This is a genomic window from Novosphingobium sp. AP12, from assembly GCF_000281975.1.
Lineage (GTDB): Bacteria > Pseudomonadota > Alphaproteobacteria > Sphingomonadales > Sphingomonadaceae > Novosphingobium.
Map to the genome: position 1 here is coordinate 1 of NZ_AKKE01000026.1, position 42,709 is coordinate 42,709.

Below are 42,709 nucleotides of genomic sequence, written 5' to 3' on the forward strand. Positions count from 1 at the left end.
CGTCTGGCCCCCGCCGTGAGCGCCGGGCTGGTGATCAGGCGACGTGATACCTTCGCGTTCGTCCACGACCGCGTTCAGCAGGCCGCGTACGATCTCGTCCCGGCTCAGGGTCGTCAGCAAGCGCATCTTACGCTGGGTCGCCAGCTCCTTGCGGCGCTTCCGCCCGAGGAACGCCATACCGCAGTATTCGAGGTGGCAGCACAGTTCAATCGAGGCGCGTCGCTCCTCGTCGCCGCAGAAGAGCGCGCGCGCATTGCCGCACTCCATCTCGAAGCGGGCAGCCGGGCGGCGGCAACCTCCGCGCACGTCACCGCGCTGGCCTATCTCGACGCCGGTCTGTCGATCCTGGGTGAAGGCAGCAATAGCGATCTCGAATTCGAATTGCGCTTTCGCCGTGCCGAATCCCATTTCCTCAGTGGCGACCTGGCTGCCGCACAAGCGGGATTTGCTACGCTTGCTGCCGGCCCTCTTCCAGGCGACCGCCAAGCGAGGGTGGCCGTACAGCAGATTACCCTGGCGACCGCGCAAGGCGATAATGAGGCGGCGGTCGCTTATTTTCTCGCCTATATGCGGGCAGCAGGCTTCGATTGGCCGGTGCATCCAGATATCGAGCAGGTCCGCGCAGAATTCGGGCCTATTTTCGAGGAAATCCGGGGAAATAGTATCGAGGATCGCCTCACGCTTCCCGATAGCGATGATTCGAACCCAAATATACTCGTCCTGATTGCGATCCTGCCGGCGGCCTTCCTCGTCGACTTGAACCTGGAGGGACTGGTTCTTGGGCGAATGGTCAATGAATCCCGATATGTAAACTGCCCAGGATCCGTCGTGGGATATACGACGGTCGGCTATGTTCTCGGACCATTGTTCGGCGAATATGCTGCAGGCTACCAGTTCGGATGCTTGGGGATGGAGTTGCTCGAGCGGCCGCATCTCAGCCTTTTTCGGCCTCGAGCGATGATGACATTTGCGTATCACATTCTGCCATACGCTCGACCGTTGCACACTGCGCGCGAACTGCATCGCAAGGCTTATGAAAGCGCCAAAGAGCACGACGATGTCACCTATAGCGGGTTCAGCCTCTGCACGCTGATCTCCAACCTTCTCGCGTCCGGCGAACCTTTGGCGTCGGTCGAACGGCAGGCCGAAAAGATGCTGGCCTCTATGCGCCGCGTGAAATTCGGCCTGATCGTAGACATGTTGACGAGCCAACTCATGCTGGTGCGACGGCTGAGGGGCAGCACGCTGTCCATCCTCACTTTCGATGACGGCGACTTTGACGAGGCAGCCTTCGCGGCCGACTTCGAAGCACGCTTAGCATCCGATCGGCTCCTCGCGATGGCGGCATGCTGGCACTACGTCCGCAAGATGGAAGGCGCGGTCTTCGCATGTGACTATCGTGACGCGCTCGAGGCTAGCGCCCGCGCGAAATCGTTCCTATGGACGTCCGTCATCCACCTGGAACGCGTCGAATATCACCTCTTCACCGCGGTGGCCTTGGCGGCCCTCGCTGATGAAAACCCTGGATGTGAGGCAGCCCTCGCAGAGCATCACGCCGAACTGGAGGTCTATGCGCGCAACGCCCCAAAGAACTGGCGGCATCATGCAGACCTTGTCGCAGCCGAGCGTGCGCGGCTGGCAGGCTATCACATAGACGCGCTGCGCGGCTTCGAGGCTTCGGCCGCGTCTGCACGCGCTAACGGCTTCCACCATATCGAGGCCCTAGCGCATGAGCGGGCTGCGAGTTTTTGTGCGGATATCGGTCTCTTTGCGATGGCCGAGGCCCACCGCGAGCGGGCTCACGCAGCCTACCTGGCTTGGGGCGCCGACGGCAAGGCGCGCGCCATGGCGGAATTGTATCCGTCCCTCGACAAGGGTCGTGGCACGTCCGGCACGGCGCTTTCGGGGGTTGGAGACATCGATCTCGCAACGGTCATTCGATCATCCGAAGCGGTCACTGGGGAAATCGCGCTTGGCAGCCTGCTCCCAACCCTCATGCGTATTGCGCTCGAAAATGCTTGCGCGTCACGCGGGCTCCTCCTCATCCCGCGGCGCGATGGCCTCTGGATCGAAGCCGAGTCCGAAGTCGGAGCTGACGAAGTCAGCGTGACCCTGAGGCAGCGCGCCCCCAACGCTCGGGATGCCTCGCTCGAACTCCTCGCCGAGGTGGTTCGGACCCAGGCCCCCGTCGTCGTGGGCGATGCCATCTCGGATCCCCGGATGCGCGACGAGCTGTCCGCCGCCGTCCGACAGGTGAGGTCCGTGCTCGCCTTGCCGCTCGTGAGGCAGGGCAAGCTAATCGGGGTCCTTTACCTCGAGAATGACGCAACCCCGCATGCCTTCACACCAGCGCGGCTCGCGGTTCTGCGCCTGCTCGCTTCGCAGGCGGCGATCTCTCTTGAAAACGCGGCGCTTGAGGAAAAGGAGCAACTTTTGCGAGAGGTTCACCACCGTGTGAAGAACAACCTCCAGCTCATATCGAGCCTTCTTAACCTGCAAGCATCCCGCACATCCGATGCCGCCGTCGCGGAACTGTTCGCCGAAAGCCGAAATCGGGTTCGCTCGATGGCGCTTGTGCATGAGAACCTCTATCGCGCTGGCACCTTTGCCCGCGTCGCTATGGGTGACCATGTTCGCGCGCTCTGCTCGCATCTCGCCCGCGCGTACGGCGAGGCCCCGAACCGAAACGCGGTCGAGGTGGACGTGGCTGAGGTGGAACTCGATCTCGATCGCGCGATTCCCTGCGGACTTATCGTCAATGAATTGGTGTCGAACGCGCTTAAGCATGCCTTTCCGGACGGTCGGGCGGGCACCATCCGGGTCACGCTTGAAGCGCAACGCCAAGGGCGCTTCGTCCTTTCCGTCGCGGACGATGGGGTGGGCCTCCCGGACGGTGCAGAATCGGGAGACACACTCGGCTTGCAACTGGTACGCGACCTCACCGAGCAGTTACGGGGGCGTATCGAAGTGCGAAGCGAGCATGGCACCAGCTTTTCAATCATATTCGGAGTGCCGAACGGAGGCGTCCAATGAGGGCGGCGCGCATCCTCGTGGTCGAGGACGATCGGATAGTTTCACGCGACATTCAGGAGCAGCTGAAGCGCATCGGCCATTCCGTCGCTGCTGCGACTCCGCGCGGTGAGGATGCCATAGCGCTTGCCGCCGAGCACCGGCCCGACCTCGTCCTCATGGATATCCGGCTTGAGGGAGAGGTCGACGGGATCGACGCAGCCGAAGCAATCCGGACGAATTCGAGGCTCCCGGTTCTGTTTCTCACCGCATATGCGGACGAAGAGACTGTCGTCCGGGCGAGCCGCGCCGAGCCCTTTGGCTATCTCCTTAAACCGTTCGACGAGTCACAACTACGCACGGCCATCGAGATCGCCCTCTACAAGCACGACGCTGAGCAGCGGCTTGCAGCGAGCGAGAGACGATACGCGACGACGCTGGCGTCGATCGGTGATGCCGTAATCGCCTGCGATATCGAGGCTAATATCACCTTCCTCAATCCTGTCGCAGAACAGCTGACCGGGTGGACCGTGGCCGAGGCCCTAGGGCATCCGATCGTCGAGATCTTCCATATCATCAACGAGGACTCGCGGCAGGTCGTCGAGGATCCGGCGGGCAAGGTTCTCCGCCTAGGCACGACCGTCGGACTTGCCAACCATACGATCCTCATCGCGAAGGACGGCCGAGAGGTCCCGATCGACGACTGTGGTTCGCCGATCATCGGGGAACATGGGGAGATGGCCGGCGCCGTTCTCGTCTTCCGCGACATCGGTCCGCGGCGTCGCATGGATGAAGCGCTTCAGGAGGCGCAGTCCAACCTTGCCATGATGGCGCGCATGACGCGCCTGGGGGAGCTTGCTGCCTCGATCGCGCACGAACTTAATCAGCCGCTGACCGCGATCGTCAGCAATGCCGAAACCTGCCTCCGGTATCTCGACGAGCCACATCTTGACGAAGCACAGCGTCACGAGGCCCGCCAGGCCGCCGAGCGGCTGATCGGGAATGGACAGCGCGCCGGCGACATACTGCGCTCGATCCGAAATCTCGTGAGCCGCTCCACCCACTTTGGCGGGGTCGACCTGAACGCGATAATCCGCGAGGTCGCCGACCTCCTGCGGGGCGAGCTGCGCCGTAAGGACTGCAAGCTCGAACTCGACCTTTCAACAGACCTCCGCTCAGTCTGGGGCGACCGCACTCAGTTGCAGCAGGTCGCTCTAAACCTCATCATGAATGCGATCGAGGCGATGGCGAATGTGGACGACCGTCGGCGGCTCGTCATGGTCACGACGCGCAATGCCTCACCATCAACGGTCGAACTCGGCGTTGAGGACGCCGGAACGGGGCTGCCCTTCACGCCCGAAGACGCCTTCGAGCCGCTCTTCACCACCAAGCGGGAGGGCATGGGGCTCGGCCTATCGATCTGTCATTCGATCATCGAGGCGCATCGTGGCACGATCGCAGGCGGCCATCGGTCCGATGGCACCTCTGGCGCACGCTTCACTATCACGGTGCCGACCAACAATGACCGGTGAGCAGACCGCCTTCATCATCGATGACGATCCCGACGTCCGCGATGCACTTCAAGGCCTGCTGCGGAGTGTCGCCATTCGCTCTGAGACGTTCGACTCCGTCGAAACCTTCATTGCGCGCGACAAGACGGGGTTGCGCGGTTGCTTAGTCCTGGACGTTCGCTTGACCGGGCAAAGCGGGCTCGCCTTCCAGTCGGACCTCGCGCGTCGCGAAAGCCCGATACCCATCATCTTCATCAGCGGTCATGCCGACGTCCCGATGGCGGTGCAGGCGATGAAGCGCGGCGCGTTGGAGTTTCTCGAAAAGCCAGTGCCTCCCCAAGCCCTCATTGATGCGATTCAGCACGGTTTCTCGATAGATCGCGAGCGGCGCGCGCGGATTGAGGAGCTCACATCGACTACCCAAGCCTATGCAACGCTGACCCAGCGTGAGCGCGAAGTCCTCGAGCTTGTCATCGCGGGCCATCCGAACAAACGCACCGCGTTACAGCTCGGAATTTCCGAGGCCACGGTTAAATCGCACCGACGGAGCATCATGCAAAAGTTGAACGTCGAATCCGTCCAGGATCTGGTGCGGGTACACAGCGACTATGTCGCGCTTGGCTTGGTGCCGGGTGAGGGGCCGGTGGCGTGAGCCGAGCCGCTTCGGTCGAATCGGCCACTCGATCCCCACTGACGGTTCACTGCCGCGGAAAGCCCGGCGGTGATGGGCGCTTGCGCGCCCGCTCGACCGGACGGCCGAGGAGAGGAGGGGAATGAGAGAAGCTGTCCAGGGCAGGGTCCTCGAGGACACTTTCCAATGATAGTTCTACGAGCATCGGCACCATCGCGAAGAACGCCACCGGCCACCTGGTCAAGCGGGTCTCCACCCTCGCCGTCGAGTTCGTCATTGCGCTGCGGCCGGTCCACTCGGCCAACCCAGCCCCGCCCACGTTCGAGTTTATAGCGTTGTTGGCGGCGCGGCCTGGGTGCGGGTCGGCGCGCTCTTCGAGCCGGCGTCGCGCGAGACCGGCCTTGTCTTCTACAACAGCGAAATCGAGGATCCGAACTTCACGCAGCCGCCCGACGTCTCGGTCTTACAAAGGCAGGACGGCGCGTACAACGTCGTATGGTCGCGCCCATCGTGTCGCCGCGAGCTCCCCAGCGAAATGGCCCCGCCCACCGACCAGGCGCTCCCGCCGCGGCCCCGTGAAGAGGCGAGCGCGGCCGCGCCTTTAGTACGTCCACGGCAGGCGCCGGCCCAGGAGGCGAGCCCGCCGCGTCGGTCGCCGGGCAGCGACGGGAGCGCACGGCTGAAACTGCCGACTGCTCTTTCCCGCACAGATGCCGCGCCCCCTGGCAGGGCTCATCTCGCGATCGCGAACCGGGTCTGAGCTTATCCCGCCCGGGCCACTGGCCCTTTTGAGGAGACATGTCATGGTCCTCTCACCATCATCACCTCACCGACCGCGATCCGCTCGCCGCCATAGTCTCGAACGTTCCACTATTCGCATTCGCTTTCATTCGACTGAAGGCGCTCAGGTCGATCGGCGCCTTCGCGCCGTACCCGATCGCCACGCCGGTCAAGACGCGGCGTGAAGCGGCCGTCCTCGATGCCCTGGAGCTGCTCCTGCCGGCCTATTGGGATCTACGCCCAGGTGGCGATGGGCGCTTTGTAGAAGGCACTCGCCTGATTGTCCGCCGCGCCCCGCACTCCGGTCGCAGGATGTAATGACCTAGAACGACGCCCGCGCCCGTGTGCAATCGTTCGCCGTGCCTTGCGGATGGCGCAACCGCTGCAATGAACCCTGCGCGCACATCGCCAGTCGGCCGATCCTTTGATAACGCTTCCTAGCGGTGCCGCGGTGCCTACACTCTTAACTCCGAGATCACCTGTTTCAACGCCGTCCGAACTATCCTCGACGGTGAGATTGAAGCAGAGAGCCCGTCCTCGATCTCGAACAGCGCTCAGTTCCAGTGGACAGCTATAAATTAGCAAAGAAATCAAGCGGCCGGATTTACGAGTCTTTACGACGCTTGATGAGGCCAATCGAGCTCCTCGAATTAGCTTCGGAACTCCCCCAGCACGAAGTGGAGAGTCCCTATGGCAAAGTATCATCCCGTCGCTGTGACGCACGTCGGCATGACGGTCACCGACATTTACGCCGCGACCAAATGGTATGAAGAAATCCTTGGCTGCCAGCACACGATCGGCCCGCTGCACATTCGCAATGACGGGTCGCCGACCGCTAACGTTTTCAAAGGCATTTTCGGCGAGAAGATGGAAGACCTCTATGTCAGCCATCTCGCCTCAGCGAACGGCGTCGGCATCGAGCTTTTCCAGTTCGTGACGCCCCCCACCGAGAACAACAAGGCACACAATTTCGAATATTGGAAGACCGGCGTCTTCCACTTCTGCGTCGTCGATCCCGATATCGAGGGCCTTGCCAAGCGGATCGCAGACTCGGGCGGCAAGCAGAATTCGGACGTCTGGACGCTGTTCGAAGGCGAGCCGTTCAAGGCAGTCTACTGCCAGGATCCTTGGGGCAACCTGATCGAAATCTACACTCACTCGACCGAACTGTTTTACGCGAACCGCGACACCAAGGCGCTGCAAGTACCGGAGAAATTCCTGGACAAGCGCTGAGCTACCGCAGCGCGGCGTTCCGAGCTACATTCGCAGCGCGGGGCGTCGCGCGCCTAGCTTACGATGACCTTATTTGATCAAACAAGGTCGGCATGCTGGTCTTAGCGGCGAAGGTGGCGTTGCTGGCGCGAAATTGATCTGTCCAGTCACGCGCCTCGCGCCTCGCGCCCCTCATCTTGTCATGTTGTGACGAGTGCCTTGCTGCAGGCCGCCAAGCCTGCCGTACTACCACGCGAATGGATCGCTGACATGAAACCTTTGCGCATCTGGCCGCGTAATGCGCGCTTAGCTGCGGCGGTCTCGTACCGGCTGAACTGACCATCGCGATTGAGCGGGATCGTGGCAAGTACGCGACCACTCATCCTGTCGAGCTTTGGCACCCCCGATTCCTCGGCTGCATGTTGCTTGTCGAGACCGCCCGGGTCCGCTTGCCGAGGGCAACGAAGTGTTTCGCGTTGTACGCCTTGGCGGCCTGCGCGGTATCCGAAAATGCTCACGTCGCTGCCGGGATTTGTCACGGTAGAGCTTACGGCCCTGTCGGTGAGGCCACTCGCGTTGCTGCCAGCTGGCAGCCGCGGTGGTCCCTTCCAGACAGAAGGAAACTATCGAAGAAACGGTGTTAGACAGTTGTAGCGTTGAGTAGGGTCATTAGAGACATGCGGACCAGCTAAGCTCCAATGGTCCATGATTGGTAGGATTGCCCCAATTCAATCCCCTACCCCGCATTTTATTTCTTTTTAATTGTTTTGTATCTGCAGCGATGCCGATACGATTGTCTTAACCTGCAAAAAAACCACTGGTTTCAGCAATATCGCTCGTCATCGGGCGCTCACGATTTTTTCCTGACACGGCTGATCCTTTTACTAGGTTTTGCCGCCGCGCGCGCCAAACTCCGGTCACTATGGATAATGTCTTAGTCTCCCTGATTTTGCTCGCCGTCACCATCGGTTCGGTCCTGTTCAGTCGGTCACGCCCTGTCATCGCGCAAATCGTTGTCGAGGCCCTGCTCCTGTTTCTGATCGGTGCATTCCTTTCATGGCGGGGAACCACCCCTTTGCCGCACTCTGGCCAGCTGCCAGATGGTGCGGCGGGGGCTTGGTTTCGCGCCCTCGCTGTCGTGTGGTGGTTGATCGGTGCACGGCTTGTGGTAGCAGTGACCGTGGTCGCGAAAGGACGCGACCCCCGTTCACGCGAGGCCCGACTGTTCTCAGAGCTCACGGCCGCCGTCATCTACATCACTGCGGTCCTGATCATTCTCAACTCGGTCCTCGACCTTAACATCAACGGCGTGCTCGCAACCTCCGGAGTGGTCGCGATCGTTTTGGGCCTCGCGTTGCAGAACACGTTGTCAGACGTCTTCTCTGGGATTGCGGTCGGGCTCGAACAACCCTTCCATGTGGGTGATCGTGTTTCGCTCGGCGACAATGTAGAGGGCATCGTGGTCCAGGTGAACTGGCGATCAATCAAGGTACAGACCGACGAGGATGACCTTGCCACCGTCCCCAACAGTGTGGTCGCCAAAGGCCAGATCATTAACCGTAGCGTGCCGAGCAAGCGCCGCGCCGCCATGATCGAGTTCGCGTTGCCTGCAAGCGTAGTGCCCGCCCGGATATTCGAGCTTCTCCGCCAAGCGCCTCTGTTGTGCGACGACATACTCGTCTCACCGGCGCCATCGGTTACCCTCCGCCGCATCGGCATGCAAAGGCATGTCTATGCGACCCATTTCTATGTCGCAGATACACCCGCGTTGGTTCGCGCCAGGAGCGCGCTTCTCTGTCAGACACTTAGGCTGATCCGCCATGCCGGTGTGGGTCAGGCCGAGTTGAGCCGGGTCGATCTCCTGGGATCGCTCGTCCTGTTCGAGAGCCTGTCGCGCAAGGAACTGGACGAACTATCCGGACATCTGCGGCCCCACGACGTTGCGCCAGGCGACGTCATATTTGAGGAAGGTGCTGAGGCTCACGCAATTTTCGTGATCGAGACTGGTGTCATCGAGCTCTCTCGCATAGGGAGCGGCAATGTGGCGACACCGATCGGCCGGATCGGGCCAGGTGAATATGTCGGCGAGATCGGGCTCATGACCGGCGCCCAGCGTGCTTTTACGATGAAGGCGTTGACGGCCGCACGTGTTTTGGAGCTACCCGGCGACTGCATTCGCCTGCTCGTCCAGGGCAATGCGCGTCTCGCCCACACGATGGAGGGCTCCGTGAAAAAAGGACTTGCTTGGCTGGAGCGAGACACCGCCGCGCGTGAAAGCGAGCCGATTGAACCGTCTGCAGATCTTCTCGGTCGCGTACGTGCCTTTTGGCGCTTGGCCTCCTCGTGACCGGGCCGCAAGCTGCCCACCGGGCGGGGCAAAGAGAGGCTATTCCAGCGTCAGCACACCGCGCTTGAGCGATGTCGTCACCGCCTGGGTCCGGTCCGAAACATCAAGCTTGCCGAAGATGCTCTTCATGTGCCCTTTGATCGTGTCCTCGGACAGCGACAGCCGCCACGCAATCTCCTTGTTGGCATGACCTTGGGCGACCAGCTTGAGGATCTCGACCTCACGGGGGCTAAGAGGTTCGTCGCCGGCGTGGAAGGCGATTTCTTGCGCAATTTCGGCAGGGATACGGCGCCCGCCCGCGTGCACAATGCGGATCGTCTCGAGCAATTCACGCCTTAGTGAGGATTTCAAGAGATACCCTGACGCACCGGCCTTGAGGGCTTCGACTGCCTGAATATCACCATCGTAGGTCGTCAGGACGACTATCCTCGCACTGCGGGCCTGTCCCCGGATCGCCCGGATCGCCTCAATGCCTCCCATTGCCGGCATTTGCAGGTCCATGAGCGTGATGTCGGGTCGAAGGCTCAGATAAGTGTCGACCGCCTCAAAGCCATTGGAGGCCTCGCCGACGACCACCATGTCTTCCTCGGGACCGATCATTGCCGAAATTCCTTCGCGCAGCGCCGGGTGATCGTCGACCGTTAGTATGCGGATGGGCTGGGTCCTATCTTGGTTCTGCATGGTTCACTCGCTCTTTCCTGACAACCGCATCCATATCCACCAACGGCCGGTGCCACCTTCTGCCACATACGCGGCGGCCCCTGGAACGGCCGCGACAATTTCTGTGCCGGCATTTGCACGGCTGCTAATCGTGAGGCTTCCGCCCACCCTTGTCGCGCGCTCTCGCATACCAACCAGCCCGAAATGCCCTTCGCGTGCGCCGTTCGCGAGCACATCGGCGGGCAAGCCGGCCCCGTCATCGCGAAGGTGAAAGCGCAACTCGCGCGCGCGGTAGGTGAGCACCGCTTCGATCGATCGGGCGCGCGCATGTCGGAAGGCGTTGCGAATGGCCTCTTCGCCAATGCAGCGGATCTCGTCATTCACGGCGGCATGCAACGCCCTAGGCGTCCCTTCGACGGTGAGAGCAAAAGCTGCAGGCCACGCTGCAGCCATCTCCTGGGCTATTTCGGTCAGAGTCTCGGAGAGATTGCCCGGCGCCGTTCGCAGGTCGCGGACACGATTCCGACCCTCGACCAGAACGGCTTCGGCAAGATCGAGCGCCTGATCCATCTCCGGACGGAGAGCCTCGCCCTTGGGGAGCCGGTTAGCAACAGATTGGAAGCGCAGGATGAGACCCTGGAAGCCCTGCAACAGCGTGTCGTGCAGTTCGCGTGCGATCCGCTCCCGCTCGCCCATTCGCCCCTGTAATCGATCCGCGATGCGGACCGCCATCGCACGCATACGCCAGCGATAGACGAGCCAGATGGTGAGCGCGGCGGCCAGCGTGAGAACGACGTAGAACCACCAAGTCTGGTAGAATGCCGGCTGGATGAAGACCTGCAAGGTTGCCTCATGCGCGCTGGCCATGCCGGCGCTGCTCACTGCGGTGACACGGAACACATAATGACCTGGCAAGAGGTTGGTATAGATCGCCTGTCGCCGCGATCCTGCGTCCGTCCAGTTCGTGTCGACGCCCTCCAGCCTATAGCGGAAGCGCGTCCCCTTCGGATCGGTTAGCGCCGTCGCGGTATAGTCGATCTGCAACGAGCGCGTGCCCATGGGGAGGGTGACTTCAGAGGGATCCTGATAGGCATGTCCGTTTGAGGTAACGTCTTGAATGACGACAATGGGAGGGGGGGCGTGGGCATCCGCGCGCGCCATGTCGATCGAAACTAGGCCCTTCGTCGTGAAGGCCCAGAGGCGTCCGTAGCGATCGGCTACGAGAGATCGGGAACTGAAGCCGCTCTGATCGGCGCGAAGCGATTGTTCCGAGCCGAACCGCTCGAAGTGGATCGCGCTACCAGGAGCCATAAAAGCAGCCATCAACTCGTCGGTCCTCGCTCGCAGGATGCCTGCATAAGATGCGACCCACGTCCATCCATCAGGTGCTTCGAGAATGCCGCTGACGTTTAGCAATTCCGGATACGTCGTCGCGCTCAAGGCGTGCATCCAATCGCCGTTCAGGCAAAGGAGGCCATTCTGAGCACCGAAGAGGACGCAGTCCCTTCCCTTTGCGACAGTCCGGAAAAAGCCGACATGCTGCCGCTCGGGTATCTCGATCGGGGTGATGGAATGGCGGTTGATCCGCGCGATTGTATCCGGCTTGTAGACCACGTAATTTTCGCCCCGGAAGCCCTGCACGAACAACAATGGCGACAGCCCGGCATGAGACAGCGGTCGCCATGCGTTTGCTTCGCGTCGGTGGACCCTGCCGGAAACCTGAGAGATGAGCAGGCGACCGCTCTGATCCTCGGCACAGGCGATCAACCAGTTTGGCTTTCCCGGCTCGACAGCGGGCGGGATGCCTATCGGCACAAGCGCCTCGCCCATCAGGCGATAGACTCCCGTCATCGCGCCGACGACGAGCCCATCATGATCGCCGCAAACCATGTAAGCGTCGGGGATGGAGGCAAGCTTGCGCGGACCTGAACGTTCGACCCGGTAGATGTCATCTCCCGAAATCAGGTAGGTGTTTCCGCTCGCCGTCCGCAGCCCGTCCGACGTGTAGCCTCCCGGGAGGTTACTGCGCAGGACCGAGCGTGTGGTCGCGAACCGGTCCAGACCAGCAACCGTCCCGAGCCAGACATTGTCCTCACGGTCTTTAAAGATCGATAACGTGATGCTGGAGCTCAAGCCGTCAACGGCCGCGAAAGCTCCGCGCACTGGCGTATAGCGTTCGCCCAATCGGTCTGGCTCGAACAGGTGGACCCCGTCTTCGGTCCCACCCATCCACAGCAGTCCGTTTCGCGCAAAGGCGAGCCGGCGATAGACGTTTGTGTGGTCCAGTGGCGTGACCGGGCCAACATAGCCTTTGCCCATCTCGACGCGGGACAGATGATCGGTGTTGGCAAGCCAGAGGCGGCCCTTGCCATCCTCGGCGATGGTCGCGCCCTGACCAGGATCGAGCGGCTGAAAGTCAAAGCGACGGGTGCCTGGCCTTAGCTGACGCAAGCCATCGGGGCTCAGCAGGTAGAGAGTTCCATCGTGCCCAATGAGCATGGCCATCGTCGACATTTCGCCTGGTACGTTCCAGCGCTCATCGACATCATCCCACCGACCATTCGCGAAGCGGACTAAACCGCTTCCCGTCTTGCCGCGCGCGCGGGCCCAAAGCGTCCCTTCATGAGTGACCGTCAGATAGACCGATCTCGTGCTGGGTTTGGCGGGATTGATCCGCTCGAGCCGCCCGGCCCGATAGCGCGCGATGCCGCCGGACGCATAGCCTACCCACACATCGCCATTCGGCGCGGCTGCAAGCGAGGATATCTGCAGGGAAGTGTCCTCAGCACCGGACAAGAGCGTGATGCGCCGGAAGGTAAGACCGTCAAACCGGTAAAGTCCGGTCCCCGATGCGAGCCACAGGAAACCGTCGGGCGTTTGTGCGATGCCCTCGATATTGCCGGGCGCATCATCTTCCGCCCTCCACGCGACATGCCCCGTTTGCAGGAACAACGCTGGGGGCTCTGCCCGCAATGGCCAGGCAAGAGCGAGGAGCGCGAAACTGAAGAGCCACCACTTCATTCCGGTGTGCCCTTTCCCCCACCAAAAACGCCATTATGCCAGACCGTCTGGCTCGCCTTCCTTCTGCCAATCGCGCAAGAAAAAGAGGTGCCCGCAGGTTGATAGAATAAGCGGCGATACAGTGCCACGATTGCGGGCAGCCAAAAACCGAAACTAGTTATTTTAACCTTTTTTTACCTTCCTTAATTTGCCCTCATCTGCGATCGGCCTTGATCGTTTCGCAGGTGTCCGTGCACAGATTCGCGGGCAAACCCCTTTAATCCTCGGCCGTGTTTGACGTACGGCACGAACGGGTGGCTTTCGTACCACTCGAAAGTGTTATCGGCAGACCACCCGAACTGAGGTGCCGCGTCTCCGGGGGTTGGTCTAACGAGACCGGATGAAGCATTTGTTTTCCGCATTTCCAGCGGGATCCGCCGGTGCCGCCTTACTTCTGTTTCGCTGTTCGCTGGCTCTTTCTCTTGCCACGCAGGCGCTGCCGAAGTTCGTGAACGACGTCTGGCCCGCCATTATTCTTGGCATCCTTGTCGTTGCCATTGCGCTCGGACTGTACCTGCGGATCAGCGCCATACTGTCGATGGGCGTGATAGCGCTGATGATGGGATCGCTCGCCGATCAAAGTGCTGCACACCTGGCGCATGCATTGGACGCGGTCGCGCTTGCTTTGATCGGCCCAGGCGCCTTCTCGATCGACGCCCGCCTGTTCGGTCGCTCGACCATCAATCTGCCACGATGACGTTACCCGAAGGTGTGGAACGGGGATGACCCGAACCGGGATGGTCTCCGCCAGCACCGAGTGCGATCCCTCCATTATGGACGAGGGAGACGCGATTTGAGCCATCCGGTCGATTTTACAGGGGCAAGGTCCGCATGCTTGCTGCGCGGTGGGCTGCCGATCCGTGGCCGGTCGGGTTCCGCGCTTCGCGCGGGTGGGGCCTTCATCGGCTTCCGTTCGGCGCGGAGCGGTCACACGGTCAAGTGCAGCGTTCCGCCCTTTCGGGAGCTGCTATGGAAACCAAATCCCTTACAGTCCTCTCATGTCATAAGTGTCGGTTCGCCAAGCGGCGCGGTTAGTGCCGTGAGCGGGCGTCAGTTCGCATCCAAAGATCGCAGAAGGGCGTATCGCGGCGCGACGTTCACGCGGTGTCGGGACGTCAGGCGTCGACGCAAACGGGAAATTGTCACCGATCTAGTTGATGTCCGTCGCCACGCCTCGTCAGGAACGTAAGGAATCAAAGGCCAGGGCAACTTTTCACAAAGCCTGGTGTAGATTTTGCCACCCGGCGCGTCTCCCAAGCGAAATTGAAGAACGGGAACAGCATATGGGCAGCTTTCGCGAAATGAGGGGTCTTCAGAGGCGGGCGCCTCTTCTCGGAACGGATCGGCTCGATGGCCGCCCGGCCTTCCGGCCGGGGCGGTCGCGCCGCTCAGAGATCGGGCTCACAACCAGCGATTTCCCTGACCTCGGCAATGTCATCGCGCTGCCCGCCAATGACAGCAATATCGTTCTCGATATCGATAACCCGGCCGGTTCGATCGCGCTTGGCGCGCTGGAAATTCGTCCGAGCGCCCGTTCGGTCCTGCTCGAGGGTGCCTTTGTCGAACTCGGCGGCCGAGCCTTCGACCTATTGATGGCGCTCTTGGATGCGAAAGGCGAGATCGTCTCGAAAGAGGCGCTCCTCAGCCATGTTTGGCCGGGTCTGACCGTCGACGACAGCAATCTCAAGGTTCAACTCAGCGGGCTTCGGCGTGCGCTTGGCGTTGAGCGGTGGCGCATCAAGACGGTGTCGGGGCGGGGCTATATGCTGGTGGCTCACGATGCGGTGACCGCATCCTCGAGCACGGCTGCAGCGGACCCGAACCCCCAGCTGGAAAGCCCGCTTGTGATCGTCATCGATGGCGACCGTGGGACGCAGGAACTGGTGATGCGCGCTCTGACTAGCATCACCAATCGCCTCGATGGCGCGGCTCGGCTCGCTCTTTATTCGGGTGACATGGACGAGCGGGCCTTTGCCTGAGCCTGCAGGTAAGTTTCCCTGAGCGTTTGTGCATTTGAGGTCAGGACCCAAGTCTTCTTTGTAGCACTTTATATCGATTTACGGGTCAAGCTACGACGGTGCGCATATCATTTGCGAAATCCTTGAAGGAGTCAGCTTGTGACGGAAGACAACGGTATCGCACTATTCACGCCGACCCGGATCGGCGCCATCGAAGTGGCCAACCGGATCGCCATGGCGCCGCTGACCCGTTCGCGCGCCGGCATGGACGGCGTACACACGCCGCTCGCTATCGAGTATTACAGGCAGAGGGCGTCCGCTGGCCTCATCATCACCGAAGCGACGAACATCTCGCAGCAGGGGAGGGGATACGCTTACACGCCCGGCATCTACACCGACGCGCATGTCGCGGCGTGGCGCGCCGTGACCGAAGCGGTCCATGACGCCGGCGGGAAGATTGTATGCCAGCTCTGGCATGTCGGCCGAATGTCGCACACGAGCTTGCAGGAGAGCGGCGTGGCACCGGTTGCACCCTCCGCGATTCAGGCCGGTGACGAAGTCTTCACGCTCGAAGGCCAAGTTCGGCCATCGATGCCGCGTGCGCTTGAGACGAACGAAATCTCGGGCATCATCGAGGACTATCGGAACGCGACCCGCAAGGCGCGCGAAGCCGGCTTCGACGGTGTCGAGGTGCATGCCGCGAACAGCTATCTGCTCGATCAGTTTCTGCGCGACAGCACCAACAAGCGCACGGACGGCTATGGCGGCTCGATCCGCAATCGCGCGCGTCTGACGATCGAGGTCGTCGAGGCGGTTTCGGCTGTCTGGAGTCCCGACCGGGTCGGCATCCGGCTCTCCCCAATCACGCGAGCGGTGGGAGAGACGCCGCTCGATAGCGATCCGATCGCCACCTACGGCTATCTCGCCCAAGAACTGGGCAGTTTCCGGCTCGCCTATCTCCATTGCGTCGAAGGTCAGACCCGCGGCGTTAATGGCGCGGCCGACTTCGACTTCCAGGCGCTGCATCGTTCGTTCGGGGGCCACTATATCGCCAACAACAGCTACGATCGCGCGCGCGCCATCGCGGCAGTCGAAAGCGGCTATGCCGACATGATTGCGTTCGGGCGCCCCTTCATCGGCAATCCCGATCTCGTCGAGCGCCTGGCTCTCGATGTCCCGCTATTCGATGCGCCGCCCGAATCCTATTATGGCGGCGGTGCCGAGGGCTATACCGACTTCAAGCCCTGGACGGCCGATGTGCAGCCGCTGGTGAGCGTAGAGATCGACGAGAAACTTGATATCGCGCTCGACGACTCCTTCCCTGCTAGCGATCCGCCATCGATGTCGGAGCCTGCCGGCCGCGCGTGAAAAGCGAGGCGGTCGGAGCGCTCCGGGCTCCGATCGCGTCTCTTTCCAAAGGGCCGCTGAAGATTTCGGGGTCTCTTAATAGTATAAATGTAAAGAAACTTGGCCGCGCCGGCATGTCATGCAGTGCGGCCATCATCTTTTTGATGTATACTTAGTCTAATCTGATTGAGCGTTTATGTTTATTCATGTCGTTTTATGCGCGTCGTCGTCACACCTCCCGTAAATTGGCGAAGCTCCGTCACGGACACGCACCGTCCCCGGCCTCAAGGCCGGGCAGACGGGGCGAGGCTTCCTGTAAGAAACGAGGATCTGCTAGATGACTGACATCGATTATAGCGCCCATGAGACCCATCAGCGTGCCGACGGCGATCATCCCGCCATGCGGACCAACCAGGGCGTCACGATCTCAGATAACCAGAACCAGCTCAGGGTTGGACAGCGGGGACCCTCGGTGCTCGAAGACCAGATCTTCCGTGAGAAGATCAATCACTTCGACCAGGAACGCATCCCCGAGCGCATCGTCCATGGACGGGGTACTGGACTACACGGCTATTTCGAATGCACGCGCTCGCTTGCAGATGTGACCCAGGCAGACCTGTTCCAGCGGGTGGGCGAGCGAACGCCAGTTTTCGCACGACTGTCGACGGTCGCCGGTGGCGCCGGGTCGGTTGACACCCCGCGCGACGTACGCGGCTTTGCCGTGAAATTCTACACCAAGGACGGGAACTGGGATCTCGTCGGCAATAACATCCCGGTCTTTTTTATTCAGGACGCTATCAAGTTTCCTGATCTTGTTCATGCCGCCAAGATGGAGGCCGACCGCGGTTACCCCCAGGCGGCGACGGCGCATGATACCTTCTGGGACTTCATTTCGCTAATGCCCGAAGCGACCCACATGGCAATGTGGATAATGTCCGATCGCGCCATCCCACGCAGCCTCGCAACGATGGAGGGCTTCGGCATCCACACGTTCCGCCTCATCAACGCGGAAGGCAAATCGACCTTCGTGAAGTTCCACTGGAAGCCGCGCGCGGGCCTTCAGTCGACGATTTGGGACGAGACGGTGAAGATCACAGGCGCCGATCCGGACTATCATCGCCGCGACGTGTTCGAGCGGATCCAGCGTGGTCAGCCGCTCGAATGGGATCTCGGCCTACAGATGTTCGATGAGGCCTTTGCAGAGCGCTTCCCGTTCGACGTGCTCGATCCTACGAAGCTCATTCCTGAAGAAATGCTTCCGGTCGAGATCGTCGGCCGGATGGTACTTGATCGCTATCCGGACAACTTCTTCGCCGAGACGGAGCAGGTTGCCTTTTGCCCGAGCCACGTCGTGCCCGGGATCGACTTCTCAAACGATCCGCTGCTACAGGGTCGGCTGTTCAGCTATCTCGACACCCAGATGAGCCGTCTCGGCGGCCCCAATTTCGCGCAAATTCCGATCAACCAACCCAAGAATGTGCCCTCTGGCTGCCCATTCCACAACCAGATGCGCGACGGCATGGCCCAGATGGCGATCCCGAAGGGTCGGGCCAATTACGAGCCTAACAGCCTGTCGCGGATTGGGGAGCCGGGTGGCTATCGTGAGGATCCGGAAAAGGGGTATCGCAGCTATCCGGCCCAGGAGGACGGGAACAAACTGCGCATGCGTCCCGAGAGTTTTGCGGACCACTACAGCCAAGCGCGCTTGTTCTGGGTTTCGATGGACGTCGCTGAGCAGAAACATATCGCCTCCGCTTTCACCTTCGAGCTCTCTAAAGTCTCTATACCGCACGTCCGCTCGAAGATGGTGGCGAACCTCCGGAATGTGGACGAGGGACTTGCCGGGCGAGTCGCCAAGGGGCTTGGCATACCGCTTCCAGATCCGACGCCCAGCTCGATACCGCTAGTCGAGATGGCGCCGTCGCCTGCGTTGCGGATCATTCGTGGACCTCTCGAGAAGCACACGCTGGAAGGCCGGACCGTCGGTATCCTCGTCGCAGACGGGACCGACGCGAAGGATCTCGATGGGGTCGTGAAGGGCGTCACAGATGCGGGCGGATACGCCCTCATCATCGCCCCGCGGATCGGGTCAATCCGGCTGTCGAACGGCGACCTGCTTACGGCTGGGGCCCAGCTTTTCGGCCAGCCGTCGTCGCTGCTCGACGCTGTGGCGCTCGTCCTCACGCCTGAAGAAAGCGCGAAGCTCGAACGCGAATCTGCCGCGGTGATCTGGATCGCCGATGCTTTCGCTCATCTAAAGGCAATCGGCCACAATGGCTCCTCCACGCGCTTACTGGAGATCTCAGGCGTCCAGCCTGGAGAAGGCGTCACCGATCTCTCGGCGTTCGTCGATGCGGCGAAGCGCCGCTACTGGGACCGCGAACCGCTCGTTCGAACTCTGGCGTAAAACAGGCGCGTCTTTCGCCGGTTGGTGACCAACGTCTTGCCCTTCGCGAAAGGGCAGAAACGCAATCGGCCGCGATATTCTATCGCGGCCGATTGCTGGTGTTTCTGCGGAACGTGGTCGTGCTGCTGCGCGCGGGAGAAGCTGATTTTGCGGACTTTTTGGACGGCGTGCGAACCGCCGGATAAAAGTTGCGCGCGATTTTACTTCTTTTAACCCCCGTCGTGATGGAGAAACCTCCAAACCCTGCGTCAAGGCGGATGAGGGGCATGGCAACTCGGTCATGTTCAAGCAAACGCTGGAACCCGTTCGATGTGGAATGCGCCCGGTCCATGGCCGTCGAAGACACAGGTTTGCAGCAGGTTCATGCGTTCGCGCATGAATTCGCACGTCTGCGTCCGAACCTCGTCCGCTGGTTCCGTCGCCGGGTGGGAGAGCCTTCGGAGGCGGAAGATCTTGCCCAGGAATGCTTCGTTCGAATTGCAAGCCGCCAGGAGCGAGACGTTGTCCTTCATGTTGAAGGTTATGTCTATCAGACGGCAAGGAGCGTGCTGTTTGATCGCACGCGGCGTCGGCGCGCGCGCGATTCCGAAGCCCACGTTTCCCTCATGCCGGAACATGACAGCGTCGAAGAAACGAACGCTTTGCGTACGCTTCTCGCGAAAGAAAAGCTTCGGCGGGTTTCGGCGATCCTTATGACTATGCCTGAGCGCACGCGCTCCGTCTTCATCCTCAGCCGTCTCGAGGGACTTCGCTACGCCGAGATCGCGACGCGTTACGCTATCTCCGTGAGCGCGGTTCAGAAGCACATGCTGCGCGCGATCGAGACGTTAATGCAGGCCGGGGAGGACGACGCATGAGTGTCGAACTTCCCACGTTGAACAATCTTGCCAAGGTCGGTTCGGTGAAAGCGGCCGCTTTTTGGCTTGAACGTCTTCAGGACGAGGACGGTTATGAGGACGATGATCTCTTTCGTGCTTGGTTAGCCACAAGCGACGAGAACAGGGATGCGTGGGCGCACGCCCTCGAACTGTGGGACTGTTTCGACGAGGCAGAGCCTGAAGGCGAGCTCGAGCAAATACGCCAGGAAGCGCTCGCGTTCCGGCCGCGCAGAACCGCCGCGTCGTGGGTGCGATATGCGATCGCCGCCGCCGTGCTTGGCATTGTCGGCACCACAGCGTTCCTTACCAGCGAAGGGGGGGATAAGTCGGTCACACCCAGCCCGCAGATCGCGCAAGAAGCGAGACCTGATCCGCGTGCTTTCGGTGCGTTGGATTATGTGACCAAGGTCGGTGAGCAGCGGACCGTCACGCTGGAGGATGGCAGCAAGCTGACCCTCGACACTGCGAGTGCGATCGACGTCGCCTATGTGGGTCAAAGCCGGCTTGTTCGCCTCGTGCGCGGGCAGGTCTATTTCGATGTGACGCACGATACCGAGCGACCATTCCGGGTTGCGGCTGGCGAGCGCATCGTGACGGTCCTTGGTACCCGATTCAACGTGCGTCTCGCCCCGGGGCAGACCAGCATTTATCTCGAGAAAGGCTCGATTGGCGTAAGCCCAGGCAGTGACCCGGCACATCCAATGTCCGAGACATTCCGGCTCGTTCCCGGCCAGATGCTGATCGCCCAGGCTGGGAAAGCGGATCAGGTGAGCACGGTGCAAGGCCAGTCGGGCATCGAATGGCGGCAGGGCTTCGTACAATTTGACGGACAGACGCTCGGTCAGGCAATCGTCGAGGTCAATCGGTACACGACCCGGCAAATGGTTCTCCGCGATCCGAACGTTGCCGCACTTCGGGTCAGCGGCGCCTTTCCGACAAATAATATCGAGAGCTTCGTGCAGACGCTGAGCGCGCTTTATCCCGTCCGGGTGGTGCCCATGGCCGATGGGAAGTTGGAGATCGTCGCAGAGCGGTAAGCGAGACACGCCACGTCGCTCGCTCCGGGCAGGCGGAGTAGACACGATACGGGTTCTTGTGCAGACTTTCTCGCCTTCCTTAAAAACTGCGTCCAGGCGATGGTGGCAAAGCAGGACGACAGCGAGATCGTTGCCGAAGCAGGGAGCCGGCGAGCTGGCCGCCGAGTTCTATGACCGTCGCAAGCCCGACATCGTGCCCATGGATCTCCAGATGCCGGTCACGGGAGGGGTACTCCGATCGAGAAGGTCCGACCGCGGTTCCCCGCACTACATATCATTGTGCTTACAACTATGCCGGCGCCCCCTGGCAGCGCGTGTTGCGAGCAGGCGCTTCCGGCGATCTCCTGAAGACGTGCGTCCGGCACCAACTGCTTAGCACCATTTGTCCGGTCTATGTCGGCACGCGCCACATGAGCCATGAAGTTGCCACGGAAATAGCTCTCCATATTGGAGAGCGCATCGTCCGAACGAGGGGGGAAGGCATGCTTTCGCTCACCGCCTCTGGAATTTCGAACACGCGCATCGCTTGGAAGGTCGGCCTCTCGGAAGATACGATCGAGGGCTATATGAACGTCAGATACGCCAAGCCGGGAACAGCGGAAGATACGCAGGCGGTGTCAATCGCCGCCCGCTTGGCGAGATCCAGCTTTTATGGTTCTAGAACTGTGCAGCGAGCGAGAGTTCGAAACGGCGTCTGCGCGGGTCGCCAAGGTAGCTGTACCCAAGCGGTGTGTCTCGAGCGTATGGCGGGCGGTGATCCATTACGTTCTGCATGCCCCCGCGCAGGACAATCGAATTCAGCATCGACCCTGACAAACGCAGCCGGTATGTGGCGACCAGATCGAGATAAAATTGCGGTGCGATCTGCACGCCTTTTTGGACAAGGATCGTCTCATCGATCTGCACAGTTGCCGGGAAATCGCTGCGATTGATGGCGCGATATCCCCCATAGTATTGGCCGTTCAATCCCACTGAGGCGACGTAGTTTCGCCATTCGATACCGGTGTTTGCGCGCCACCGAAGCGGTCCGTCAGAGAATCCGACAAAACTCAACTTAGGATCGAGCTGGGTCATGCGTCGCGATAGGCGCGGCTGCCAGGTGGCGGTGCCATACCAATGAAAGCGACCGACATGCTCCACGCTGAAGCCGAAGTCTGCGCTCATATCGACGGTTTCGCTACTCGTTGAACCAGCATTGAGATACGAAGCGTCTAACGACGTGATGATGCCGGCCGTCATCCCAACCATTCGGTCTCTTTCGGTGAGGGGCGCCCGAATGATGCGGTCGGAGTAGATGCTCTCGTTAGCGAGGAAGTAGGGCAGGTCGCCGCCGCGATCGATGAGGATCTCATCCTTCTTCCAGATGTGCGTATAGTCCACCGAAATTCGCGGTCGAGTTCCGCCTTCGGGATTAACAACGATGCCAAGGGCAAGGCTCCGACCGCGCTCCGGCTTCAGGTCCAGCCGCCCTGCCGAGCGGTAGGACACCACTCCTTCGCCCCCGACAAACCTTCCCGGACGCTTTGGATCCGGAGCGGTGGGGGCCGTCAGGACCCGGTCGGAGCCAAGCAATTGAAACCCCAAGGGGGGAAGCGTTCCGGTCGAGGCGCTCGCGCGGATCATCAGACCAGGGCGCGGATAGAAGCGCAGTCCGGCCGTGTAAGCTAGGGCGTGATTGTTTGTGGAGACAAAATCGCTTGTCTGTTCAATATATTCGGAGCTGGGTATCCTTGAGCCGTTCTCGTCAAAACGAAGCGCAAGTTGTAGCTCCAGTCCGCGAAGTAGCGAAGCCGCCCTTTTTGTCGATATCAACGGTGTTCGAAGTTCCGCATAGGCAGAGGTGATGGTTTGCGAGAAGCCGATCCCGGTCGCGCTGAGTTCCTGCGGTCCAACGATAAACCGGTTCGTCGCGTCTCTGATCGCATCGGTCCGGCGTTCGCCAAGTAGGGTGAGAGTAATCGGACCGGCCGGGGCGGATATAACCGTGCCTGCTAGTCTCAACTGCGCGTCGCGGAAGTCGCTTGCGACACTGCGGAACTGCCCTGTTGTGACACGGTTGGATGCCAGCGTGTCAAGGAAGCTCGACCAGTCGCCGAAAGGGTTGAGGACGGCGCCGCCGGCCGTTGCGGGCTGTCCGCGCGCGATCGCAGTGATAACGGTATTGTTTAGCATCGTGCCGGTCTGGCCTGTCTGGAGGTCTACTCCGCCGACGCTGTAGGTTGCCTCCAACTTCCAGCAAGGGGAGAGGGAGAGGATCAGGCCGGCCGACGCCCGATACGTCCGCAGATGAGTGAACGTATCTCCGTCGGTGAGGCTGGCGGGAAAGGTAATCGAAAGGTCCTGCTGCAGCGGATTGGTCGCCGCAGACCGCAACACTGTGAATTGCGCCGCGCCATTGCTGGCATTTGCTCTTCCGTTGTTTTGACTGCCGAGGAAATCCACGAAGCCTTCGACGCGGTCGCCGAAGCGGTGCCGGATGTTCGCCAGGATTGAGGTGACGTGCGTATCGCTGATTAGGTTACGCCGCGCTCCGCTGGCGTCCTGTGCGAGGGTACCTGGCACCGTGCCGGCATTTGTCCTGAGTACGCTGGCGATGTCCGCGTTCGACCCAATCGGCAGATAGGTGAAGCTTGAGCCGAGGCTGCCACCGCCCAGCGCAGGCTTCAGGCTTAATGCAGCGGTGCCCAAGAGATTCCGGATCGTCACCGCGTTTGTCAGCGGCGGGTTCCGAGGGATCGCGCTCGGGTTTTGGGCGAGCTGGATCTGGCGGACCGTGCGGGCATAGTCCCGGCGTCCCGCTTCCAAGCCATGCGTGTCGGTTTGCGACACCGTGATCATAGCGTCGGTACGCCCACCATCAGGCGTGAAGCCGATGCGCGCATCGATTCGACGGCGCGGTGAGTCGCTTCGAGCGCTTGTGCCGTAGGACACCGCAACGTCAGCGCCGCGATAATCCCTCTTGAGCACCACGTTGACCATGCCGCCAATGGCGCCCGGGCCGTAGATGCCGCCTGCCGTTGCCGTCAGCGTCTCGATCCGCGCGATGGCCGCCAGGGGAATTCCATTAAGATCTGACTGCAAGAGTACGGGGACACCGGTAATGTATGGCACCACCGGCATCCTCCCACCGTCGACCAATATCAGGGTTTGATTCGCGCCAAGCCCGTTGAGATTGATCTCCGAACGATTGCTTGCAGAGTGAGCAGCGGGGTCGCGTCCTGGCCCCTGCAGCGACGAGTTGTTCGTCAAGCGTGTGCGGAGGAACTGGTCAGGGTTGTCGGACTGAGACGTCGCCATTTCGTCTGCGGCGAAGACCCGGTAGGGCTGCATGTCGTTCGGCGATCGCCGAATGTCGGTATTCTGTGTCTTGCGCCCGATGACAAGGACCTCAGGAACGGCCGGTTCGCTCGGCTGTTCCGGCGCGCGCTCAATGATGTAGGAACCGACGGCCGTTCGGCGATACGTCAGCCCGGAATTCGCGAGCAACTGACGTAGTCCCTCCTCCACGTTCATGCGCCCGGCAACCCGACCGACGCGCCGCGGTTCAACGATCGCGGGTGCAAAAAGAATGCCGACCCCGGTCCGCTTCGATAGTTCGGTCAGCGATCGGCTTAGCGGCCCGGCGGGGATGGTTAGAGAAACGGGCGGCAGCCCGGATTGCGCATCGACCCGCTCCGGCAGCGAACCTACGATCGCAAGCGACATGGTAGCTAAAAAACGGATCCCCAAATCGCCCCCTCGCCCTTGACGGTTCATCCAGAACCACGCCGCTACCTCGGAATGTTTCCAATCGGCTCAACCGAAAGCGATGGGATGACGCCCCTAATATCGCAATTAAATTCAAGTTTTATATATTTTTACTTGATTGATCTGACGAGTTGTTACCTGATGGAAGTAACTGTCTTCGCCGATTGACGGCTTATTCGCTTGGCAGCAATATACAAGGGGCTAAAGAGAATGCGGAGCCGGCCGAGCCATCTTTTATTTCTATTTATGCGCCGTTACCTGAACGCGCGACTAGCTTGCAGCTTGATTCAGGTATGCGCGAAGCAAGGAGGCGATCCATGACCCAAAAATTTGGCGCCGAAGTTATTTATTCCGATCTGCGTGGGGTTAATCCTCTGCAACAGGCCTTCAAAGCGCAATGCGAGTCTGTCAAGGTCCACTGCCCGCAGGAGGAAAGCAGGACGCAGCGCAATCTGACCCTGCTGGCCCTTGCACTCGGCACATTTACGCTCGGCACGTCGGAATTCGCCAGCATGGGCATCATCCAGCTCTTTTCCGGCGAACTCGGTATCGGCATCCCCGAGGCAACGAACGCGATCACGGCCTATGCGATCGGCGTAGTGATGGGCGCGCCTCTTTTCACTATCCTTGCAGCCCGCTTCAATCGCCGCCCCCTTCTGATCAGCCTGATCGCCTTGATTGCCGTAGGCAATTTTCTCTCTGGCATTGCGCCCGATTTTATCCTGCTCATGGCGGCCAGATTTCTGAGTGGCCTGCCGCACGGTGCCTACGTCGGCGCCGCCGCCGTGGTGGCGTCCTACATCGTCGGACCGGGGCACTCGGGGAAGGCTTTCGCTATCGTCATGTTCGGTCTTACGCTCGCGACTATCTTCGGCTCGCCTCTCGCGACCTTTCTTGGGCAAACGCTCGGGTGGAGAGAAACATTCGCTGCGGTCGGTTTGCTGGGCGCGATTTCTTTTGTCGCAATCTTGGCATGGGTTCCCAAGACGGACGCACTGAATGGCGGGTCTGTCATGAAGGAAATTGGGACGTTACGCCGTCCGAGCGTTTGGATCGCCATGCTGGTGGCGGCCACCGGAATTTCCAGCGTATTCGCCATCTACACTTTCATCGGGCCTCTCGTGACCGATGTCGCGAAGCTAGATGAGCGCTTCGTCCCGATCGGGCTAGCCGTATTCGGGGTCGGCATGACATTAGGGAATCTGGCTGGTGGCCGCATAGCTGATGCCGATCCCGCCGCCGGGATCTTGATCGGCTATGGCGGGTGCCTAGTCGTTCTCGTCATCCTCGCCGTGTTTGGTCACGCGACGTGGGTTCTCTTTCCGTGCTTCTTCGCTGTCGGTGCGCTGATGATGGCTGCGATCCCCACGATCCAGGTGCGCCTCACGAAGTTCGCCCCCGAGGCGCCTACGCTGATGGGAGCGATGAATGTTGCCGCCTTGAATGTTGCCAATGCCCTGGGTGCCTGGGCTGGCGCTTATGCCATCCACTCCGGTTACGGCCTGCTGTCCGCCGCATGGGCGGGTTTCGTGCTGACGGCGATCGGCTTCGCGATCTTCATGATCCGCGTCATTTTCGGGCCGAGCCTCAAGCCCAAGGCGCTGGAGGGAACGCCTTACGAAATCGGCCGGGACATAGCCCTTTGAGCGAACTGGAGGAGTGGACATAGTGGATTCGAGATAGGTCCATAAGATGACCGGCATCAGTCGACGGTCGCTCCTCGGAGCGGTCGCCGCGATGGCTGCGAACGGCAACGCTTTGGCCAAATGGCGCCGGACAAGCCAATCATGCTCGACCAGGTCTATCTCAGCTTTTACGCCGTCACGGCGCCGTCGTGCATTCCGTGCTCGTACGGCTTGGCCACGCGGTCGAGGTCCGCGAAGGTCCGCACGTTAAGATCCCACTCTTCTTGGCGAAGCTTCGATCGACCTGATGACCACCGCGTGGGTTACCGAAGGGCACGCCGCATACTGGAAACCCTACGGCAACGACGCGCTTGAGGCGACCAGACTCAATATCGGAAACGTGCTTCTTTTTAGGGCGTCCTACTCTGTCCCGGCCTACGCTGCGGCGTTGATCCCGGCTCTGGCAAAGCCTCGCTTCCCATCGCGCACGGCAGTGACTATCAAATGAATTGGCGACGGGTCGCAATCTCTTTTCTCACGCAAGGCGGTCGCCGATTACGGGTTGAGTGCGCTTGGATACAGCTTCGATCCGGGAACGCAGGCAGCCTGAACGAGCGCGTTTGATGACACCCTGAAAAAAGCAGCGTCAGTGGATCATCTTTCCCACCCTGGGCGCCCCAATATCTTAATCGAGAAGGAAAGATCAGCCCGCTTAATGACCTGAAGGGCGTCCTCGGTGCTGAAAACCGCGCCGCGCTCTTTTTACTGAGCGGTGGTCAGATCCGACTTGCGGCGTCGCAAGCAGGCAATCCTGCAAAGTCTGCATCTTTAGCCTCGACCCGGTCACCGAGATGGATGCGTCGGTAAACATCGAGAAGACGACGGCACGGCAAGCCGCTAACAGGTGGCTCTCGGCGCACCCTGGCGAGCTCGCGAACTAGGCGCCCGCCGTCCCGTAGATATCTGGCGGCGGGAGTTGTCGCCGTTAGCAAGCGCCAGCAATCGTCGCCTCTAAACTAAGTGACTGCAAAGCTTGTCGTTCACAAAGATTTATCCCGTTTAACGTGTCAATGGACAGTCCGATCCATAGCTTGGTCTCCAGCAGTCAATCATCAATTCAGGAGGAATTATGGGTATCAGGAAAGCACTGCTGGCGGGCCCGTTGGGGTTCGGTGCGGCTCCGCTTGGCAACATGTTTCGCAACATCCCCGACGACGAAGCCCAGGCCACTGTCGACGCCGCCTGGGATGCCGGTACGCGGTATTTCGATACGGCCCCCTTCTACGGCGCTGGCCTGTCCGAACTGCGTCTAGGCGAAGCACTGCGCAAGCGACCACGTGATGAGTATATCCTCAGCACGAAGGTCGGACGCATCATCCTTGACGAACTGGAGGATCTTTCGGCCCGCGATCTTGGCGAGAAGGGCGACATCTTCAAATATGGCCGCTCGAACAAGGTCGTTCTTGACTACTCCTACGACGGCGCGAAGAAGTCGATCGCGGACAGCATCACGCGGATGGGCGTCGATCATCTCGACTTCGTTTGGATCCACGACATCGCGCAAGACTTCCACGGTGACGTCTGGCTCTCGATGTTCGAGGCGGCGCGCACCGGCGCTTTCCGCGCGCTGGACGAGCTGCGCGACGAGGGCGTGATCAAGGGGTGGGGGCTCGGCGTCAACCGGACCGAACCACTGGAGCTGATGATGGAGCTGTCCGAGCCTCGTCCCGATGGCACGCTGTTGGCTGGCCGCTACTCGCTGCTCGATCATTCGCATGCTCTGCAGCGGGCCATGCCGATGGCGGAGAAGAAGGGCGTCGATATTGTCGTCGGTGGACCGTACAGTTCGGGCGTCCTCGCCGGTGGATCGCATTTCGAATATGGACCGATTCCGCCGGAGATCGCCGCCAAGGTCGAGACGATCAAGGCGCTATGCGCCAGGCACGCTGTCCCGATCAAAGCGGCCGCGCTTCACTTCTCGCTGGCACACCCCGCCGTCGCCGCCGTGATCCCGGGCGCTAGCAAGCCCGATCGCGTGAAGGAGGACCATGAGGCGCTCGCCTTCAGTGTCCCAGACGATTTCTGGCTTGACTTGCGCAAGAGCGGGATCGTCGATCCGGCTGGGCCTCTGCCGACCGACAAGTAAGGGAGGACTATAATGGCAAAGGCATTATCGACCATCGATCTTCCGATCCCAGCCGAAGATGTGTGGTCCCTGATTGGCGGCTTTGACTCTCTCCCGGACTGGCTGCCCTACATCCCGAAGTCGGAGCTGCACGAGGGCGGGCGGGTCCGTCACCTTGCCAATCCCGACGGCGGGGTCATCGTCGAGCGACTGATGGCGTTTGACGAGAAAGGTCGCAGCTACAGCTACCACATCCTCCAGTCGCCGTTCCCGCAGAAGGATTATCTCTCGACGTTGACGGTCAAGGAAGGCGACGGCGGCAATGGCTCTCGGGTCGAGTGGTCTGGAGAGTTCACGCCGGTCGGCGTGAGCGAAGAGGAAGTCTCAAAGCTTTTCCAGGGCATCTACGACGATGGCCTGAAGGCGCTAAAGGCACATTACGAGAAGCCCTGATCGACCGGTCGGCGCCGACGCGCCGGCCCCAAGATCAGCCAATTTTGAGAGGGTAACGAAACGCACGCGGATCCGCTGGGTCCGCGGAGGGTTACGTGCGCCCGCATCACTGGAGAATGACGATGGCGAAGATTCTCTGCGTCCTCTATCCGGACCCGGTCAACGGCTACCCCAAGACCTACGCCCGCGACGAGATCCCGAACATCACTGTCTACGACAACGGTCAGACCGCCCCGACACCCAAGGCGATCGATTTCAAGCCGGGGGAACTGCTCGGCTCAGTCTCCGGCGAGCTTGGTCTGCGCAAATATCTCGAGGGTCTGGGGCACGAGTTCATCGTGACATCCGACAAGGAAGGGCCGGATTCCGAATTCGAGAAGCACCTGCCGGATGCCGAGATCATCATCTCGCAGCCTTTCTGGCCCGCCTATCTCGGACCGGAGCGGCTTGCCAAGGCAAAGAAGCTGAAGCTGGCGCTGACTGCGGGCATCGGCTCGGACCATGTTGATCTGGAATCCGCGATCAAACACGGCGTGACTGTCGCCGAGGTGACGGGCTCGAACAGCATCAGCGTGTCCGAGCATGCGGTGATGATGATCCTTTCGCTCGTGCGCAACTATATCCCGGCGCACGAATGGGCGGAGAAGGGCGGCTGGAACATAGCCGATTGCGTCGAGCGCTCTTACGACGTCGAAGGCATGCATGTTGGCACAGTCGCGGCCGGCCGCATCGGCCTCGCCATCCTCAAGCGGATGAAGCCCTTTGACGTGCATCTCCATTATTATGCGCGTCATCGTCTATCGAAAGAGGAGGAAGAAGAGCTCGGCCTCACCTTCCACGAGAATGTCGAGGATATGGTCAAGGTCTGCGACGTCGTCACGATCAACGCGCCTCTGCATCCCGAGACGCACCATATGTTCGACGAGGCGATGATCAAGAAGATGAAGCGCGGTGCCTACATCGTGAACACGGCGCGCGCCGAAATCTGCGACCGCGACGCGATCGTGCGGGCGGTGGAGAGTGGCCATCTCGCCGGATATGCCGGTGACGTGTGGAATCCCCAGCCCGCACCGGCCGACCATCCGTGGCGCACTATGCCTTGGAACGGGATGACCCCGCATATGTCGGGCACCTCGCTGTCGGGGCAGGCGCGGTATACCGCCGGCACGCGCGAGATCCTCGAGTGCTGGTTCGAGGGGCGGCCAATCCGCGAGGACTATGTCATTGTCGATGGAGGCAAGCTCGCCGGCACCGGCGCGCTCTCCTATACCGTCTGATCCGATCGCACCCAAAAGGGCCGGCGATCGCACCATCGATCGCCGGCCTTACGACGAGGCCCGCCATGTTGAAGCCCAAGCTTTTCGAACCCATCCGGGTTGCCAACCTCGATCTGGCGAACCGGATTATCATAGCACCAATGTGCCAATATTCGGCCGAGGACGGATGCATGACCGACTGGCACCGCGTGCATCTTGGCAGCCTCGCGCTGTCAGGGGCTGCGATGCTCACTATCGAAGCCACCGCCGTGGTACCGGAAGGGCGTATCTCCTACGCGGATGTGGGCCTTTACGACGACAACAACGAGATCGCGATGGGGAGCGTGCTCGATACGCTCCGCAAGGTTTCGGAGGTCCCGATCGCAGTCCAGCTCTCGCACGCCGGCCGCAAGGCGTCGCAGGAAAAGCCATGGCTAGGAGGCGGTCAGATTAGCCCCGTTCACGCGCAAGGCTGGCAGACGGTTGCCCCGTCGGCCGTCGCGTTCAAACCCAGCGAGAATGCGCCAAACGCGCTTTCGACGGATGATCTGCGTGAGATTCGAGATGCGTTCGCCGCGAGCGCACTGCGCGCGGCGAACCTCGGGCTGAACCTCATCCAACTCCACGGCGCCCACGGCTATCTGCTTCACCAATTCCTGTCGCCGCTCTCCAACAAGCGCACCGACGAATATGGCGGTTCGCTGGAGAACCGGATGCGGTTCCCGCTCGAGGTCTTCGACGCCGTCCGGGAAAAATTCCCTTCTGAGCGGCCGATCAGCTTTCGCATTTCGGCCGACGACTGGGTTCCTGGTGGCCTGGAGATCGAGCAGTCGATCGCAGTCGCGGAGGCGCTGGAGGCACGGGGGTGCGACGCTATACATGTGTCGAGCGGTGGCCTTCATTCGGACCAGGCCATACCGGTCGGGCCAAGCTATCAGGTCAGTCTCGCAAGCGCTGTGAAGCAGGCGGTGAAGATGCCGGTTATCGCAGTCGGGCTGATCACGAGCCCCGAACAGGCGGAGAGCATCCTCGCCACCGGCCAAGCAGACATGATCGCTCTCGCCCGAACTATTACCTACGATCCACGATGGCCGTGGCATGCGGCCGCTGCTCTCGGCACGACCGTGCCTGCGCCGGGTCAGTATCTTCGATCCGAACCCAACAACGTGCGGGGACTCTTCCGCAGCGCGTGACCACCGCATTTGCTTGAGAGGCAAGCGCCTCTCCGCACCGCAGAGTAGAAATGGAGATCCCCATGTCGACCACCCTCCCGAGCACCCTTGCCACTCCGACCGACCTAGCGCCGGCGAACACCGTGCACGTCGCGGACGTCCTGAACACGATCCTCGCCGACGTTCTGGCGCTCTACCTGAAGACCAAGAACTTCCATTGGCACATGTCCGGCCCGCATTTTCGCGATTATCATCTCCTGCTCGACGATCAGGCCGCGCAGATCTTCGGGATCGTCGACGATATAGCTGAGCGCGTCCGCAAGACGGGTAACACGACGCTGCGCTCGATCAGCGACGTCGCCCGCCGTCAGCGCGTAAAGGACAACAATGCGGAGTTCGTGTCCGCATCGGATATGCTCGCCGAACTGCGCGACGATAACGTCGCTTTGGTTGCGTCGCTGCGCGAGGCGAAGGCGATCGTTGACGAAGCCCGCGACAACGCCACGTCCGGCATCCTCGATGGCTGGACCGACCAGGCCGAGGAGCGCGCCTGGTTTCTGTTTGAGGCCAGTCGGAACCAGTGAGGCCCTTTCGGCCTGCCAAGGAGCACAGCCATGAAAGCATCTCTTACTCGAACCCTTCCCGTGGCGTTGCTCACCTGCCTGGCCGGCTGTGGCAAACCGTCCGAAAATCCGATCACGGTAACCGAAGGCCCCAATCCCACGCTCGTACCGGAGCAACATGCTGCTGTTCCCGCCATCAATATCGCCGAGCTGGTGGGGTGGGACGAGGGGCAAGCGCCAACGCCGGCCGCCGGCCTTGCCGTCAAGCGTTTCGCCACCGGTCTCGAGCATCCGCGTTGGCTTCTGGCTCTGCCGAACGGGGACGTACTTGTTGCCGAGAGCAATACCCCTGCCGACGCGACCGAGGATTACACCGGTGTGAAGGGGAAAGTGACCAAGCATTTCCTTTCAAAGGGGAATGGCGGACAGCCTTCGCCCAACAAAATCATGCTGCTGCGCGACATCAACAGCGACGGGATTGCCGATCTCACCACGGTGTTCATCGACCGTCTCCACAGCCCGTTCGGCATGGCCTTGGTCGGATCCACGCTCTACATCGCGAATACCGACGCGATCGTGGCCGTGCCGTGGAAGCCGGGCGACACCAAGGCATCGGCGCCACCGCAACAGATCGTCGAACTGCCAGCCGGCAAGATCAATCACCACTGGACCAAAAACGTCATCGCCAGTCCTGACGGCAGCAAACTCTATGTGACGGTCGGCTCGAACTCGAACGTCGGTGACAAGGGCATTGCGGCAGAGGAGGGTCGCGCGGCGATCTATGAGGTCGATCCGCGCGCGAAAACCAAGCGGCTGTTCGCGTCGGGCATCCGCAACCCCAACGGCATGGGCTGGTCCTCTGACGGGAAGCTCTGGGTTACCGCCAACGAGCGAGACGAGCTCGGGCCGGACCTTGTTCCCGATTATATGACGTCGGTGAAAGACGGTGGCTTTTACGGCTTCCCTTGGATCTATTGGGGTGATCACCGAGACAAGCGCGTGAAGGATCCGCAGCCGCCCGCCGCCGCACGGACGATCCGCCCTGATTATGCGCTTGGGGCGCACACAGCCTCGCTCGGCCTCACCTTCAGCAACGGCCAGAAGCTCGGGCCCAAATATGCTGAGGGCGTTTTCATCGGCCAGCATGGCAGCTGGAACCGGGAGCCGGCGTCCGGCTACCGCGTCGTCTTTATCCCGTTTGCCGACGGCAAGCCGACCGGCGCGCTCCCACAGGATGTCCTGACGGGATTCCTGGCGCCGGATGGCAAGCACGCCTTCGGTCGGCCCGTGGGCGTGACGTTCGACCTGACAGGGGCGCTGCTGGTGGCGGATGATGCAGGCGGTTCGGTCTGGCGCGTGACCAGCGCCGGACGTCAGCCGACCCGTCCCTCGGGTGCGCCGGTCCACTAGGTCGTCCCCGACTTCGAAATACCAAATGAAAGGAGCAGACGATGATAAGACGAATGCTAATTGTGGGCACCGCCGCACTGGCTCTCGCAACGCTACCTGCGGCCACGGCGAAGGCCCCGGATGGCGCCGGGTACCATCGCGTTCCGCCCGCCGCTTTTTCGGTGGTGGCCGAAGTACAGGCAAAGGCGGGCAAGGAAGCGGCGCTCCGCGAAGTGACCCTGCCGCTGATCGACTTGGTACGTTCAGACCCGAAAAACCTCTATTATTTCCTTCAAGAGGATCGCGAGAAGCCGGGACACTTCGTTTTTTACGAGGTGTTTGCTACCCGCGAGGATTTCGAGGCTCATAATCGGATGCCATACGTCCTGGACTGGTTCGAGAAGATCAAGCCGCTCGTCGTTGCCGACGTAAAGGCGATGAAGATGGAAGTGCTCCAACACCCATAATTGTCGCATATGACACCACATGCCGCCGTCGGAAGGGAGCGCTTTTCCGACGGCCCCTTTTTTCAGAGCTTGGCGTTCAGGAAAACTGCGAAGGCGTGACGCACGCGGTTTCGGCCCGGATCAAAGATTGTCTGATTGATGTAACCGGGCTCGACGCTGAGCTTGCCGGACAAAGGCAGGTGAACGCCGGCAAAGCTGATTAATTGACCGGGGCCGGACTGTCCTGACCAGACGGTGCTATTCAATCCGACGAAGACTTCGCTCCATCCCACGAGGCGTCGAGATCCGCCGATTGGAACGTCGACACGTGCGAGACCTCGAACCCTCAGCCCCATTTCGCGCTCGCCCTCCCGGAAACGCTCCTCGAGACGGGTACGCAAGGTGAGCACGGGCTTATTGAAGTCATCTGTGGTGAGAACTGTCGCTTCTTCGACAATCCTATGCTCGTGAAAGTCGGATCCGACATGATCGTCGGTCGCGAGATAGGTATAGCCTCCGCCTATCGAGAATCGGTTGGTCAGCCGGTAAGTAAGCGTAGGCCGGATCAGCAGAAGGCCGGTACGGGATGCATCGTCTGTCAACTCAAGAAGAGCTTCGGCGCTAAAGTCAAGCTTGTCAGTCAGGCCAACCGTAACCTTGGGATCAATCCAGACCTGGCTATCGCCGTGTTCGGACTGCTGCGCCCGCGCGGACTCCGGAGCGAGCCCAGCTACGGTTCCAAAAAGCAGGACCAGCCATGACCAGCTAAAGCGGCCATGCCGCAGCCTGAAACGGCGGCCAGTTAACGGTTCAAGCACCGGCAGCGGTCAGTCAGGCCGCGGCAGGTTGGCGAGATATTTATCAAGCGTAATCGGGTAGTCGCGTATGCGCACCCCGGTCGCATTGTAGACTGCATTTGCGACCGCGGCCGCAACGCCGCAGATGCCAAGCTCACCAACTCCCTTCGCCTTCATCGGCGTCGACCAGGGATCGACCTTGTTGAGGAAGATCACCTCTTGGTGGGGGATGTCCGCATGAACCGGCACCTCGTATCCGGCAAGATCGTGATTAACAAAGAATCCGAAGCGCGTGTCGACGACCAACTCCTCCATCAGCGCGGCACCGGCGCCCATTGTCATCGCGCCAATCACCTGGCTTCGTGCTGTAATCGGGTTCAGGATTCGACCGGCATCGCAGACCGCGAGCATGCGGCGAATATGCGTCTCACCGGTGAAGCTATCGACTGCGACTTCGACGAAATGTCCGGCAAAGGTCGATTGCTGGGCACGCTCCTCATATCCTTTGGCATAAACTATGCCGTCCTCAGCCAAGAGCTCGCCGCTCTGCACGGCCTCCTTGAGCGTGACACTGCGACTGCCCACCTGGATTTTGCCGTTAACGAAAGTCGCATCTGCGGAGTCGAATCCAAGCCGCTCGAGAATTAGGCTCTGCAGTTTAATACACGCCGCATAGACGCCCGATGTGGAGTTCACCGCGCCGAACTGGCCGCCCGAACCTGCCGATACGGGAAAGTCCGAATCACCCAGCACGACGACGACGTCGGTCAGCTTCACGCCCATGGTTTCCGCCGCAGTCTGGGCGATTATGGTATAGCTTCCGGTCCCGATGTCGGTCATGTCGGTTTCGACAATGATTTTGCCATCGCGCCGAAGCCGGACGCGCGCGGCCGATGGTTGCAACTGATTGTTCCGGAAGCCGCCGGCCATACCCATCCCAATCAGCCATCGGCCTTCTCGCCGCGACGCCGGTTTGGCCGGTCGGTCGCTCCAGCCGAAGCGCTCGGCACCGGTCCGCAAGCATTCGACGAAATTGCGCTCCGAAAAATGTCGGTCCGGTTTAGTTGGATCAACTTGCGTGTCATTCATGATGCGAAACACAACCGGGTCGAGGCCCAGTTTCTCTGCCATCTCGTCCATTGCAATCTCGAGGGCCATCAGCCCAGGTGCCTCTCCTGGCGCCCGCATTGCGTTGGCCTCCGGCAGATCGACCTGCGCCATCCGCAGATCGACCGCGACGTTGGCGCTTCCGTAAAACAAGGTGGTCTGCTGCACCGACCGCTCGGGCTTACCGTTGGGGAGGTTGCCGGAGATACTGTCGTGAGCAATCGCGACGATCTTCCCGCTGCGCTCGGCACCAATCCGGATGCGCTGGCGAGTCGCGGCGCGATGTGTGGTATTGTTGATGATTAGCGGCCTGTGCAACGCCAGCTTTACAGGCCGGCCGACCACTCGGGCCGCCAGTGCTGCGACCATGACATCGCTCCGCACGAACAACTTCCCACCGAAGCCGCCGCCAATATATGGTGAGTCGATGCGCACCTGGTTAGGCTTTAGACCAAAGGCCTTGCAGAGATCGCGCTTCCCCCAGCCAATCATCTGGTTTGAGGTCCAGACGGTGAGTCGCCCTTTCTCCCAGGCAGCAATGGTTGCATGGGGCTCCATCATAGCGTGGCTGTGCCCGGGGGTGGTGTATTCCCTGTCGATCGTGACAGCCGCTTGCGCGAACGCGGATGGGAAATCCCCAACCGCACGTCGCTCACCCTCCTCGGGCGGTACGGAAACAGCGGTGTGCGCTGCGCGGTCGAGGCTGTACTCACCCTCCGACCGAGCATAGTCCACGCGAACGAGGGCCGCGGCCGCGCGCGCCTGTTCGAAGGTCTCGGCGACTACGACGGCAATTGCCTGGTGATAGTGTTCAACCTTCGCTCCGCCGAACAGGTTCGCCGTATTCATGGGGCCGAGCGCGAGCGGGGAATAGTCTAGCGTGGAAACGGTACCGATCACGCCGGCGGCAGCGCGCGCCTCGCGCAGATCGATCGCCTTAATAGTGCCCTTTGCGATCGCTGCTCCAACAATGAAGCCATAGGCTTGGTCAGCGGCTACGTCATGCCGCTCATAGGCATAGGGCGCGGACCCCGTCGTTTTCAGGGGGCCGTCGATTCGCGTCGTCGGCTTGCCAACGATTTTCAGCTGATCGATCGCATTGTCGGGGGAGGGCGCGCTGAACTCCATTTTCATGCCCTCACTTCGTGAAGAATGCCCGCGAGCGTTCGCTCGACCAGGGCAAGTTTGAAATGATTGTCTTCGGTCGGTGCGGCGCCTGAGAGAAGGCTGTTCGCAAATGACTCTGAACTCCTTCTCAGGAGCGGCTCGGCCGCCTCAACGCGCCAAGGCTTCGGGGCGACGCCACCCACCGCGACGCGACCGCTTCCATCCCGCTGCAGCACGGCTGCTACTGACACCAACGCGAAAGCGTAGGATGCGCGGTCACGAACCTTGTGATAGACATGGCGGCCGCCCAGGGGGCGGGGAAGCTCTACGCCAGTGATGAGTTCGCCGGGTCGAAGTATAGTCTCAATATGCGGCGTCGTACCTGGGAGCTGATGGAAGTCAGCGATCGGAATCGATCTGACCGTCCCGACATCGTCAATTGTCTCCACCTTTGCATCGAGAAGCCGCATTGCGACGGCCATATCGCTCGGATGCGTGGCGATGCAGCTTGTGCTGACCCCCATCAGACCCAAGCCGCGTGATGCTCCGCCAATGGCCCCGCATCCTGAGCCGGGCTGTCGCTTGTTACAAGGCTGGTTGGTGTCATAGAAATAGGGGCACCGTGTGCGCTGCAGAAGATTGCCCGCAGTTGTCGCTTTGTTTCTCAGTTGTCCGGATGCGCCGGCCACGATCGCGCGGCTCAGCACGCCATAGTCGCGTTTGATCCGCGGATCTGCTGCCAGCACGGTGTTAGTCACAAGCGCGCCGATGCGCAGTCCCCCATCCGGCGTCGGTTCGATCTTGTTGAAGCCGAGATCCTGAACATCGACGAGATGTCCTGGCGTTTCGACTTGCAACTTCATGAGATCGAGCAGGTTAGTCCCGCCAGCAATGAAACGTCCGCCCGGTTTGCGCAGGACGGCCGCAACAGCATCTGCCGCGGTTCGTGGCCGCTCGTAGGTGAAGGGTTTCATACATTGACTCCTGCGACTTCCGCCATTGCATCGGAGATGTTGGCGTAGGCACCGCACCGACAGATATTGCCGCTCATCCGCTCTCGCATTTCCGCGCGGCTGGGCACGCAAGTGGCCGTCAGATCTTCCGTGACATGGCTTGGGACTCCCGCCTCTATCTCTTTTAAAACCGCCACCGCTGAGCAAATCTGCCCCGGCGTACAATATCCGCATTGAAAGCCGTCATGCTGCACGAAAGCACGTTGCATCGCGTGGAGATGATCCGGTGATCCCACCCCTTCGATCGTCGTGACGCGATCGCCTTCGTGCATTACTGCCAGCGAGAGGCAGCTGTTGATGCGAAACCCGTCGACCAGCACGGTGCATGCGCCGCATTGCCCGTGGTCGCAGCCCTTCTTCGTGCCAGTAAGCTGGAGATGTTCGCGCAGCGTATCGAGCAGGGTGGTACGCGGGTCGAGCGAGAGCGTGCGCGGCTCGCCATTAACGGTGAAGGACACGTCGTAGACAGGAATGTCCGCCTGGCGCCGTGGATGGCTGGGTTGCGCGTCAAGCATCGTCGCCATCGCTGCTGACGCCGATCCTCCGGCGAGAACACCCCGGCGTGAGACGCGCCATTTTCCAGATCCGTTCATAGTGACACCCTCCTCGGGTGAGAACATCTATCCTGTGTGACGCCCTCCCGCCTTGCAGCGGGACGGCGTGACGAGATTGCGTACTGGCCGTCCAAGGCCACGGCGGCACGATCTCAGGCGCCCGCCATCTTGCGATGATGGGTCTCGTAGGCATGATCAAAGACCTGCTTCACAGGCGCGAGCGCCTGAACGAACTCGAGCTGCTCACCTTCCGGACCCTTGCAATAGATGAGCGACCAACCGTTGGACTTTCCTTCGGTAATCTTGTTGGTGTTGGCTGTGATGGGTGCGGACTTACGTTCCTGTTCCGTCTGGACCCGAATGGTACGGTTTGCGCGCACCTGCGTCATGCCGCGGCGCGCGGATTCTGCCTCAAGATCGGCGATGAACTTGTTGAAGTTGACGTCGTCGCGGATGTAGAAGCAGATGTGCATCGAGCGCGGATAAGCCGGGCTCATATGATCCCGCGGCTCCGCCCAACTGTCGCCTGTACCTTGCGGCTGTGTGGCATCGCGATACTGAAGTAGCTCGATCACCACATTGTCGAACGCAACGAAGCGGACGTCGAGTCGCTGGTCGCCCTCGCGAAGGTCGGGCACTCCGATGGTGCGCGGATCCACCTTCTCCTCGTTGGCGAGAATCTCCTGGTCCGCCATGATCGTGTTCTGGATCTTGTCGCCGTGGAAATCGCCGTCGCGCATGACCTCAGTGCCGCCGAGCACTTCGGTGTAAAATTCGAAGGCGCGATCCATGTTGTGGACGGTGAGACCGAAGTGCTGGACGCCCTGCAGGCGAAAGGCGAGCGGCCCGTTGTCTCGGTTCCGGGTGCTGCTCGCCGGCGTAGCGGCAAGCGCGCTTTCCGAAACACCCCCGGCCGAAACGATCCCGGCGAGCGTCGCCGCGCCGATCGTCCGCATGACCTCTCGGCGGCTGGTCCCGGCCGGCACATCCTGTTGTTCGTCTTCAGAAGCCATAAGTTTTCTCCTTTGCGCCCTTTCAGATGACGAGCGATCTCAGGCTTCGAAATTAGCGTCTCACTTCGCGAGGGCATCTAAATTGACATAAAGATGAGTAAAAGCTGCAGAGGGGGACTTTGATGCCTTCCCAGTCTGATGCAGGAATTCAGTTGGTCTCTGGCGGCGCTACTTCCCGCGCTAGGTTCCGTATTCCCGGCGCGTTGCGCCTCACAGCCCTCTATCTCAGCTTCGGATTCACCTTATTTAACCTTTGATAACCTCTCGCAGCTCATCATCGCGGGTATGAGAGTCGGCATGAGCCGGTGGCTGTGAAAGGGATGGTGCCCGCCTTCTGCGTGACATGACTCCTTTGCTCCTTCGGTAAGGCAAGCACCTATTATGGTGCTGGCTAACGGAGGCCTACGATGCTGATGGAGCCGACAGAAGAATGCTATGAGTTCGCCAGTTTTCGGCTCTATCCGAAGTTGCGAACGCTGAAGCAGGCGAAAGATACGATCACGATCGGCGGGCGTGCATTCGATATGCTCCTCGCCCTGGTCTCGCAGGCCGGCGTCGTCGTCAGTCTTAGCGACCTCATGAAAGCAGTTTGGCCCCAGGTTACGGTCGAGGAAGCCAATCTCCGCGTCCAGATGGGGACGCTGCGCAAGATCCTCGCACAATGTGACGATGCACAGCGCGCGATTGAGACCATTCCGCTGCGCGGATACTGCTTCATCCTGCCTGTCCGTTATTACCCCCACGGAATGGAAACGCCGGCGAGTGCGACAACGCGCAGGCGCCCGCTCCCCACGCTGTTGAACCGGCCGATCGGTCGCGACGAGACGATCGAGGGCGTCCTCGACGCGCTTGCGGAGAACCGCTTGGTGACGCTTTCCGGACCCGGCGGTATCGGCAAAACGACCGTTGCGGTTGCGACCGCCAATCGATACGAGTTGGATCACGAGGGCAAGGTCGTTTTCATCGACCTGTCGCATGTCGTCGACGGCTTCGGGGCTGCGGAGGCCATTGCAGGCGCCCTGGGTCTGGACGCCGGGGAAGACCCGGTCAGCACGCTCTGTGTTGCGCTGGAAGGTTCCGACAGCCTCGTCGTCCTTGACACCTGCGAGCATATCGTCGAGCCCATTGCCGAGCTCGCCGAGCTGCTCCTCGCGCACTGCATCCGGCTGAAGCTCTTGGTGACGAGCCGGGAAGTGCTGCGCGCCGCCGGCGAATGGACCCTTCGATTGCTTCCGCTGACCTTCCCAGAAAAAGATGATCAGCTTCTCGATGCTCGCATCGATGAGTTTACCGCGATGACGATGTTCATCGATCGGATCCGGTCGACAACGCCATTCTCGCCAGAGGCCCGGCATCTTCCAGTCGTCGGTGAAATCTGCCGCCGGCTGGACGGCATTCCGCTTGCCCTCGAACTGGCTGCTGCCCGGGTTGCCGACCTTGGCCTACATGAGATTGCCGCCAACCTCGATGATTGCCTGACGATCCTCACCAGGGGAAGGCGGACTGCGCTTCCGCGGCATCGGACTCTCTCTGCAACGCTCGACTGGAGCTATAATCTTCTCTCTGGCCGCGAACAGCAGATGATGCAGCACCTCTCCAGCTACTCGGGATCCTTCGCGGCGAAAGAGGCGATCCAAAGCGCAAACGATGCAGGATGCGACGGCTCAGAAGACGCGCTTATCAGCCTGTTCGAGAAATCGCTGCTAACGATCGACATGCGCGAAGATACGCTGACTTATCGTCTGCTCGACACGACCCGATCCTACGTCGCGAGCCTTTAACGACACGTTCGGCACCTGTTGTTGAAAATGATCTGCGCAGTATCGCGCATTATCTGTCTAAATATCCATTTTATAAAAGCAGGGAACCCGATTCGCTGTTCCAGCCATTGAACCGCACGGGTGGGTATTTGCCAGTTACCCGTTTGAGTGCGCTGGAGACCCGATCGGCTGCGTCTTTTGCAAGGATTTATTTGAAGCGGCGCCACCCCTGCGGTCAAAACGTGGATAAGTCCGAAGGCGGAGGCTGACGCTTCGTCACCGCCGCTTCGTTCGGACGCAACCAACCAGGGAGGGTTAGGCGTGGCCGCGATGAGGTCGCTATTCACCCGCATATTGCTTCTCGCCCCCGGCCTCTGCGCTGTCAGCGGGTGCGGCGGCGTACTTGATCCGCAGGGACCAGTCGGCGAGGCGGAGCGCATCATCCTGCTCAACGCATCGGCGATCATGCTGGCAATCGTCATTCCGACGATCATCGCGACATTGGCCGTCGCCTGGTGGTTCAGGGCCTCGAACACGCGCGCAATCTACCGCCCGGACTGGGAATATTCGGGCAGGATCGAGTTGATCGTCTGGGCGATTCCGATGATGGTCATTCTGCTTCTTGGCGGGATCACCTGGATCGGAAGCTACCACCTCGATCCGCCAGCGCCCATCGCTTCCGCCCGGAAGCCTATCAGGATCGAGGTCGTCTCGCTCGACTGGAAGTGGCTTTTCATCTACCCGGACTACGGAGTCGCCTCGGTCAATCGGATCGTCGCCCCAGTTGGAACGCCCGTGAGCTTCCGGCTGACATCCGCAACCGTGATGAACAGCTTCTTCGTCCCGCAACTGGGGACGCAGATCTACACCATGCACGGCATGGCGACCCGCTTGCATCTACAGGCTGACAACAAAGGTAGTTTCCCGGGTTTATCGGCGCAATTCAGCGGTGATGGCTTCTCCGGGATGCGCTTCAGTTACGACTCTGTCGATCAGGCCGCGTTCGAGACGTGGTTGACGCAGGCCCGGGTCTCGGGGGAGGTGCTTGATGCCCGGAACTACAAGTTGTTGACTGGCAAGAGCTCCTATGTGCCGCCCTACACATACCGGGCCGTAAGACCGGGGCTTTTTGACGCGATTGTGGACGACATGGCGGAGCCCGCTCCTGGCCATCAGACTCCGCCGTCTTCGTCCCATCTTAAACCCTTGGAGAGCTGAGATGCTCGGCAAACTCAGCTGGTCGGCGATCCCGTTCAACGAGCCGATCCCGCTTGTCACATCGATCGTAATCATCGTCGTGCTGGGTGGCCTTCTCGCGTGGATCACTCTGAAGCAGCAGTGGCCCTATCTATGGAAGGAATGGATCACGTCGGTCGACCATAAGCGGGTCGGGGTAATGTATTTCATTCTCGGCTTCGTCATGCTCCTGCGCGGTTTTGCCGACGCACTGATGATGCGGTCGCAACTCGCGCTCGCGCACGGTGCGAGCCAGGGCTATCTGCCGCCCGACCACTACAATCAGATCTTCTCCGCGCACGGCGCGATCATGATCTTTTTTACCGCGATGCCACTGGTCGTCGGGCTCATGAACTTCGTCGTGCCTCTCCAGCTCGGGGTGCGCGACGTTGCCTTTCCGACGCTGAATTCGGTCAGCTTCTGGCTGACGGCGAGCGGCGTGCTCCTGATCAACGCCAGCCTCCTGGTCGGCGAGTTCGCCCGCACCGGCTGGCTCGCCTATCCGCCGC

General features: G+C 60.8%; 32 protein-coding genes. 24 read left to right on the plus strand and 8 right to left on the minus strand.

Going from position 1 to position 42,709, the window contains the following annotated elements:
- The first annotated feature begins 15 nt into the window (after positions 1–15).
- From PMI02_RS05320 to PMI02_RS05345, 7 genes are all read left to right on the plus strand, one after another.
- Positions 16–3,033, plus strand: coding sequence for a histidine kinase dimerization/phosphoacceptor domain -containing protein (locus PMI02_RS05320; protein ID WP_157222393.1), 3,018 nt, complete (start codon positions 16–18; stop codon positions 3,031–3,033).
- Positions 3,030–4,541, plus strand: a complete 1,512-nt coding sequence (locus tag PMI02_RS05325; protein ID WP_007679821.1) for a response regulator — start codon at positions 3,030–3,032, stop codon at positions 4,539–4,541. The genes PMI02_RS05320 and PMI02_RS05325 overlap by 4 nt, the downstream gene beginning before the upstream one ends.
- On the plus strand, positions 4,531–5,172 hold the full coding sequence (locus PMI02_RS05330; RefSeq protein WP_007679823.1) for a response regulator transcription factor: 642 nt from the start codon (positions 4,531–4,533) through the stop codon (positions 5,170–5,172). Before PMI02_RS05325 ends, PMI02_RS05330 begins: the two co-directional genes overlap by 11 nt.
- Positions 5,173–5,506: 334 nt before the next feature.
- Positions 5,507–5,911, plus strand: a complete 405-nt coding sequence (locus PMI02_RS26235; protein ID WP_238538990.1) for a DUF736 family protein — start codon at positions 5,507–5,509, stop codon at positions 5,909–5,911.
- Positions 5,912–5,949: 38 nt separating this feature from the next.
- Positions 5,950–6,249, plus strand: a complete 300-nt coding sequence (locus PMI02_RS05335) for a hypothetical protein (protein WP_007679827.1) — start codon at positions 5,950–5,952, stop codon at positions 6,247–6,249.
- 372 nt (positions 6,250–6,621) lie between these two features.
- A complete protein-coding gene (locus PMI02_RS05340; RefSeq protein ID WP_007679830.1) occupies positions 6,622–7,164 on the plus strand; it encodes a VOC family protein in 543 nt (180 codons plus the stop codon).
- A 901-nt stretch (positions 7,165–8,065) separates the two neighbouring features.
- Entirely contained in the window at positions 8,066–9,490 is a 1,425-nt protein-coding gene (locus PMI02_RS05345) for a mechanosensitive ion channel family protein (RefSeq protein WP_007679833.1), read from the plus strand.
- 39 nt (positions 9,491–9,529) lie between these two features.
- Here the strand turns inward: PMI02_RS05345 and PMI02_RS05350 are convergent, their stop codons facing one another.
- The gene (locus PMI02_RS05350; RefSeq protein WP_007679835.1) at positions 9,530–10,171 is read right to left on the minus strand and encodes a response regulator transcription factor; all 642 of its coding nucleotides are present in this window, start codon (positions 10,169–10,171) and stop codon (positions 9,530–9,532) included.
- A 3-nt stretch (positions 10,172–10,174) separates the two neighbouring features.
- On the minus strand, positions 10,175–13,171 hold the full coding sequence (locus tag PMI02_RS05355) for a sensor histidine kinase (RefSeq protein WP_007679838.1): 2,997 nt from the start codon (positions 13,169–13,171) through the stop codon (positions 10,175–10,177).
- A 379-nt stretch (positions 13,172–13,550) separates the two neighbouring features.
- Here PMI02_RS05355 and PMI02_RS05360 point away from each other — a divergent pair, with 379 nt between their 5' ends.
- From PMI02_RS05360 to PMI02_RS25785, 6 genes are all read left to right on the plus strand, one after another.
- A complete protein-coding gene (locus PMI02_RS05360) occupies positions 13,551–13,907 on the plus strand; it encodes a hypothetical protein (RefSeq protein ID WP_007679841.1) in 357 nt (118 codons plus the stop codon).
- A gap of 460 nt (positions 13,908–14,367) precedes the next feature.
- Positions 14,368–15,189 (plus strand): winged helix-turn-helix domain-containing protein, encoded by an 822-nt coding sequence (locus tag PMI02_RS25770; RefSeq protein ID WP_081496626.1) that lies wholly within the window; start codon positions 14,368–14,370, stop codon positions 15,187–15,189.
- A 138-nt stretch (positions 15,190–15,327) separates the two neighbouring features.
- The gene (locus PMI02_RS05370; RefSeq protein WP_007679845.1) at positions 15,328–16,536 is read left to right on the plus strand and encodes an alkene reductase; all 1,209 of its coding nucleotides are present in this window, start codon (positions 15,328–15,330) and stop codon (positions 16,534–16,536) included.
- A gap of 316 nt (positions 16,537–16,852) precedes the next feature.
- Positions 16,853–18,922: a catalase gene (locus tag PMI02_RS05375; protein ID WP_007679851.1), complete on the plus strand. Its 2,070-nt coding sequence runs from the start codon at positions 16,853–16,855 to the stop codon at positions 18,920–18,922.
- Between the two features lie 329 nt (positions 18,923–19,251).
- Positions 19,252–19,779: an RNA polymerase sigma factor gene (locus tag PMI02_RS26240; protein WP_157222394.1), complete on the plus strand. Its 528-nt coding sequence runs from the start codon at positions 19,252–19,254 to the stop codon at positions 19,777–19,779.
- Positions 19,776–20,837 carry a FecR family protein gene (locus tag PMI02_RS25785; protein WP_007679857.1) on the plus strand — a complete coding sequence of 354 codons (1,062 nt, stop codon included), beginning with the start codon at positions 19,776–19,778 and terminating at the stop codon, positions 20,835–20,837. The genes PMI02_RS26240 and PMI02_RS25785 overlap by 4 nt, the downstream gene beginning before the upstream one ends.
- Positions 20,838–21,494: 657 nt before the next feature.
- On the opposite strand, the gene PMI02_RS05390 is transcribed toward PMI02_RS25785, so the two are convergent.
- Complete coding sequence (locus tag PMI02_RS05390; protein ID WP_157222395.1) at positions 21,495–24,542, minus strand: TonB-dependent receptor; 3,048 nt, start codon at positions 24,540–24,542, stop codon at positions 21,495–21,497.
- Between the two features lie 359 nt (positions 24,543–24,901).
- On the opposite strand from PMI02_RS05390, the gene PMI02_RS05395 reads away from it, so the two are divergent.
- From PMI02_RS05395 to PMI02_RS05430, 8 genes are all read left to right on the plus strand, one after another.
- Complete coding sequence (locus tag PMI02_RS05395) at positions 24,902–26,230, plus strand: MFS transporter (protein WP_007679861.1); 1,329 nt, start codon at positions 24,902–24,904, stop codon at positions 26,228–26,230.
- Positions 26,231–27,338: 1,108 nt separating this feature from the next.
- Complete coding sequence (locus PMI02_RS05400; RefSeq protein WP_007679874.1) at positions 27,339–28,355, plus strand: aldo/keto reductase; 1,017 nt, start codon at positions 27,339–27,341, stop codon at positions 28,353–28,355.
- Positions 28,356–28,367: 12 nt separating this feature from the next.
- A complete protein-coding gene (locus PMI02_RS05405) occupies positions 28,368–28,787 on the plus strand; it encodes an SRPBCC family protein (RefSeq protein ID WP_007679877.1) in 420 nt (139 codons plus the stop codon).
- A gap of 122 nt (positions 28,788–28,909) precedes the next feature.
- Positions 28,910–30,064, plus strand: a complete 1,155-nt coding sequence (locus PMI02_RS05410) for an NAD-dependent formate dehydrogenase (protein WP_007679879.1) — start codon at positions 28,910–28,912, stop codon at positions 30,062–30,064.
- Between the two features lie 65 nt (positions 30,065–30,129).
- Complete coding sequence (locus tag PMI02_RS05415; RefSeq protein WP_007679882.1) at positions 30,130–31,236, plus strand: NADH:flavin oxidoreductase/NADH oxidase; 1,107 nt, start codon at positions 30,130–30,132, stop codon at positions 31,234–31,236.
- A gap of 62 nt (positions 31,237–31,298) precedes the next feature.
- Entirely contained in the window at positions 31,299–31,799 is a 501-nt protein-coding gene (locus PMI02_RS05420) for a Dps family protein (protein WP_007679884.1), read from the plus strand.
- A 30-nt stretch (positions 31,800–31,829) separates the two neighbouring features.
- Positions 31,830–33,188, plus strand: a complete 1,359-nt coding sequence (locus PMI02_RS05425; RefSeq protein ID WP_007679886.1) for a sorbosone dehydrogenase family protein — start codon at positions 31,830–31,832, stop codon at positions 33,186–33,188.
- Positions 33,189–33,241: 53 nt separating this feature from the next.
- Positions 33,242–33,634, plus strand: a complete 393-nt coding sequence (locus PMI02_RS05430; RefSeq protein ID WP_157222396.1) for a putative quinol monooxygenase — start codon at positions 33,242–33,244, stop codon at positions 33,632–33,634.
- 62 nt (positions 33,635–33,696) lie between these two features.
- On the opposite strand, the gene PMI02_RS25790 is transcribed toward PMI02_RS05430, so the two are convergent.
- From PMI02_RS25790 to PMI02_RS05455, 5 genes are all read right to left on the minus strand, one after another.
- Positions 33,697–34,431 (minus strand): DUF2490 domain-containing protein, encoded by a 735-nt coding sequence (locus PMI02_RS25790; protein WP_007679890.1) that lies wholly within the window; start codon positions 34,429–34,431, stop codon positions 33,697–33,699.
- Positions 34,432–34,440: 9 nt separating this feature from the next.
- Entirely contained in the window at positions 34,441–36,645 is a 2,205-nt protein-coding gene (paoC, locus tag PMI02_RS05440) for an aldehyde oxidoreductase molybdenum-binding subunit PaoC (protein WP_007679892.1), read from the minus strand.
- A 2-nt stretch (positions 36,646–36,647) separates the two neighbouring features.
- The gene (locus PMI02_RS05445; protein WP_007679894.1) at positions 36,648–37,598 is read right to left on the minus strand and encodes a xanthine dehydrogenase family protein subunit M; all 951 of its coding nucleotides are present in this window, start codon (positions 37,596–37,598) and stop codon (positions 36,648–36,650) included.
- Positions 37,595–38,230, minus strand: a complete 636-nt coding sequence (gene paoA, locus PMI02_RS05450) for an aldehyde dehydrogenase iron-sulfur subunit PaoA (RefSeq protein WP_007679896.1) — start codon at positions 38,228–38,230, stop codon at positions 37,595–37,597. Before paoA ends, PMI02_RS05445 begins: the two co-directional genes overlap by 4 nt.
- Before the next feature lie 113 nt (positions 38,231–38,343).
- Positions 38,344–39,204 (minus strand): VOC family protein, encoded by an 861-nt coding sequence (locus PMI02_RS05455; protein ID WP_007679897.1) that lies wholly within the window; start codon positions 39,202–39,204, stop codon positions 38,344–38,346.
- Positions 39,205–39,611: 407 nt separating this feature from the next.
- Here PMI02_RS05455 and PMI02_RS05460 point away from each other — a divergent pair, with 407 nt between their 5' ends.
- The 3 genes from PMI02_RS05460 to PMI02_RS05470 all read left to right on the plus strand — a co-directional run.
- A complete protein-coding gene (locus PMI02_RS05460; RefSeq protein WP_007679899.1) occupies positions 39,612–40,985 on the plus strand; it encodes a winged helix-turn-helix domain-containing protein in 1,374 nt (457 codons plus the stop codon).
- 309 nt (positions 40,986–41,294) lie between these two features.
- Entirely contained in the window at positions 41,295–42,182 is an 888-nt protein-coding gene (gene cyoA, locus PMI02_RS05465; RefSeq protein WP_007679901.1) for a ubiquinol oxidase subunit II, read from the plus strand.
- Between the two features lies 1 nt (position 42,183).
- Positions 42,184–42,709, plus strand: a 526-nt coding sequence (locus tag PMI02_RS05470) for a cbb3-type cytochrome c oxidase subunit I (RefSeq protein WP_007679903.1), incomplete at its 3' end; no start/stop codon positions are given.

What these genes read in the sequence shown, in the direction of transcription:
- PMI02_RS05345 (WP_007679833.1), top strand. Translation starts at nt 8,066, where the DNA reads ATGGATAATGTCTTAGTCTCCCTGATTTTGCTCGCCGTCACCATCGGT.
- PMI02_RS25785 (WP_007679857.1), top strand. Translation starts at nt 19,776, where the DNA reads ATGAGTGTCGAACTTCCCACGTTGAACAATCTTGCCAAGGTCGGTTCG.
- PMI02_RS26240 (WP_157222394.1), top strand. Translation starts at nt 19,252, where the DNA reads ATGGCCGTCGAAGACACAGGTTTGCAGCAGGTTCATGCGTTCGCGCAT.
- PMI02_RS05420 (WP_007679884.1), top strand. Translation starts at nt 31,299, where the DNA reads ATGTCGACCACCCTCCCGAGCACCCTTGCCACTCCGACCGACCTAGCG.
- PMI02_RS05410 (WP_007679879.1), top strand. Translation starts at nt 28,910, where the DNA reads ATGGCGAAGATTCTCTGCGTCCTCTATCCGGACCCGGTCAACGGCTAC.
- PMI02_RS05400 (WP_007679874.1), top strand. Translation starts at nt 27,339, where the DNA reads ATGGGTATCAGGAAAGCACTGCTGGCGGGCCCGTTGGGGTTCGGTGCG.
- PMI02_RS05415 (WP_007679882.1), top strand. Translation starts at nt 30,130, where the DNA reads ATGTTGAAGCCCAAGCTTTTCGAACCCATCCGGGTTGCCAACCTCGAT.
- PMI02_RS05430 (WP_157222396.1), top strand. Translation starts at nt 33,242, where the DNA reads ATGCTAATTGTGGGCACCGCCGCACTGGCTCTCGCAACGCTACCTGCG.
- PMI02_RS05330 (WP_007679823.1), top strand. Translation starts at nt 4,531, where the DNA reads ATGACCGGTGAGCAGACCGCCTTCATCATCGATGACGATCCCGACGTC.
- paoA (WP_007679896.1), bottom strand. Translation starts at nt 38,230, where the DNA reads ATGAACGGATCTGGAAAATGGCGCGTCTCACGCCGGGGTGTTCTCGCC.
- PMI02_RS05405 (WP_007679877.1), top strand. Translation starts at nt 28,368, where the DNA reads ATGGCAAAGGCATTATCGACCATCGATCTTCCGATCCCAGCCGAAGAT.
- PMI02_RS05395 (WP_007679861.1), top strand. Translation starts at nt 24,902, where the DNA reads ATGACCCAAAAATTTGGCGCCGAAGTTATTTATTCCGATCTGCGTGGG.
- PMI02_RS05355 (WP_007679838.1), bottom strand. Translation starts at nt 13,171, where the DNA reads ATGAAGTGGTGGCTCTTCAGTTTCGCGCTCCTCGCTCTTGCCTGGCCA.
- PMI02_RS05350 (WP_007679835.1), bottom strand. Translation starts at nt 10,171, where the DNA reads ATGCAGAACCAAGATAGGACCCAGCCCATCCGCATACTAACGGTCGAC.
- PMI02_RS05390 (WP_157222395.1), bottom strand. Translation starts at nt 24,542, where the DNA reads ATGTCGCTTGCGATCGTAGGTTCGCTGCCGGAGCGGGTCGATGCGCAA.
- PMI02_RS05340 (WP_007679830.1), top strand. Translation starts at nt 6,622, where the DNA reads ATGGCAAAGTATCATCCCGTCGCTGTGACGCACGTCGGCATGACGGTC.
- PMI02_RS25770 (WP_081496626.1), top strand. Translation starts at nt 14,368, where the DNA reads ATGTCCGTCGCCACGCCTCGTCAGGAACGTAAGGAATCAAAGGCCAGG.
- paoC (WP_007679892.1), bottom strand. Translation starts at nt 36,645, where the DNA reads ATGGAGTTCAGCGCGCCCTCCCCCGACAATGCGATCGATCAGCTGAAA.
- cyoA (WP_007679901.1), top strand. Translation starts at nt 41,295, where the DNA reads ATGAGGTCGCTATTCACCCGCATATTGCTTCTCGCCCCCGGCCTCTGC.
- PMI02_RS05455 (WP_007679897.1), bottom strand. Translation starts at nt 39,204, where the DNA reads ATGGCTTCTGAAGACGAACAACAGGATGTGCCGGCCGGGACCAGCCGC.
- PMI02_RS05445 (WP_007679894.1), bottom strand. Translation starts at nt 37,598, where the DNA reads ATGAAACCCTTCACCTACGAGCGGCCACGAACCGCGGCAGATGCTGTT.
- PMI02_RS05425 (WP_007679886.1), top strand. Translation starts at nt 31,830, where the DNA reads ATGAAAGCATCTCTTACTCGAACCCTTCCCGTGGCGTTGCTCACCTGC.
- PMI02_RS05375 (WP_007679851.1), top strand. Translation starts at nt 16,853, where the DNA reads ATGACTGACATCGATTATAGCGCCCATGAGACCCATCAGCGTGCCGAC.
- PMI02_RS05325 (WP_007679821.1), top strand. Translation starts at nt 3,030, where the DNA reads ATGAGGGCGGCGCGCATCCTCGTGGTCGAGGACGATCGGATAGTTTCA.
- PMI02_RS05460 (WP_007679899.1), top strand. Translation starts at nt 39,612, where the DNA reads ATGCTGATGGAGCCGACAGAAGAATGCTATGAGTTCGCCAGTTTTCGG.
- PMI02_RS05335 (WP_007679827.1), top strand. Translation starts at nt 5,950, where the DNA reads ATGTCATGGTCCTCTCACCATCATCACCTCACCGACCGCGATCCGCTC.
- PMI02_RS05360 (WP_007679841.1), top strand. Translation starts at nt 13,551, where the DNA reads ATGAAGCATTTGTTTTCCGCATTTCCAGCGGGATCCGCCGGTGCCGCC.